Genomic DNA, 42,931 nt, shown 5'->3' with positions numbered 1-42,931 from the left:
ATCCGCAAGAACAGCAAAAGCCGGAGAATTGCGCCTTCGTCATCTTCGGCGCCACCGGCGATCTCACCCACCGCCTCGTCCTTCCGTCGCTGTACAATCTCGCGGCCACCGGCCTGCTGCCGGAAAAATTCTGCGTGGCCGGCGTGGCGCGCAAGGGCATGTCGAGCGACGCACTGCGCGACAGCCTGATGAAGGGCCTGCGCGAATTCGCCACCCGTCCCGTGGACGACATGGTTGCCCGGCAACTCCTGCGATGCGTCAGCACGATCGAGGCCGACACCAGGGACCCGTCGTCCTTCGACGCCATGCGCAAGCAGCTCGACGAGCTCGAATGTTCGCGCGGCACCGGCGGCAACCGCCTGTTCTACCTCGCGACGCCGCCTGCCGCGTTCGCGCCGATCGCGCACGAACTCGGCCGCACCGGCTTGCTGAAGGAGAACGACGGCGCCTGGCGCCGGCTCGTGGTCGAAAAGCCCTTCGGCACCGACCTCGCCTCGGCGCGGGCGCTGAACGCCGAGTTGCTCAAGCTGATGGAAGAGCACCAGATCTACCGGATCGATCACTATCTCGGCAAGGAGACGGTGCAGAACATCATGGTGCTGCGCTTCGCCAACGGCATGTTCGAGCCGATCTGGAACCGCAACCACATCGACCATGTCCAGATCACCGTGGAAGAGAGGCTCGGCGTCGGCCATCGCGGCCGCTTCTACGATGCGACCGGCGCGCTGCGCGACATGGTGCCGAACCACCTGTTCCAGCTGCTGTCGCTGGTCGCAATGGAGCCGCCGTCGCGGTTCGACGCCCGCGCGGTGCGCAACGAGAAGGCCGAGGTGCTGGCCGCGATCCAGCACCAGAGCGAGACCGAGGCGCTGAGGAATTCGGTACGCGCGCAATATCTGGCCGGCCAGATCGGCGACGACGAGTTGACCGACTACCGCAAGGTCGAGGACGTCAGGCCCGACAGCACCACCGAGACCTTCGTCGCGTTGAAGCTCGCGATCGACAACTGGCGTTGGGCCGGCGTGCCGTTCTACCTGCGCACCGGCAAGGCGCTCGGCACCAAGCGGACGGAAGTGGCGATCAAGTTCAAGCAGGCCCCGCTTTCGATGTTCAACGGCACCTCGATCGACCGGTTGTCGCAGAACTTCTTGACCATCGGCATCTCGCCGACCGAAAGCATCGAGTTGCAGTTCAACGCCAAGATCCCGGGCCCGAGCGTCACCATCGACGGCGTCGAGATGAAGTTCCGCTATGGCGACTATTTCAGGACCGACCCGAGCACCGGCTACGAGACGCTGATCTACGACTGCATGATCGGCGACAACATCCTGTTCCAGCGCGCTGACGGCGTCGAGGCCGGATGGCGGGCGGTGCAACCGTTCCTCGACGCCTGGAAGAGAGCGGGCCGCGACGGCATCGAAACTTATGAGGCCGGCAGCGAGGGCCCCGTCTGCGCCGACGAGCTCATGAGGCGCGACGGGCGAAGCTGGCGGAAATTCACCTGATGGCGACCGCGCGCCGACCGCGGCTGATCGTCGCTGCGGATGCGGACGAGCTCGCGCGCATCGCGGCTGAACGGGTGATGGCGAGACTCGACGCCTGCCCGGGAGAGATCGCCATCTGCCTGGCCGGCGGATCGAGCCCGAAGCGGCTCTACCAATTGCTCGCGACGCCGTCCTGGCGCGGCAGGATACCCTGGGCGCGCGTGCACTGGTTCATCGGCGATGAGCGCTTCGTGCCGGCGGGCGACGCGCTCAACAACATGGCGCTCGCGCGCGCGGTCCTTCTCGACGGCAATGCGCCGCCCGCCAATATCCACCCGATCCCGACCTCCGCCGGAAACCCGGACCAGAGCGCCCGTTCCTACGAGCGCGAGCTCCAGGAGTTCTATGGCGCTACCCGGCTCGATCCGTCCAGGCCGCTGTTCGACCTCATGCTGCTCGGCGCCGGACCCGATGGCCACACGGCCTCACTATTTCCTGGTGATCCGGCGCTCGATGAGACCGCGCGCTGGGTGGTCGCCGTCCCAACGGCCAATGTTGCACCCTTCGTGCCGCGCGTGACGCTGACCCTGCCCGCGCTCGCCTCCTGCCGGGAAATGCTGTTCGAGATCGCGGGGCTCGATAAACGGGCGATCTTGACGCGTCTTCTCAACGGCGAGAACCTGCCGGCGACACGCGCGCGCTCGATCGGCGAGACCGTCTGGCTGGTCGATCGCGCCGCGCTTCCGGAGGATTTTGGTGACTGACGCTGAGACACCCTGCGCGCTGATCGTGATGGGCGTATCGGGCTCGGGCAAGAGCACGATCGCGGATGCACTCGGCAAGCGCCTCGGCTGGCGCTTCGAGGACGGCGACCGCTTTCATCCGGCAGCCAACGTCGCCAAGATGAGCGCTGGTCATCCGCTCACCGACGCGGATCGCTGGCCCTGGCTCAACGCCATCGCCGACGAGATCGAGCGCACTTGCACGTATGGCGGCCATGTCATCATCGCCTGCTCGGCGCTCAAGCACGCCTACCGCGACGTGCTCTCGCGCGGGCGCAGGGACGTCCGCTTCGTGTTCCTGCAGGGCGCGCCGGAGCTGATCGCCAGCCGGCTCGCCCATCGCAAGGGGCATTTCATGCCGCCGGAGCTGCTGGCGAGCCAGTTCAGGACGCTGGAGCCGCCCGAGGCCGGCGAGCATGTCGTCACCGTCGCGATCGACGCGCCGGTCGAAGCCATCGTCGACGACGTGTTGCGGCAGTTGAAGCTCGACGCCGCATCGCACGGGCCCAGCTCATGACGCGCATCTCGCTCGTTGTCTCCGACGTCGACGGTACGCTGCTGACGAAGGACAAGACGCTGACCGATCGCGCCCGGTCTGCCGTGCAGCGGCTGCATCGGGCCGGCATCGGCTTCACCATCACCTCGAGCCGCCCGACCATCGGCATGCGCTTCCTGATCGAGCCGCTCGCGATCACGCTCCCGGTCGGCGCCTTCAACGGCTCGGCGATCGTCGATCCGCAGTTGAATCCGATCGAGCAGCACCTGATCCCGGCACCGGCCGCCGAGCGCAGCGTCAATATCCTGAACGAGTTCGGCGTCGACGTCTGGGTCTTCACCGCCGACAAATGGCTGACCTGCAATCCCGATGGCAACCATGTGCCGCTGGAGAGGCGCGCGATCCGCGCCGATCCGACCGTCGTGCCGGATTTCTCGCCCTATCTGTCCGGCGCCTGCAAGATCGTCGGCGCGAGTTCCGACGCAGCCATGCTGGAGCGCTGCGAGGCGGCGATACAGGAGGCGCTCGGCACCCGGGCCGTCGCGGTGCGCTCGCAGACTTACTACCTCGACATCACGCCGCCCGGCTGCGACAAGGGCACCTTCGTGCAGGCGATGGCGCGGCGGCTCGGGATCGCGGCCCACGCAGTCGCCACCATCGGCGACATGCAGAACGATCTCGCGATGTTCCGGGCCAGCGGCCTGTCGTTCGCGATGGGCAACGCGACCGAGAACGTCAAGGGCGCGGCCACCCACGTCACCGCCAGCAACGAGCAGGACGGTTTCGCGGATGCGATGGAGATGGTCCTGAGACTGAACGGGGTCGAATGAAGCGGGCCGCTACTGCGACCGCTGCACCGCCGGCTTCTCGCCCTCTGCCCTCGCCGCCGACAGATTGTGCGCGGTGTTGATCAGCGCGATATGGGTCAGCGCCTGCGGAAAATTTCCGGTCTGGCGCCCGGCGATGGAATCGTATTCCTCGGCCAGCAGTCCGACGTCGTTGGCGACGGCGGCCACGCGGTCGAACAGCGCCTGCGCCTGGTCGAGGTCACCGCCGAGCACATGGGCATCCGCGAGCCACAGCGTGCAGGCCAGGAACGCTCCCTCGATCGGCTGCGTCTCCTCCGAGACCTCCCTCGGATCGTGCCGCAGCACGAAGCCGTCGCGCATCATGTCGCGCTCGATCGCCGCGATCGTGCCGCGTACCCGCGCATCCGCCGCCGGCAGGAAGCCGACCGAGGGCAGCAGCAGCACGCTGGCATCGAGCAGTTTGGAGCCGTAGGACTCCACGAACGCGCCCATCTCGGCGTCAAATCCCTTGCGGCAGACGTCGCGATGGATGGTGTCGCGCAGGGCGCGCCAATGCAGCAGCGGTGCCTTGAAGCCGAAGGTTTCGGCGCTCTTGATGGCGCGATCGAACGCGACCCAGGTCATCACCTTGGAGAAGACGTAGTGCTTCGCCTCGCCGCGGCGCTCCCAGATGCCGTGATCGGGATGGTCCCAGACACCGGCCAGATGCTCGAGCACGGCGCATTCCAGCGCCCAGCTCGCGTCGTCGAGCTGCAATTTCGCCATGCGCGCCTGGTGCAGCGCATCGATCAGCTCGCCATAGACGTCGAGCTGCAGCTGGGCATGCGCGGCATTGCCGAACCGCACCGGCTGCGCGCCTTCGTATCCGGCAAGCCAGCCCGCCTCCCATTCCAGGAGCCGCCGCTGGCCCCAGATGCCGTACATGATCTGCATGTGCGCCGGCGCGCCCGCGGCGGCACGCAGCAGCCAGTTGTGCCAGGCCGAGGCTTCTTCGGTATAGCCGGAATTCATCAGCGCGAGCAGCGTGAAGGTGGCATCGCGCAGCCAGCAGTAGCGGTAGTCCCAGTTCCTGGCGCCGCCGAGTTTTTCCGGCAGCGAGGCGGTCGGCGCCGCCACGATGCCGCCGGTCGGTCCGAAGGTCAGCGCCTTCAGCGTGATCAGCGAACGCATGACGAGATGGTGGTGATCGCCCTTGCGGCGGTAACGGCCGGACCAGTCCTTCCAGAAGGCTTCCGTCTCCCGCAATGCCGCCTCGGGATCAATCGGTTTCGGCGGCGGCAGATGCGAGGGCCCATAGGTCAGCACGAAGGGGATGGTCTCGCCGGCATTCACCTCGAATTCGGCGACAGTGGTCAAATCCTCGCCGCGGGTCTCGACCGGCGTCCGCAGCACCGTCATGTCCTGCCCGCAGATGGCGAGCACTGCGGAGCGGTCCTCGGTCCGCCGCACCCAGGGAATGGCGACGCCGAAGCCGAAGCGGATCACGAGCTCCATCCGGAGCTTCACGCGTCCCTCGACGCCGCGCACCAGACGCACGACGTCGGACGCCTGGCCGCGCGGCGGCATGAAATCGATCAATGCGACGGCGCCGCCCTCGGTCTCGAAGCGAGTTTCCAGGATCAGCGTATCGCCGAGATAGCGGCGCGAGGCGGCCGTAATATCGCCGCGCGGTCCGATCAGCCAGCGTCCATTCCGGTTGGTGCCGAGGATAGCGGCAAAGCAGGCGTCGGAATCAAAGGCCGGCCAGCACAACCAGTCGATCGAGCCGTCGCGGCCGACGAGCGCCGCCGTCTCGCAATCGCCGATCAGCGCGTAGTCCTCGATCCTCACATGACCTCGTCAATCCCCCGAGATTGTCCCCTCTCAACGCGCCGGCAGGGACGACCGTTCCCTGGTTGCGGCCTTCAGCGCGGCGAGATCGATGGTCGCGGCGATATGCTCGAGCGCGACCGGCAGGCGCTGGCGCCAGTTCGGATGCTCGTCGATCGTGCCGGGGATGTTCGGCTGGTCGACCACGCCCAAAAGGTCTTCCAGCGAAACGGCCAGCAACCGCGAGGGGGTCCGTGCCAGGAACGCCAGCACGGAATAGAGGTCGTTCCGCTCGATGGCGTTGTGGCGGAGGATGTCGTCGAGCATGCCGAGCGCGTGCCAGCGCGCCTGCTCGCTCTCGCCGGGGTCGAGCCCCAGCGAAAGCTTCACCTTCAGATCGCTGAAGGAACGCCAGCCGGCATAGGTGCAGAGATCGTGGGTGTTGAGAGTGACCAACGCATTGGGAATGTAGTGATCGACGTTGCGGAAACGCCCCTGATCGTCGCGCTCGAACATCATCACCAGATAGGACCAGATGCCCCAGTCCTGCATGGTCTCGCGAAAACCTTCGGGCACGGTGCCGAGATCCTCGCCGATCACGATGCAGCCATGCGCCGCGCTTTCGCGGGCAACGGTAGCGAGCAACGCCTCGAACGGCATCTGCGCATAGGCGCCGTTGTCCGGCTTGAAGCCGCGCGGCACCAGGTACAGCCGCTTGAGCCCGAGCACGTGATCGAGCCGGATCGCGCCGGCGTGGCGCATCGAGGCCGCCAGCATCTCGGCGAAGGGCACGAAGGATCGCGCCTCGAGCCCGCCGGCATTGAATCCGGCAAGACCCCAATCCTGGCCCACGGTGTTGAGCACGTCGGGCGGCGCGCCGACCGCGAGCTGGCGCGAGATCGCGAGTTGCTCGTTCCAGGCATCGAACCCGTTGGACTGCACGCCGACCGCGACGTCGAGATAGAGCCCGACCTTGAGGCCGAGCCGGCCGGCAAGCGCCTTTGCCGCATGCAGCTGGGTCTCGGCGGTCCACTGCACGAATTCGACGAACGCGACCTCGCGCCCGTCGGGGCCCTCGCGCAGTTCGGCGCATGTCGCCTCATCCGGCCGCAGCCACTCGCTCGGCCATTCCCACCACGGCCGGGCGAAGCGATGCCGCAGCACCTCGAAGCAGGCAAAACGCTGCAGCAGCGGCGCTCGCACAGCGCGGAACGCCGCAAAATCCTGCCGGCGCGTGTCGCTGGCCCGGGCCAGGAACCCATCGAAAGCGGCGCGCAGGCCCCGCCATTTCAGCGGCCCGACCTCGGCATAGTTGACCCGGTCGCCGTCACGCAGGCGCGCCGCGATGCTGCGCGCCTCGGGCAGCAGATCGGCCGAATATTCCGGGATCGCCTCGACGTCGATGTAGAGCGGATTGAGGAACAGGCGACTGTTCGGCGAATAAGGGCTGCAATCGGTCGGCCGGTCGTCGAACAGCGCGTGCAGCGGGTTGAGGCCGACGCCGTCCGCGCCAAGCTCGGCGGCGAGCGCCACGAGACCCGCCAGATCGGTGAAATCGCCGATTCCCCAGTTGCGCGCGGAGCGGATGCCGTAGAGCTGCACGGCGAGCAACCAGCCGCGATCGAAATCGCCGGTGAAGGCGCGTTCCGGTGCCACGAGCAGCGGCGCCTCGTCCTCGATGCCCGCGGCATCCCTGAGCTTCAGCCGGTAATAGCCGGGCGCCAGACCGGCGGGCCAGGCAATGACGCGCTCGCACGCCTCTCCCTCCGCGACCACCTCCGCGCCGCGCGCGATCGACCAGCGCAACGGGAGCACCGCGGCCTCGAACAGTGCGGTACGCACCGGCGGGCCGGCCCGGACCACGACAGGGCCGGCGACGAACCGGTAAGCGCGCTTCTCGGGCAGCGCCGCGAGAATGGACTTGAGAGCGGCGGGCCCGGTGACCCGCAGCGTCCCCAGGGCATCGATGAACTCTGCCTGAATTCCCCTGGTCTTGGCTTGAGCGATCAGATCCATTCGGCACGCGGCTTGCAAGCGATCCCTGGCCGGGACGGAGGCACTTTTATCAGGCGAACGAAGGCGTTAATCAGGCTTAACTCGCGGAGCAGGGCTGCCGTTCCCGGGCGGAACTAATGACACAGAAGCGGCTTCTTATGGAGATACCAAGCGCCGGTTCTCGCTGGAGGGAAACGGGACGCTGCTTTCTTGTCAATGGCATCACCGTGAACAGGACAATTCAAACTGTCGAGAGCGCCGCAACCGGCAGCGCTTTCCTCATCCAAGACGTCTATCCCTCGGTCGACGGCGGCCGCTTTCCGGTGAAGCGGATCGCGGGCGAGCCCGTCGAGGTCTGGGCGGATGTCTTGCGCGACGGCGACGGCGTGGTCGGCGCCGCGCTCGTCTGGCGCCGCGAGCAGGATCGGGAATGGCAGCGTGAACGGATGACGCTGCATTCCGACGACCGCTGGTTCGGCTCCTTCGTGCCGCCCTGTCCCGGCGCCTATGTCTATGCCGTCGAGGCCTGGACCGACGAGTTCGCGACGTGGCGCCGCGGCCTGGAGCTGCGGCAGCAATGCGGCGTCGACGTCACGCTCGATGCGATCGAGGGCGCGGGCCTGCTCACCAGGGCCTATGGCGCGGATCAGGACGCGGCGTCCATCATCGTCAGGCAGTGCGAAGATTACCTGCAGACCGGCGACGTCGCCCCCCTGCTCACGACCGAGCTCAGGAACGTCATGGCCGAAAGCCAGTCGCGGTCCGACCTGACGCGCTCCACCCTCTTTCCGCTCATCGCCGACCGCGACAAGGCGCACTTCAGTGCCTGGTATCAGATGATGCCGCGCAGCCAGGGCGGGCCGGACGGCCGGCACGGCACATTGAGAGACTGCATTGCGCGCGTGCCCGACATCGCCGCGATGGGCTTCGACGTGCTGTTCTTCACGCCGATCCACCCGATCGGCCGCAGCCGCCGCAAGGGCCGCGACAATTCGCCTGATGCCGCCGACGGCGATCCCGGCTGCCCCTACGCGGTCGGCGCCATCGAGGGTGGCCACGACGCGCTGCATCCCGAGCTCGGCACCATCGAGGACTTCCGAGCGCTGGCGGCGACCTGCCTCGAATACGGCGTCGAGATCGCGCTCGACTTCGTCGTGCAGTGCTCGCCGGACCATCCCTGGCTGATGCAGCACCCCGAATGGTTCAAGCGCCGGCCCGACGGCTCGATGCCGCCGACGGACGGTCCCTACTCCGACATCGTCATGCCCGACTTCGCCTGCGAGGATCGGAGCGCGCTGTGGAATGCCCTCCGTGACGTCATGCTGTGCTGGATCGAGCAGGGCGTGACGATGTTCGCCGTCGACAACCACGACACCGCACCGTTCCACTTCTGGGAATGGCTGATCCGCGACATCCGCCGCCGCCATCCCGAGGTCATCCTGTTCGCCAAGAGTTTTGCCCGGCCGAAGCTGATGCGCGGGCTGGCGCAGCTCGGCTTCGCGCAATCCTTCAGCTATTTCCCCTGGTGCACGGAGAAGTGGGAGCTGGAGCGGCATCTCGGCGCACTGACGAGCCATCCGCAACGCGAGTACTATCGCGCGAACCTCTTCACCAATACGCCGGACGTGTTGCCGTATCACCTGCAGAGCGGCGAGCCCTGGATGTTCAAGTCGCGCGTCGCGCTGGCGGCCACACTGTCGGGCAATTACGGCATCTACAGTGGCTTCGAACTCCTCGAGCACGAGGCTGTGCCAGGCCGCGAGGAGTATCACGACTCCGAAAAATACCGGATCAAGCCGCGCGACTGGGACCGGCCCGGCAACATCAAGGCCTACATTGCGACCCTCAACCGCATCCGGCGGGACAACCTGGCGCTGCAGCAGACCGAGAGGTTCCGCTTTCTCGCCATCGAGGACGGCGAGGCGATCGCCTTCGTCAAGACGTCGGCCGACGGCAGCAACGCGGTGGCGGCCGCGATCGCGCTGTCTCGCAACGTGCGGGAATTCTGGCTCCCGCTCGGCGACGTCACGCTCGACATCGGCGGCGAGCGGCGCCATGTTTGCGCAATCGAAAATCTCCTGACCGGCGAGCAGTCCGGGATCGAATGGGGCGGGATTCGCCTGCGCATCGATCCCCATCGCGATCCCGCGCTGCTGTTCCGGTGCCTGGCGTGAGGATACGCGCCATGAACGTTCTGTCCCCGGTCGACACCGACAAGGCCCACGCCGCCGACGCAGTGGATGAGCTCTGGTACAAGGACGCCATCATCTACCAGCTCCACGTCAAGGCGTTCGCCGACAGCAACAATGACGGCATCGGCGATTTCGCAGGGCTGACCGAAAAGCTGTCCTATCTGCAGGACCTCGGGGTCACCGCGCTGTGGCTGCTGCCGTTCTATCCGTCGCCCGGCCGCGACGACGGCTATGACATCGCCGACTACGGCTCGATCAATCCAGACTTCGGCACGATGAAGGATTTCAAGCGCTTCATCCAGGAGGCGCAGCGGCGGGGGCTGCGGGTGATCACCGAGCTCGTCGTCAACCACACCTCGGACCAGCACAAATGGTTCAGGCGCGCCCGCCGCAGCCCGGCCGGCTCCAGCGCCCGCAACTGGTACGTCTGGAGCGACACCGACCAGAAGTACCCGGAAACGCGGATCATCTTCACCGACACCGAGAAGTCGAACTGGACCTGGGACACGGAGGCCGCCGCCTTCTACTGGCACCGCTTCTTCTCGCACCAGCCGGACCTCAATTTCGACAATCCGCGCGTGGTCAGCGCCCTCATCCAGGTGATGAAGCGCTGGCTCGACGCCGGGGTCGACGGCTTCCGGCTCGACGCGATCCCCTATCTGTGCGAGCGCGAGGGCACCTCCAACGAGAACCTGCCGGAAACGCACGACATCATCAGGCGCCTGCGCCGGGAGCTCGACGCCTACTCCCGCGGCAAGCTGCTGCTCGCCGAAGCCAACCAGTGGCCGGAGGACGTGCAGGAATATTTCGGCCGCGGCGACGAGTGCCACATGGCCTATCACTTCCCGCTGATGCCGCGCTTCTACATGGCGATCGCGCAGGAAGACCGCTTCCCGATCACCGACATCCTGCGCCAGACGCCGGACATTCCCGCGAGCTGCCAGTGGGCGCTGTTCCTGCGCAACCATGACGAGCTGACGCTGGAGATGGTCACCGACGTCGAGCGCGACTATCTGTGGTCGACCTACGCCAACGATCCGCGCGCCCGCATCAATCTCGGCATCCGCCGCCGGCTGGCGCCCCTGATGGACAACGACCGGCGCAAGATCGAGCTGATGAACTCGCTGCTGCTGTCGTTCCCGGGCACACCGATCATCTACTACGGCGACGAGATCGGCATGGGCGACAACATCTATCTCGGCGACCGCAACGGCGTGCGCACGCCGATGCAGTGGAGTCCGGATCGCAACGGCGGCTTCTCGCGCTGCGACCCGGCGCGCCTCTACGCGCCGCTGATCATGGATCCCGTCTACGGCTACGAGGCGGTCAACGTGGAGGCGCAGTCGCGCAGCCTGTCGTCGCTGCTCAGCGCCACCAAGCGGCTGATCTCGGTGCGCAAGTCGACGCTCGCCTTCGGCCGCGGCAGCATGACGTTCATTCGGCCGGCCAACCGCTCCGTGCTGGCCTATGTCCGGCAGTACCGCGACGAGATCATCCTGTGCGTCGCCAATCTGTCGCGCGCCGCACAGGCGACCGAGCTCGACCTGTCGCCGTGGAAGGAGCGAATTCCGCTGGAGATGCTCGGCCGCACGCGTTTTCCGGCGATCGGCGAGCTGCCCTACATGATCACGCTGGGGCCGTACGGCTTCTACTGGTTCCAGCTCCAGGAGCGCGACAAGTCCGAGCCGGTGACGCCGCGGGCGGTCCCGGAATTCGAGACGCTGGTGGTGCCGGTCAACTCGACCTGGGTGTCGCTCGCGCGCGAGCGCGGCGTGTTCGAGCGCGACGTGCTGCCGGGTTTCCTGGCGCGATCGCGCTGGTACGGCGAGCGCAACCCGAAGGAGATCGCGCCCAAGCTGACCGCGGCCGTGCCGTTCTGCGACATCGGCGACAACCGGCCATGGATCGCCTTCTTCGAGACGACGCGGCAAGGCGTCAGTTCGCGCTACGTGCTGCCGATGCAGATCGAGTGGGTCCGCTTCGATCGCGAGCGTTTCAACCCGAAAGCGCTCGCGGCCGTGCGTCAGGGTGCCCGCGAAGGCACGCTGCTCGATGTCGCGACCGACCATATCTTCATCGGACTGTTCCTGCGCAATCTCGGCCAATCCCTGACCGTGGAGGAGAACGATCTGCGGCTCGACTTCACGCCGACGAGCAGGTTCGCCGAATATACCGTCAAGGAACCGGAGCGCATCCGCGCGATCGACCAGACCAACAGCACCGCGCTGGTCGACAACATGTACGTGACCAAGATGTATCGCCGTCTCGAAGGCGGCATCCAGCCCGAGATCGAGATCGGCCGCTACCTCACCGAGGCCGCACACTTTTCCAACACGCCGGCGCTGCTCGGCAGCGTCGAGCTGGTCGAGGGCGGCCGCCGCAGCGCCATCGGCGTCGTGCACGCCTTCATCGAGAACCAGGGCGACGGCCGCGCCGTGACCGCGGCCTATCTCGACCGTTACATCGACGAAGTCCGGGTTCTGGCGGCGAGCGAAGTGCCGCGCGAGAAGGAGGAGCAGGCGCCCTACCTGCGCTTCCTGTCGCAGACGGGTCGGCGGCTTGCCGAGCTGCACGGTGTGCTCGCGGCTGCCGAGGCTGCCGATCTCGTTCCCGAGCCGATCAGCCCCGAACATGTCGGACGCTGGACCGCAGAATTGCAGGCGCGCGCCGAGCGGGTCTGCGATCTCCTGGCGCAGTGGCGCGACGCCCTGCGGGAAGCCGACCGTCCGCTCATCGACCGGCTGACGACGCTGCGCGCGGGCCTCGCCGACAGGCTGAATGTGCTATTGCCATCCGATATCGGCGGGTTGAACATCCGCCACCATGGCGATTTCCGCCTCGGACAGGTTCTGATCGTGAAGGACGACGTCTTCATCATCGATTTCGACGGCGATCCGCACCTCCCGCTGGCGGAGCGGCGGCGCAAGGCGCCGGCAGCGTTCGACGTCGCGGGCCTGATCCACTCGATCGACCTGTCGGTGGAAGCAGCACTCGACCGTGCGCTCGAGGTCGCGCCCGACGAAGGGGGCCGGCTCGCGACTGTCCTCGGCGAATGGCGTGAGCGCGCGACCGCGACGTTCCTTGCCGCCTATCGCGAGGCGACGGTCGACCCGCGCCTGTGGCCTGCGAACCGGCCTGCATCCGACGGTCTGTTGAGGTTCTTCCTGCTTGACAAAGCGTTCGGCGAGATGGAGCACGAACTGCCCCGCCGGCCGGACGGGCTCCGTGCGCCGCTGGCCGGGCTGCTTCGCATTCTGTCCGGGACCGAGAGCGAGGCACATGCCTAAATTGTCTGCCGAAGCCTACGCCGTCATCGAAGGCCGCCACTCCGATCCCTTCCACTATCTCGGCCTGCATCCGGAGGGCGACAAGAGCGTGGTGCGCGCCTTCCTGCCCGAGGCTTCCAACGTCGAGGCGATCGGAGAGCACGGCGAGGTGGCGAAGCTCGACCGCATCCACGAGGCCGGGCTGTTCGCCGGCTCCGTGCCCAACGGCGCCAAGCGCTATCGGTTGCGAGCGAAATTCGGCGACAAGGTCGTCGAACTGGAGGACGCCTATCGCTTTCCGCCGATCCTCAGCGACTACGACCTCTATCTGCTCGGCGAAGGCACCCACCAACGCCTCTACGACAAGCTCGGCGCCCATCCGATGACGCTCGACGGCGTCGACGGCATCGGTTTCGTGGTGCTGGCGCCGAACGCGCGGCGGGTCAGCGTGGTCGGCGACTTCAATTTCTGGGACGCGCGCCGCCATCCGATGCGCGTGCGCGGCATCGGCTATTGGGAATTGTTCGTCCCGCATGCCAAGCCCGGCGATCACTACAAGTTCGACATCGTCGGTCCTCACGGCCACACGCTGCCGCTGAAGTCCGATCCGATGGCCTTTGCCAGCGAGGTGCGGCCTAAGACGGCCTCGATCGTATTCGATGAGGAGGCGTTGCCGCGGCCGCGCCCCGCGCCGGACGGCATCAACGCGTTGTCGGCGCCGATGTCGATCTACGAGGTCCATCTCGGTTCTTGGCGGCGCAAGGGCAACAACGAGTGGCTGACCTACCGCGAGCTCGCCGAGCAGCTTCCCGCCTACGCACGCGACATGGGTTTCACCCATGTCGAGTTTCTACCCGTCAGCGAGCACCCGTTCGACGGCTCATGGGGCTACCAGCCGACCGGTCTCTATGCGCCGACCAGCCGGTTCGGCGGCCCCGAGGACTTTGCCGCGCTGGTGGATGCCTGCCATCGCGAGGGCCTCGGCGTGCTGCTCGACTGGGTACCCGGACATTTCCCTGACGATCCGCACGGGCTCGGTCATTTCGACGGCACCGCGCTCTACGAGCATGCCAATCCCCTGCAGGGCCGTCACCTCGACTGGGGGACGCTGATCTACAATTACGGCCGCACGGAAGTCGCCAATTTCCTGGTCTCGAACGCGCTGTTCTGGCTGGAGCGCTACGCCATCGACGGGCTGCGCGTCGACGCCGTCGCCTCCATGCTCTATCTCGACTACAGCCGGCCACCGGGCGGCTGGGTCCCGAACCAGCACGGCGGACGGGAGAATCTCGAGGCGATCGCCTTCCTGCGCCGCTTCAACAGCGAGGTGTTCGGCCGCTTCCCGCAGGCGACGACCGCGGCGGAAGAATCCACGGCCTGGCCGCAGGTGTCGCGTCCCGTCGAATATGGCGGGCTCGGCTTCGGCTACAAATGGAACATGGGCTGGATGCACGACACGCTGAACTACATCAGCAAGGACCCGGTGCATCGTAAATACCATCACGGCGACATTCTGTTCGGCCTGCACTACGCGTTCTCGGAAAACTTCATCCTGCCGCTCTCCCACGACGAGGTCGTGCACGGCAAGCGCTCGATCCTGGGCCGGATGCCCGGCGACGAGTGGCAGCGTTTTGCGAATCTGCGCGCCTATTACAGCTTCATGTTCGGCCACCCCGGCAAGAAGCTCTTGTTCATGGGCGGCGAGTTCGCGCAAGGCCGCGAGTGGAATCACGACCAGTCGCTCGACTGGCACCTGCTACAGTACGGGAACCACGCCGGAATCCAGTCGCTGGTCCGCGACCTCAACCGGCTCCATCGCGAGCAGCCCGCGCTGCACCAGATGGATTGCGAGCAGGCCGGTTTCGAATGGCTCGTGACCGACGACGCCAACCGCAACGTCTTCGCCTGGCTGCGCAAGGGTCTTGACGCCCGCGCCCGCTGTCTCGTCGTCGTCAACTTCTCGCCCAACGTCTATCGTTCCTACCGCGTCCGGGTGCCGTTCGCCGGCAAATGGAAGGAGGTTTTCAATTCGGACTCGGCCCATTACGGCGGCACCAATGTCGGCAACATCGGAGAGGTTCATGCCGTCGCCGGCAAGACGCCCGAGCTGAGCCTCACCATCCCGCCTTTGGCCGCGATCTTCCTCGTGCCGGAAGGCTGACCCATGCGACTGAGCGCCGGATCGCCCGCACGTCTTGGGGCAAGCTGGGACGGCAGGGGCACCAATTTCGCGCTGTTCTCCGCCCATGCGCAGAAGGTCGAGCTGTGCCTGTTCGACGGTCACGGCCGGCGCGAACTCGAGCGCATCGAGCTTCCGGAGCGCACCGAGGACGTCTGGCACGGCTATCTCAACGACGTCTCGCCGGGGCAGCTCTATGGCTATCGCGTCCACGGCCCCTACGAACCCGAGCACGGCCACCGCTTCAATCCGAACAAGCTGCTGCTCGACCCCTACGCCAGGCGCACCGCCGGCCGGCTGGTGTGGAGCGACGCGCATTTCGCCTATCGCACCGGGAGTCCGCGCGAGGACCTGTCGTTCGACCGCCGCGACAATGCGCGCGGCATGATCAAGGCCGTCGTGGTCGACGAGACCTTCAACTGGGGCCGACGCGAGATCCGTCCCAACATCCCCTGGGAAGATACCGTCATCTACGAGGCCCACGTCAAGGGCCTGACCCAGAAGCGCGAGGACGTGCCGCCGAACCTGCGCGGAACCTATGGCGGCCTGTCCTCGCCCGCGATGATCGCGCACCTGAAGCGGCTCGGCGTCACCACCGTCGAACTGCTGCCGATGCACGGCTTCGTCGACGACCGCGTGCTGGTGGAGAAGAAGCTCGTCAACTACTGGGGCTACAACTCGCTGTCCTTTTTCGCGCCCGAGCCCCGCTACGCCCAGGATAATCCGCTGGACTCGTTCCGCACCACGGTGGCGCGGCTGCACGACGCCGGCATCGAAGTGATGCTCGACGTCGTCTACAACCACACCGCGGAAGGCAATCATCTGGGCCCGACGCTGTGCTTCCGGGGCATCGACAACGCCTCGTATTACTGGCTCAACCGCGAGAACCCGCGCTTTTACGACGACTTCACCGGCTGCGGCTCGTCGGTGAACCTCACCCATCCCCGCGTGCTGCAGATGGTGATGGATTCCCTGCGCTACTGGGTCGAGGTCTGTCACGTCGACGGCTTCCGCTTCGACCTCGCGACCACGCTGGCGCGCGGGCCGAACGGCTTTGATCGCGGCCACGCGTTCCTGACCGTCGTGCGGCAGGACCCGGTGCTCGCCACCGTCAAGCTCGTCGCCGAGCCGTGGGATCTCGGCCTGGGCGGCTACCAGGTCGGCGCCTTTCCCTCGCAATGGTCGGAATGGAACGACCGCTATCGCAGCGCCATGCGGCGCTACTGGAGCGGCGAAGGCAGCCTGATCGGCGACATCTCCAGCCGCATGACCGCCTCCTCCGACCTGTTCAACCACGACGGACGGCGGCCGCGCGCCTCGATCAACCACGTCACCGTCCATGACGGCTTCACGCTCGCCGATCTCTTCGCCTACAACCAGAAGCACAACGAGGCCAATGGCGAGGACAATCGCGACGGCTCCAACGACAACCACAGCAACAATTGCGGCGTCGAAGGCCCGACCGACGATGAGACGATCCTGGCGCTGCGCCGCCAACTTCGCAAGAACGCGCTCGCCTGCCTCATGCTGGCGCAGGGCACGCCGCTGATCCTCGCCGGCGACGAGGTCGGCAACTCGCAATCCGGCAACAACAACGCCTATTGCCAGGACAACGAGATCGGCTGGGTCGGCTGGGAGAACCTCGGCCGGGACGGCGAGGACGTGACCGACTTCGTCGGACATCTCGCCGAAATTCGAAGGCGCTTCTCGCAATTGCGCAGCCACCGCTGGCTGGATGGCCGTCCCGCCGATGGCTCCTACGGCGTGCTCTGGCTGACGCCGGCCGCCGAGGAGATGACGGAAGGTGACTGGAATTTTCCGGAGGGGCGATTCCTCGCCTATGTGCTCGGCCCCCTGGAACCGGACGTACCGGCCATCTTTATCGTGCTGAACGCAGCACCGGAAGAGATCGCATTCAAATTGCCCAGGATGGCCGAATACAACAGCTGGCAGCATATCCTGAACACCACCGAGACCAGACTGAACACGGTCGATTTCCCGCCGGGCGGCGACAGCAAGGCGCCGCCGCGCTCGGTGCTCGCATTCGCGGGCGCGCCATGAGCGCAACCTTTGGCCCGCGGCTGACCGGAGACGGCGTCGAGTTCCGGCTCTGGGCGCCCGGCGCAAAACGCGTCGACCTCCTGCTCGACCGGCGTCACGCCATGCGGCGCGAGCACGATGGCTGGTATGTCACAAATATTCCCGGTCTGACGGCCGGCGCACGCTACAGGTTTCGCATCGACGACGAACTCGACGTGCCCGATCCCGCCTCCGCCTTCCAGCCGGAGGACGTCTTCGGGCCGAGCGAGGTCGTCGACCACGACAGCTTCGGCTGGCGCGCGCGGGATTGGCGCGGCCGCCCGTGGCACGAGACCGTCCTGATCGAAATCCATGTGGGCACGTTCACGCCGCATGGCACTTATCGCGCCATGATCGAGAAGCTCGATCATTTGGTCGCAACAGGCATCACCGCGCTCGAACTGATGCCGCTGGCGGATTTCGCCGGCTCCCGCGGCTGGGGCTATGACGGCGTGTTGTGGTACGCGCCGGACAGCGCCTATGGGCGTCCTGAGGACCTGAAGACGCTCATCGATGAAGCGCATCTGCGCGGGCTGATGGTGTTCCTCGACGTGGTGTATAACCACTTCGGCCCAGAGGGAAACCATCTCGGCCGCTATGCGCCGACCTTCTTCATCGACGCGCACACGCCCTGGGGCAGCGCAATCGACTACCGCGTAGGCGAGGTACGCGCGTTCGCGGTCGAGAACGCAATCCACTGGCTGCGCGACTACCGTTTCGACGGATTGCGGCTGGACGCTGCCAACCACATCCTGCAGGAGCCCGGCGAAACCCCGATGCTGCATGAACTCAGCGTCGCGGCGGGGCGGCTTGCCGTCGAGACGGCGCGGCACATCCATCTCGTGCTGGAGAACGGCGACAACTGCGCGAGCCTGCTTGATCCGGTGCAGGATCCGCCGCGCGGCAAATACCGCGCGCAATGGAACGACGACTATCACCACGTCTGGCACGTGATGTTGACGCGGGAATCCGCCGGTTACTACGGCGACTATCAGCGCTCGCCACGCCGCGATCTCGCCCGCGCGCTCGCCTTGGGTTTCGTCTATCAGGGCGAGGTGTCCGCCTTCTGGGGCGACAAGCCGCGCGGCGAGCCGAGCGGACATTTGCCGCCGGTCACCTTCGTCAATTTCCTGCAGAACCACGACCAGATCGGCAACCGCGCGCTCGGCGACCGGTTGGAGAGCCAGGCCGCGTCGCCGGCGATCGAGGCGGCGCTCGCGATCACCCTGCTCGCGCCGGCGGTGCCGATGCTGTTCATGGGCGAGGAATGGGGCGCCACGACGCCGTTCCCGTTCTTCTGCGATTTTCACGGCGGCCTTGCCGAAGCCGTCCGCAACGGCCGGCGACAGGAATATGCGTGGGCCTATGCGAAGTACGGCAACGACGTACCCGACCCGCTCGACCCGGCCACGTTGCAGTCCGCCGTGCTCGACTGGTATTCGCGCACGCCGGAGCAGGAGGCCCGGCAGGCGCTGGTACGGCAGCTACTCCGGCTCCGCCACGAGAAGATCGTGCCACGGCTTGGTGGTGCACGCTTCGGCAACGCCGTGGCGGCCGACGACGGCGTGCTGACGGCGCACTGGCGCATGGGCGATGGCACGACGATGCGCCTTGCGGCCAATCTGTCCGACGAGGATATCGCACGCACCGACCACATCACCGGCACGCCGATCTGGGGCAAGGCGGCCGGCGAACGGCTTCCGCCCTGGTCGGTGGTCTGGCGTCTCGGAGGCTAGCATGCCGCCTGTGATCCCGCTCGCCACCTACCGCCTGCAGTTCACCGCCGATTTCGACTTCGACAAGGCCGTCGAGATCGTGCCCTATCTGAAGGCGCTCGGCATCTCGCATCTCTATGCCTCGCCGCTGATGAAGGCGCGCAAGGGCTCGACCCATGGCTACGACATCGTCGATCACGGCGAATTCAATCCCGAGCTCGGCGGCGCCGATGGCTTTGCGCGGCTCAGCGAAGCACTGCGACGGCACGATCTCGGCCTGATCATCGACTTCGTGCCGAACCATCTCGGCGTGCATTTTGCCGACAATCCCTGGTGGCTCGACGTGCTGGAATGGGGACCGGCCTCGCCGCACGCCGTCTCATTCGACATCGATTGGGATCAACTGCCCTATCGCGCACGCGGAGGCGTACTGCTGCCAATCCTCGGCTCGGCCTATGGCGATGCGCTGGAGCGCGGCGAGATCGAGCTGCGTTACGACGCGCGGGAAGGCAGCTTCTCCGCCTGGTATTTCGAGCATCGCCTGCCGATTGCGCCCGAGCGCTACGGCGAGATGCTGCGGATGATCGTGAAGGAGGCCGATGCGGATGAGAGCGCGGCCGGCCAGCACCTGCTTGCGCTCGCGGCGCGCTACAAGGGCTTGCGTCACCCGAGCCGCCGCGAAGCCCCTGCCTTCAAGTCCGCGCTGAGAGACATTCCCGGCGCGGCCGATCTCATCGCACGCGGCCTTGGCGTCTACCGCGCGGGCCAGGACCGGCCGGCGCAGACGCTGACGCTGCATCACCTGCTCGAGCGGCAGCATTACAAGCTCGGCCATTGGCGGCTCGCCTCGAGCGACATCAACTACCGCCGCTTCTTCGACGTCAACGGGCTCGCGGGTCTCCGCGTCGAGGATCCCGGCACGTTCGCCGCCACGCATCGCCTGGTCCGGCAGTTGATCGCCGACGGCCGCCTGCAGGGCCTGCGTCTCGACCACATCGACGGCCTGCGCGATCCCGCGCAATACTGCCTGCGGCTGCGCCGGCTGGTGCGCGAGGCGCAGGGCGCAAGAGCCTTCTACACCGTGGTCGAGAAGATCCTGTGCGAGCACGAAGACCTGCCGCGCTTTGCGGGCGTATCCGGCACCACCGGCTATGAATGGATGAACGTCATCACGCAGGTGCTGGTGGATGCGCACGGACTGGAGGCCCTCGATGAGACCTGGCGACAAATCAGCAACCGGCCGCCGCGGCTCGCGCCCTATCTGATGGCGGCGAAGCGGCGCGTGCTGGAGACGCTGCTGACCTCCGAATTCACGGTGCTATGGCGCCTGCTCGCCCGCATCGCCAACGGCCACTACTCCACGCGCGACTTCTCCGCCGACAGCCTGCGGCAGGCGCTCGAGCTCTACGTGCTGCATTTCCCGGTCTACCGCACCTATCTCACCACGACCGGCCCGACCGCGCACGACCGCGCGCTGATCGAGGCGACCGTCGAACGCGCCCGCGGCGACTGGTTCGCGGCCGATGAGGGCATCTTCGCCTTCCTGCGCGACGCCCTCACCATGGACCTGCTCGCCCCCGGCCGTCCGCCGCACAGCGCGCCGCGCGTACGCCGCTTTGCGCTGAAGGTGCAGCAATTCACCGGGCCGATGATGGCGAAGTCGCTGGAGGACACTACGTTCTATCGCTACCACCGGCTGATCGCGCTGAACGAGGTCGGCGGCGATCCATCGGCGGCCGGGATGCCGATTCCGGCGTTTCACCAGATCATGCAGGCGCGCGCCCGGCAATGGCCGCACGGCATGACGGCCACCGCCACCCACGACACCAAGCGCGGCGAGGACGCACGGGCGCGGATCGCGGCGCTCGCCGGGATCGCCGGCGAATGGACGGCCGCGGTCGCGCGCTGGAAGGTCCTCAATGCCCCGCACGTCAGGCTCAAGGGCGATATGCGGGCGCCGTCGGCGACGTTCGAATACATGCTGTACCAGGCGCTGCTCGGAGCGTGGCCCGTCGACGGGCCGGATGACGGCTTCGTCGAGCGCATGCAGGCCTATGCGCTCAAGGCGGCGCGCGAGGGCAAGGAAGAGACGAGCTGGCTCAACCCGAACGCGGACTATGAGGCTGGCGCGCGGGACTTCATCGCAAAGATCCTCGATCCTTCGCTGTCGGCTGAATTCTTGCAGTCGCTGCGGGCGCTGGCAGGACGCACCGCCCTGCTCGGCGCGCTGAACTCGCTGAGCCAGCTCGCGCTCAAGGCCACCTTGCCTGGAGTCCCGGATTTCTATCAGGGCACCGAGCTCTGGGACTTGTCTTTGGTCGATCCCGACAACCGCCGTCCGGTGAATTTTTCCGCCCGCCGCGCAGCGATTGCGTCATTGGACGATCCGGATTGGTCCGAACTCGCGCAGAGATGGCCGGACGGCCGCATCAAATTCGCCTGGACGCGCCGGCTGCTCGCGTTGCGCGCCGAACTCGCCGGGGTCTTTACCGACGGCGGCTATGAGCCGCTCGAGGTGAACGGCCCCCACGCCAGCCATGTCATCGCCTTCGCGCGGCGGAACGGCCGCGATGCCGCGATCACGGTGGTCGGACGATGGTTCGCGCCGTTGACGCAGGGCGGTCGGGACTGGCCGAGGGCCGATGCCTTCGACGCCGTCGTTCAGCTCGGGGCATATGCGATGGCGGGCATCGACGGCGCGGCAGTCCCGGTCTCGGAGATCTGCGGAGCATTCCCCGCCGCAGTCCTCAGGGCCCGTGCCAGAGCGACGGCAAGACCGATGCGCAGGCGCGAGCGCGCCTGACCTCACCTACGGCCGGTCTCCCCTGGTCGGCTGCAAGCCCGGAATCTCGCAACACCATTCCGGGTCTGCGCCTTGCGCAGCCGGGAATGACGCTTTGAGGGGTGGCCTACACCTTCCCCGCGAGCTTCCTGATCGCTGCCTTGATCGATGATGCCGCATCGTCATAGCCGTCCCACGCCTTCGAGCGCGCCAGCAGGGCCGGCACGGTGCGGACGGTGTAGCCCCTCGGATCGAGATCGCCCTTCACCTGCGTCCAGGTCAGCGGCATGGAAACGGTGGCGCCGTCGCGAGCTCGCGGCGACAGCGGCGCCACCGCGGTCGACATGCGGTCGTTGCGCAGGTAATCGAGGAATATCTTTCCGTTGCGCAGCTTCTTCGCCATGTTGAGCAGATAGCGGCCCGGCGCGTCATCCGCCATCCAGCGGCAGACGCCCTGCGCAAAGGTCTTGGCCTCCTTCCAGCTCACCTCGTCTCTGGCGCCGTGGCGCAACGGCACGACCACATGCAGGCCCTTGCCGCCGGTGGTCTTGCAGAAACTCTCCATGCCGAGAGCGGCGAGGCGCTGCCGCATCTCCTTTGCGGCTTCGACGACGTCGGCGAACGCGACGTCGGGCGCCGGATCGAGGTCGAACACCAGCCGGCCCGGCGTGTCGTATTCGAAGGGGGCGCAGTTCCAGGGATGGAGCTCGACTCCCCCGATCTGCGCCACCGCCGCCAGTCCCTCGACGCGGTCGATCTGCAGGTAAGGCTTGCGGTCGCCGGAGACCTTTGCGAGCTCCAGCAGGTTGGACGTGCCCTGCATGGCGTGACGCTGAAAGAACTTCTCGCCATGGATGCCGTCGGGCGCGCGGATCAGCGAGCACGGCCGGCCCTTGAGGTGCGCGATCATCCATTCGCCGACCGCTTCCAGATAGCGCGCGAGATCGAGCTTCGTCACCGGTTCGCCGTCGCCGCCGTCCGGCCACAGCTCCTTGTCGGGCTTGGAGATGACGACGCCCATCACCTCGGCCTGGCCGGCGTCCTTCAGACGCTTGCCCGCCTTGCCGCTCGGAGCCGGGCTCGCGAGCCTCGTCCTGACCGGCGTTTCCGCCTCCACCTCCTCGGCCGGCTTGTCCTGTCGCAGCCCCTTGAACGCGGCCTGCCGGATGTTGCCGTCCGCGGTGAAGCCGGCGAATTCGATCTCGGCGACCAGCTCGGGTTTCAGCCAATGCACGTCGCGGGTCTTCTTCGGCGCGTTCTCGCCGCCGAATGGATTCTCGTCGGATGCCACGGCCTTCAACAGCGGCATGATCCGCCTGACCTTGTCGGCGCCGAATCCCGTGCCGACCATACCGACGAAAGCCAGATGGCCGTTGCGATGCACACCCGCCATCAGCGAGCGGAATTTTCCGTTGGTGGTCTTGTAGCCGCCGATCACGACCTCATGGCCGGCGCGGCATTTGGCCTTGGTCCAGCTCTCGGTGCGGCCGGAACGATAGGGCGCATCCAGCCGCTTCGACACCACGCCTTCCAGATCGAGCTTGCAGGCCGACTGCAGCACGGCGTCGCCGCCGCTTTCGAAGTGCTCGACATAGCGGATCCGGCTCGACCTTGCCCCGCGGCCGGCCAAGAGCTTCTTGAGCCGCGCCTTCCGCTCCCCGAGCGGCAGCCGGCGCAAGTCGGCGCCTTCGGCGAACAGCAGATCGAAGGCGAAGAAGATCAGATCGTCGGTCTTGCCGTCCGACAGCGCTGCCTGCAGCACCGAAAAGCTCGGCGCGCCGTTGCGGTCGAGCGCGACGATCTCGCCATCGATCAGCACGTCCGGCAGCGCGCTGCCGTTCCTGGCGATCGCCGGGAATTTTTCGGTCCAGTCGAGACCCTTGCGGGTCTTCAGCGTCGCTTCGCCGTCCTCGACACGAAGCTGCACGCGGTAGCCGTCGAACTTGATCTCGTGGCACCAGCCCTCGCCGGCCGCCGGCCGCTCGACCGGCGTGCAGAGCTGCGGCGCGACGAAATCCGGTATTTCGGAGACCTTCTTCGCCGTCGTCGCGGTCGAGGCCCTTGACCTCTTCAGGGCCTTGCGCGGCGCGGGTTTGACCGTGCGCCCGCGCGTCTCTTCCGCGCGGTCGGACTGCCAGACCGCATCGGCCTTGCCTCCGTTCGTCCGCATGAACGGCTTTGGCGCCCGCCCCTTGCCCGCCTCGATCTGCTCCATCGGACGGCCGGATGCGACCGACCTGTCGTTGTCCAGGATATCGTTGGCCTTGCCCTCGCGCGCATATTCGTCGCGATGCTTGATCAGCAGCCAGTTGGTGCGCCTCTCCCCGTCCCGCTTGCGCATCCGCACCAGCACCCAGCTGCCGTGCAGCTTGTCGCCATGCAGGGTGAACTTCAGATCGCCCTTCTTGAAGCCGCGCTCGGGGTCCTCGGATTCCCAGGTGCCGCGGTCCCATAGCATGACCGTCCCGCCGCCGTACTGACCTTCGGGAATGGTGCCTTCGAAGTCGCCATAGTCGAGCGGATGGTCCTCGACCTCGACTGCCAGCCGCTTGTCATGCGGATCGAGCGAGGGCCCCCTGGTCACCGCCCACGACTTGAATACGCCGTCGAACTCGAGCCGGAAATCGTAGTGCAGCCGGGTCGCGTCGTGCTTCTGGATCACGAAGCGCCGCTGCTTCGACGGCGCGACCGCGACCTCGCCGGAGGGCTCCGGCGTCTTCTCGAAGTCGCGCTTCTTCCGGTAGGTGGCAAGGTTTCTGAGCACGTCCGGTCCCGCATCGTCCTGGAGAGAAGCCTATCAGGCAAACCTCCAGCCCGGAACCAAAACCCGAACCCGGGTTGGAGTTCCGGAAAGGCCTCGAAAATACCGGAGATTGGAAGGGCTCCGCGCGCCTACTGGAAAGGGTCGTTGAAGCTCTCTCTGGTCAAATGTCCCGGCCTTAATCCCCCGCCTTCAACCGATAGCCGATTCCCGTCTCCGTCAGCACATATTGCGGTCGTTCCGGATCGGCTTCGATCTTCTGGCGAAGCTGGCGCACATAGACGCGCAGATATTGCGCGTCGGTCAACTCATCCCACAATTCTCTGAGCAGGAAGCGGTGGGTCAGCACCTTGCCGGCATGCTGCACCAGCACGCGCAGCAGGTCGTATTCCTTCGGCGACAGCTTCACGTCCGTCTCGCCGACCTTGACGATGCGGCGAACGAGATCGACGGACAGATCGCCGGTGCGGAACACCGGCCGCTCGCCCTTGATCTGCAGCTGGTGCCGAAGCGCGGCGCGCATCCGCGCCAGCAGCTCATCCATGCCGAACGGCTTCGTCAGATAATCGTCGGCGCCGAGATCGAGCGCCTGCACCTTGCCGGCCTCGTCGCCCCGGCTCGACAGCACCACGATCGGCACGCTCTCGTTGCGGGCGCGGATGGTGCGCAACAGCTCATGGCCCTGGATATCGGGCAAGCCGAGATCGAGAATGATCAGTGCCGGCTCCTCGGCGAGCTTCTCCAGGGCGACCTTGCCGTTCGAGGCCTCCAGGACGTCATAGCCCTGCGTCGACAGCCCCATCCGCAGCAATTTGCGGATCGGCGGCTCGTCGTCGATGACCAGAACCTTGATCGGGTTGGCGCTCATGCCGCGGTATCCAATGCGTGGGTCTCGGCGGGGATCGGCAGGCTGATGGTCAGCACCGCGCCGCTGCGGTCGCTGCGGTTGGCGGCCGAGATGGTGCCGTACATGGCCTCGACGAAGCCGCGGGAGATCGCGAGCCCGAGTCCGGTGCCGGGGCGGACGTGGTCGCCCTTCTGCACGCGGTAGAACTTGTCGAACACGCTCTCGAGCTCACCTGCGGGAATGCCCTCGCCCTCGTCGGCGATCTCCAGCACGACCCGATTCCCGTCACGCCGGCTGCGGATCGAAATCGTGGTCTCCGGCGGGGAGTATTTTGCGGCGTTGTCGAGCAGGTTGAACAGCGCCTGCTCGAACAGCACGGCGTCCAGCGCCAGCATCGGCAGGTCGGCCGCAAGTTCGAGCTCGACCTTGTGGCGGGTCAGGATCTTGGCCGCCCGCCGCAGCGCGCTGCCGATGATCTCGCCGAGATCGTGCAGCGCGGTCTTCGGCACGATGGCGCCGGATTCGAGCTTCGTCATGTCGAGCAAATTGGCGATGAAGCGGTTGAGCCGCTCGGATTCGTCGATCACGGTTGCGAGCAGGTCGCGCTTTTCGGTATCCGACAGCGCACCCGTAAGGTCCCGGATGGTCGAGGCCGCGCCCAGCACGGATGCGAGCGGCGTCTTGAGGTCGTGCGAGATCGAGGTGAGCAGCGCCGCGCGCAACCGCTCGGATTCGACGGTGCGCCTGACGCGGTCCATGTCCTCGACCAGCAGCACGCGCTCGATCGCGAGCGCGCCCTGGTCCACGAGCGCGTCGAGCAGCCGGCGCTGGTCCGGCGTCAGCAGCGGGCCGGTGCGGTCGTTGTCGATGCCGATCACACCGATCGGGCCGCGGCCGGTGCGCATCGGCAGGAACAGGCGCCTGGCGCCCGGCAGCGTATCGGAGCCGCGGCCGGCGGGCCGGTCGTTGCTCCAGGCCCAGTTGGCGGCGGCAAGGTCGGCCTGGTCGAGCTGGTCCTCGGGCGGATAACCCGACTTGACGGTGAGCACGCCGTGCTCCGGCAAGAGCAGCACCACGCGCACCTTCAGCATCAGCGCGATCTGGTAGGCGGTCGCCCACAGGACGTCGTCGAGCGTGCCGGTGCCGGCGAGCTTGCGGCTGAAAGCGTAGAGCTGCTCGGTCATCCTGATCCTGCCGATCGCGGTATCGGCCTGGATGCGCACGCGGGCCGCGACGTTGGAGACCAGCACTGCCACCACCAGGAACAACACGAAGGCCGTGACGTTGGTCGGATCGGTGATCGTGAAAGTATAGATCGGCGGCAGGAAGAAGAAGTTGTACGACAGCGAGGCCGCCACGGTCGCCAGCAGCGAAGGCCACAGGCCGTAGCGCACGGCCACCGCCACGATCGCGGTCAGCAGGACCAGATCGACGTTCTCGATGCCGAACCGCGGCCGGAGCAGCGCGGCTGCGCCGAGGCCGATCAGCACGACGCCGATCGCCTTCACGTAGGGCAGCGGATCGAACGGTTCGGAGCGCGCCGCCGTCTGCACCGCGATCTTCGGCGCTGGCTCTCCTGGCACCTCGTCGCCGGCGATGACGTGGACGGTGATGTTGCCGGCGCGGCGGACCAGATCGTGCACCATCGAACCGCGCGTCAGTTCGAACCAGCGCGGCCGGGTCGACTTGCCGATCACGATCTGTGTGACGTTGTTGCCCTGCGCGAAATTCACGACGTCGTCGGCGATGCGGCGCCCGACGCCGGGAATGGTCAGCGCCTCGCCGCCGAGCGCTTCGGCGAGCCGCAGCGTGTCGGCCAGCCGGTCGCGCTGCGCGTCGGACAATTGCAGGCTGCGCCGCGTCTCGATCGAGATCGCGGTGAACGGCGCATGCAGCCGGTCGGCGATGCGCTTGGTGTAGCGCACGAGGCCGGCCGCGCGCGGATCCTCGCTGACGCAGACCAGGATACGCTCGCCTGCGGCCCAGGGGCCGGCGATCGCATTGGCCTGCATGTGGGTGAGAAGCTGCTCGTCGACGCGCTCGGCGGTGCGCCGCAGCGCCAGCTCGCGCAACGCGGTCAGGTTGCCCGGCGAGAAATAATGCTCGAGCGCCCGCTCGGCCTGCCGGGGCACATAGACCTTGCCCTCCTTCAGCCGCTGGATCAGGTCGTCGGGCGTGAGATCGATCAGCTCGATCGCGTCGGCGCGGTCGAACACCGAGTCCGGCACGGTCTCGCGCACCCGGACATGGGTGATCTGGGCAACGACGTCGTTGAGGCTTTCGATGTGCTGGATGTTGACGGCGGTGTAGACGTCGATACCGTGCGACAGTAGTTCCTCGACGTCGAGATGGCGCTTGGGGTGGCGGCTGCCGGGCGCGTTGGTGTGGGCGAGCTCGTCGACCAGCGCGAGCTTCGGGCGGCGTGCGATCACCGCGTCGATGTCCATTTCCTCCAGGACCTGGCCGCGATAGTCGAGCCGCTTGCGCGGGATCACCTCGAGCCCGTGCAGCAGCGCCTCGGTCTCGGCGCGGCCATGGGTCTCGATGTAGCCGACGACGACGTCGACGCCGGCCTTGCGCCTGGCATGCGCGCTCGTGAGCATCTCGTAGGTCTTGCCGACGCCGGGGGCGGCGCCGACGAAGATCTTGAGCTTGCCGCTCGCGCTCTCCTCGCGCCGGGCGGCCTCCAGCAGCGCCTCCGGCGAGGGTCGTTGTTCGGGATCGCGGCGCTGCTGAACCATCAGGACAATATAGTCGTCTCCGCCTCTTGGGCCTAGGCCGCTACTTGGCCCGGTCGAGCGCCAGGTTCAGAGCCAGAACGTTGACGCGCGGCTCACCCAGCAGGCCCAGCAGGCGTCCTTCGGTGTTGGCCGTAACGATTTGCTTGACCGCGTCCTCCGGCATGTTCCGCGCCTTCGCAACCCGCGGCACCTGGAAGAGCGCGGCTTCAGGCGAGATATGCGCGTCGAGCCCGCTGCCCGAAGTCGTGACGAGGTCGACCGGCACTGGCTGGCTCGGGTTTTCGGCCCTCAGCTTGTCCACATCTTCCTTGAGCCGGTCGGCCAGCGCCTTGCTGGTGGGGCCGAGATTGGAGCCGGACGAGTTGGCGGCGTTGTAGGGCGCCGACACCGTCTTGGTCGAATCGGCCGGATCCGGCGCCGAGGTCGCCGACGGACGGCCGTGGAAATATTTGTCATCCTTGAACTCTTGCCCGATCAGGGCGGAGCCGATGACCTTGCCGTCCTTCTCGATCAGGCTGCCCTGCGCCTGGCTGGGAAAGAGCACGCCGGCAAGACCGGTCATCGCCAGCGGATAGGCCAGTCCCGTAATGACGGTGAGCGCCAGCAAGAGGACGATGGCGGGACGGATTTCTCTGAGCATGTTACGTCTCCTATTCTTCCGTCATTGCGAGGAGCCAACGGGCCCGCGCGAAGCGCGGCCCGATGACAGGCTCCGCGACGAAGCAATCCAGGCTCTCAGCCACGGAAGCATTTCTGGATTGCTTCGCTTCGCTCGCAATGACGATCTCAAGCCAAATGCAAAGCGGTGACCACGAGGTCGATCGCCTTGATGCCGATGAAGGGAATGACGATGCCGCCGACGCCGTAGACCATCAGGTTGCGGCGCAGAAGCGCTCCGGCGCCGACCGCCCGATAAGCGACGCCCTTCAGCGCCAGCGGAATCAGCGCGATGATGATCAGCGCGTTGAAGATGATCGCCGACAGGATGGCGCTCTGCGGGCTCGACAGGTTCATGACGTTGAGCACGTTGAGCTGCGGGTAGAACGTCAGGAACATCGCCGGGATGATCGCAAAATATTTCGCGACGTCGTTGGCGATGGAGAACGTGGTCAGCGCACCGCGCGTCATCAGGAGCTGCTTGCCGATCTCGACCACCTCGATCAGCTTGGTCGGGTTGGAGTCGAGGTCGACCATGTTGCCGGCCTCGCGCGCAGCTTGCGTGCCGGTGTTCATGGCGACACCGACGTCGGCCTGCGCGAGCGCCGGCGCGTCGTTGGTGCCGTCGCCGCACATCGCCACCAGCTTGCCCTTGGCCTGCTCGTCCCGGATCAGCCTCAACTTGTCCTCGGGCGTCGCCTGCGCCAGGAAATCGTCGACGCCGGCTTCCGCGGCGATCGCCGCCGCCGTCATCGGGTTGTCGCCGGTGATCATGATGGTGCGGATGCCCATGCGGCGGAGTTCCGCAAAACGCTCGCGGATGCCGCCCTTGACGATGTCCTTGAGCTGGATGATTCCGAGCAGTCGGCCGTCTCTTGCCACGGCCAGCGGCGTGCCGCCGGCCGTGGCGATCTCGTCAGCGATCGACTGGATTTCCCGGGCCGCGTCCGAAGCCAGCGTGGGCTGGATGGCGCGGACCGCGTTGCCCGACGAGATCGCCTGTGCGGTGCCGCCGCCGACGTAGTTGAGGATGGCGTCGACCGCGCCCTTGCGCACCGACGAGCCGCCTGCGTCGACGCCGCTCATGCGGGTCTGCGCCGTGAAGGGGACGAAGGTGGCGCCGAACTCGGCCATGTCGCGGCCGCGGATGCCGTACTTCTCCTTCGCCAGCACGACGATGGAGCGGCCCTCGGGCGTCTCGTCCGCGAGCGAGGCGAGCTGGGCCGCGTCCGCGAGTTCCTGCTCGGTAGCGCCGCGCACCGAGCGGAACGCTGTCGCCTGGCGGTTGCCGAGCGTGATGGTGCCGGTCTTGTCGAGCAGGAGGGTGTCGACGTCGCCCGCGGCCTCCACGGCACGCCCCGACATTGCCAGCACGTTGAAGCGCACGAGGCGGTCCATGCCGGCGATGCCGATCGCCGAAAGCAGCGCGCCGATCGTGGTCGGGATCAGCGTCACGAACAGCGCCACCAGCATGATGACCGAGATCGAGCCACCGGCATAGGCCGCGTAGCTCGGAATGGTGACGGTCGCGAACACGAAGATGATGGTGAGGCCGGCGAGCAGGATGTTGAGCGCGATCTCATTCGGCGTCTTCTGCCGTTCGGCACCCTCGACCAGCCTGATCATGCGGTCGATGAAGGTCGAGCCCTGCGCCGCGGTGATGCGGACGCGGATCCAGTCCGACTGCACCTGCGTGCCGCCGGTCACCGCCGAGCGGTCGCCGCCGGACTCGCGGATGACGGGCGCGGACTCACCGGTGATGGCGGCTTCGTTGACGGAAGCGACGCCCTCGATCACCTCGCCATCGGAGGGAATGGTGTCGCCGGCCTCGACCAGCACGATGTCGCCGACCTCGAGGCTCGTGCCCGGGACGAGCCTGAAGGCGCGGCCGGCGCCGGTCAGCAGCTTGGCCTGGCTTTCGGTACGGGTCTTGCGCAGCGTCTCGGCTTGCGCCTTGCCGCGGCCCTCGGCCACCGCCTCGGCGAAATTGGCGAACAGCACCGTGAACCACAGCCAGAGGATGATCTGGAAAGTGAAGCCGAGGTCCTCGCCGCCGCTGGCGATGTCGCGCAGGAAAATCACGGTGGTGAGCGCGGCCACGATCTCGACCACGAACATCACGGGGTTCTTGATCATGGCCCGCGGATCGAGCTTGGCGAAGGCCGAGCCGATCGCAGGCATCACGATCTTCGGATCCAGCATCGCCGTAACAGGCATGCGCTTGTTGGGCTTATGGACGGGTTCCATGGACGTGACTCCGAAAGAGCTCGATCAGAAGACATTTCCGGCGTTCATCGCGAGATGCTCGACGATGGGGCCGAGCGCGAGCGCCGGGAAGAAGGTCAGGCCGCCGATGATCAGGATGACGCCGACCACGAGGCCGACGAACAGCCCGCCGGTGGTCGGGAAGGTGCCGACCGAGGCCGCCACGGACTTCTTGGCCGCAAGCGATCCGGCGATCGCCATCGCCGGGATGATCATGAAGAAGCGGCCGACGAACATCGCCGAGGCGAGCGTCAGGTTGTAGAAGAAGGTGTTGCCGGTCAGGCCGCCGAATGCCGAGCCGTTGTTCCCGGTCGACGACGTATAGGCGTAGAGCACCTCGGTGAAGCCATGGGGCCCGGCATTGGCCATCGACGCCACGGCCGGCGGATAGACCACTGCGACGGCGGTCCAGCCGAGATACATCAGCGGCAGCACCAGGATCGCGAGCATCGCCATCTTGACCTCGCGCGTCTCGATCTTCTTGCCGACATATTCCGGCGTGCGGCCGACCATCAGGCCCGCGACGAAGATGGCGAGGATGACGAACAGCAGCATGCCGTAGAGCCCGGCGCCGACGCCGCCGACGATGATCTCGCCGAGCTGCATGTTGATGAGCGGGATCATGCCGCCGAGTGCGGTGAAACTATCATGCATCGCGTCGACGGCACCGCAGGAGGCCGCAGTGGTGACCACGGCAAAGAGTGAGGAGGCGACGATGCCGAAGCGGACTTCCTTGCCTTCCATGTTGCCGCCGGAGAGCCCGAGCGCCTGCAGGGTGGAGGTGCCGCTGGCTTCCGCCCAGTAGCAGACGGCAACCCCGGCGAAGAACAGCACGCCCATCACCGCGAGGATCGCCCAGCCCTGGCGCTGGTTGCCGACCATGCGCCCGAACACGTTGGTGAGTGCCGCACCGAGCACGAAGATCGAGAGCATCTGCACGAAATTCGACAATGCGGTCGGGTTCTCGAAGGGATGCGCGGCGTTGGTGTTGAAGAAGCCGCCGCCGTTGGTGCCGAGCATCTTGATCGCGACCTGCGAGGCGACCGGGCCGACCGCGATGGTCTGCCTGGCGCCTTCCAGCGTGGTGGCCTCGACATAGTCGCCGAGGGTCTGCGGCATGCCCTGAGAGACGAGAAACAGCGCGTAGACGATACAGATCGGCAGCAGGACGTAGAGGGTGCACCTGACGACGTCGACCCAGAAGTTGCCGATCGTGCCCACCGAGGCCCGGGAGAAGCCGCGGATCAGCGCCACCGCCAGAGCGATGCCGGTTGCCGCCGACAGGAAGTTCTGGTGCGTCAGGCCGACCATCTGGGTCAGGTAGGACAGCGTGCTTTCGCCGCCGTAGTTCTGCCAGTTCGTGTTGGTGATGAAGGAGATCGCGGTGTTGAAGGAGAGATCCTCGGCGACCGCGGACTGGCCGGCCGGATTGAGCGGCAGGAACGCCTGCAGCCGCATCAGCCCATAAATGATCAGGACGCCGCCGACGTGAAAGAGCAGCATGGCGACCGTGTAGGTCAGCCAATGCTGCTCGCGCGTCTCGTCGACGCCCGAGATCCGGTACATCCCGGCCTCCACGGGGCGCAGCACGGGCGACAGGAAAGTGCGCTCGCCGTTGAACACCCGGGTCATGTAGCCGCCAAGCGGCTTGACCAGCGCGACGACGATCGCGAAGAAGACAACGATCTGGAGCCAGCCGATCACGGTCATGATTTGGGTCCTTGACATCAATCCTTGATGAACCCTCACGGGCGCATCGCCGCGAGACGCAGAGCCGGCAGGAGGGCGACGACAGGCGGCGGCCGCCAGCAATCTTGGGAGTGAGCTAGAAGCGCTCGGGCCGCAGCAATGCGTAGGTCAGGTAGAACAGCAGGCCGAGCGAGACGATTCCGGCGAGTGTATAGTCGAACATCATACTCGCCTCCCTCACAGCCTTTCGCAGGCGTAGGTGTAGCCGATCGCGAGCGCGAACAGGCCGAAGGCCAGCGCCAGCATCAGAACGTCCATCATGGGAGTTCTCCTTGTTGCGCTCATTCCCTCACGCAACCTTCCTCTGTTGCCGGGCCGATCGCTTGCGGCGAACCCGATCCGTTTGCGCATGGCCCGGCCGGAAATCTCGCCGGCTGAGGTGCCATTGCCGGCATAGGTTTTCGAGATGGCGACCCCGGCGAAGTTATAGGAATCTCATAAGGGCCGCGGATGCGATCCTGGCGTTGTCAAGTCGGCAAGGCAAAAGAAGCTGTCGTCCCGGGCAAGCGGAGCGCGACCCGGGACCCATCATCCCGGGGAGCAGTCGCTGCGAAGGTCCGGGCCGCGGTCTTCATTCCGACAACAAAATCCTGTGGTTATGGGTCCCTGCCTTCGCAGGGACGACACCGGTGTGCTTGGCGAGCGCTTCGCCCCCCGTCCACACTTATGAAATCCCTATATCTCCAGCCATCGCCTCATCTCGTTTTCAAATGCTCCGCCGGCCATCTTGGTGGCGCCGGTGGCCTCGTGCCGCCGCCCAAAGCGAGATATGACCATGTCCGTTCTCCGCCACCACTACGATCCGGCTCCGCCTGGCGAAGTGCTGCGCAATGCGCATGCAGTCACGCGGCCCCTGATGCTTGACGTCATCGACAACGCCTGCCGGCGCTTTCCCTCGCTGGGCCAGAGCAAAAAGGCGGCACGACTGACACGGCTGGTCGACGCGGAGGCCTGGGCCGATGCGGCGCTCGCGCTGCTCGAACTCGAACTGCCGCTGTGGCAGGTCCGCCGCATCGCCTATGACGAGGGCGAGTGGCACTGCGCCCTGTCGCGCGAGCGCGAGCTGCCGGACTGGCTGGACAGCGCGGTCGAGGCGCGACACGCGGACCTCGCGCTTGCCCTGCTCTGCGCGTTCACGGAAGCGCAGCTCCTCATGGCCGAGGCCAGCCGGCCAAGCGTCCCCTCCGTCCGTCCGGCGCCGCACCCGCTCTATGAGCCCGTCGGATGCGACAGTTTCGGTTAAACAAGTCGAGGTTCGAATCGTGACGCAATCTGCGCACGTTGCGACAGAATATATGCATCGCGATCGCGAGGAGGCCGCAATGGCCGCGATCACCTTCAATACCGCACATCGCCCGGCTGGTCCTCGGGCTGACGAGCGCGCGACGGCCGTGTACCAGCCCAGGACTCCGTTTCAGCCGCTCGATCCCGACGTCGTCAGCGCGTCCATTCCGGCATTCTTCATCGGGCGGAACAGGGCCGGCCTCTGGGTCGCACGCGAAGCCGCAGGCCACATCGGCGGACTCTTTCTCTTCAGGAGTTCGGCGGTGGAGTTCGCCAGGATCGCGAGCGCTCCGTCGCGCTGCGCGCTGGTGTACCCGGCCGAGACCTTCGAGCTCGACGTCAAGAATCAGGGCAATCCGCTGATCGCCCGGCTCGCGCGCTGGATGGGCCAGGCCAGGCGTCGCCTCGGGCAGATCGCGGCGGAATGACGCGCGCGGTCAGGCGTCCCGCATCATCTGCCGGCACCGTGCCACCAGCCCGTCGCGATGCTCGGGCGCCGCGATCGCGATCATGCGGCGCGCGCGCTCGGCAAGGCCGCAGCCGCGCAGCTCCGCTACACCCCATTCGGTGACGATGGCGTCGACGTCGGCGCGCGGCGTCGTCACCGTCTCGACGTCGGGCACGATGCGACTGGTCCCGCCGGAAGTCGTCGCCGGCAACGCGATGATCGCTCTGCCTCCCGGCGAGGTGTTGGCGCCACGCACGAAGTCGAGCTGCCCGCCAATCGCGCCGACCGCCACGCCGTCCAGCGTCTCGGAATTGACGCTGCCGTCGAGGCCGACCTGCAGCGCGGAGTTGATCGCAACCAGCCGTTCGATCCGCGCGAGCACGGACTGGCTGTGCGTATACGACGCGGGCCGGACGCTCACCGCCTCGTTCCGGTCGACGAAACGATAGAGGCGCTGCGTGCCGATCACCTGGTTGGTGACGGCGATCCCGGAATCGATGCCCTTGCAGGCATTCGTCACGGCTCCGCACTCGATCAGGTCGACCACGGCGTCATTGATCAGGCCGGAGTGAATGCCGAGGTCGCGGGCGTGCGAGAGCGAGGACAGGATCGCGTCCGGGATCCGGCCGACGCCGAATTGCAGCGTGCTGCCGTCGGCGATCAGCCCCGCCGCGTGCGCGGCGATCCGGCGCGAAACGTCGTCGAGCGGCGGCGACGGCAACTCGACCGGCGGCCGGCGGGCGGCGACGCGAACATGCAGCGGCACGTCGTCGGGCCACTCGGTGCCATAGGTCCAGGGTGCGTCCGGATTGATCTCGGCGACGACGAGGCGTGCGCGCCGCGTGGCGTCGATCACATAGTCGTTGGAGAGGCTCGCACTCAGCCGTCCGTCAGGAGCCTGCGCGAGTTGCACCAGGACGACATCGGCGCGGTGCCGCCCCGAGGCGAAATCGACGCAGAAGGCGCTGTAGTTGCTCGGGATCACGTCGAGCCGCCCGGCGCGCGCCAGCCGCCGCGCATTGCCGATCACGCCGTAGCTCGCGAACGAGATGTTCGGCGCGCAGCCGGCGGGAAAGGTATCCGAGAATACCGGGCCGACCAGCATGCGAAACGGCGGCAACCGATCCGCCTGCGCGACCAGCGCTTCAGTGAGGGTGCGCGGCTCCGCGGTCGCCTGCCCGCAGACCACGAGATCGCCTTCCCGGATGATGCCGGTGAAGTCGATCGCTGTCGCCTTCCCGGGCACGGCGCGGCACGATCAGTAGGATTTCGCCAGCCCGAGCACCTTTTCCGCGATGAAGCTCAACGCGAGTTGCGGGCTGACCGGGGCGATGCGCGGGATCAGGATCTCGCGCAAGTACCGTTCGACATGGAATTCCTTGGCATAGCCGAAGCCGCCATGGGTCATCACCGCCTGCTCGCAGGCCTGGAAGCCGGCTTCGCCCGCGAGATATTTTGCGGCGTTGGCGGCGGCCCCGCACGGCATGCCCTTGTCGTATTGCCAGGCGGCCGACATCACCATCAGCCAGGCGGCCTCGAGTTCGACCCAGTTCACCGCGAGCGGATGCTGGATGCCCTGGTTCTTGCCGATCGGGCGATTGAAGACGATTCGGGTCTTGGCGTATTCAGTCGCGCGCGACAGCGCGAGCTTGCCCAGGCCCACCGCCTCCGCCGCGATCAGGATGCGCTCCGGGTTCATGCCTTCGAGGATGTACTCGAATCCGCGACCTTCCTCGCCGATCCGGTCCTCCATCGGGATCTCGAAATCCTCGAAGAACAGCTCGTTGGAATCGACGATCTTGCGGCCCATCTTCTCGATCTCGTGGACCTTGATCCGCTTGCGGTCGAAATCGGTGTAGAACAGGCTCAGGCCATGGGTCGGCGAGCGCACCTCCTCCAGCGGCGTGGTGCGCGCGAGCAGCAGGATCTTGTGCGCGACCTGCGCGGTCGAGATCCAGACCTTCTGGCCGTTGACGACGTAGCGGTCGTTCTTCGCGACCGCGCGCGTCTTCAGTTGCGTGGTGTTGAGCCCGGTGTTGGGCTCGGTGACGGCAAAGCAGGCCTTTTCGCGCCCCTCGACCATCGGCGGCAGCATGCGCTTGCGCTGCTCCTCGGTGCCGAACACCACGACAGGATTGAGCCCGAACACGTTGATGTGCACGGCGGAAGCGCCGGACATGCCCGCGCCCGATTCCGCAATCGTACGCATCATGATCGCGGCCTCGGTGATGCCGAGGCCGGAGCCACCATAGGCCTCCGGCACGCAGATCCCCAGCCAGCCGGCATCGGCCAGCGCCTTGTGGAAATCATGGGGGAAGCCGCCGTCGCGGTCCTTGTTCAGCCAATAGGCGTCGTCAAAGCCGTCGCAGATTTTTGCGACGGACTCGCGGATGGCCTCCTGCTGGTCGGTGAGCGCGAAATCCATGCTCGATCTCCTTGAACTCGGGTCGCCTAGCGTCCCATCTGCGAGGGCAGCCAGAGGATGATACCCGGAAACGCGACCAGGATCGCGATCGCGATCAGGTGCGCGATGAAATGCGGAAACGTGCCGTGGAACACCTCGGCCACCGGACGCTTGGCGTAGCGAGCGACGATGAAGCAGTTCAACCCGACCGGCGGGGTGATCATGCCGACCTCGGCGGTGACGATCTTGATGACGCCGAACCAGATCGGGTCGAAGCCGAGCGTCTTGATCAGCGGCAGCACGATCGGAACGGTCAGGACCAGGATCGCGATCTGGTCCATGAAGGAGCCGAGCACGATGTAGCCGCACAGGATCAGGGTGATGATCACCCAGCGCGAGGTCGGCAGCGAGCCGATCCAGGCGACGAGGTCCTGCGTGACGTGGGTCAGCGTGAAGAAGTAGCCGAAGATCGAGGCGCCCACCAGGATCATGATGATCATGCAGGTGCCATGGCAGGCGCGCAGCAGCGTCCTGTAGAGCGATGACGGCGTGATCTTGCCTTTGACGATCGCGAGCAGGAAGGCGCCGAACGCGCCGAAGGCCGAGGCCTCCGTCGGTGTCGCGACGCCGAGATAGATGGTGCCGGTGACGATGGAGAACAGCACGACCATCGGTGAGACCTGCCATAGCAGCGAGAACTTTTCGCGCCACGGCACGGACTTTGCGCCGGGCGCGCGCGACGGGTCCTGCCAGACCAGGAAATAGATCGTGGCCATGATGGTGATCGTCACCAGGATCGCCGGGATGATGCCGGAGATCAGGAGCTTGCCGATGTTCACTTCCGCGAGCAGACCGAAGATCACGAGCGCGACGCTGGTCGGCAACAGCATCGACAGCGTGCCCGAGATCGCGACCACGCCCGCCGCCATCTTCGGCTCATAGCCCTGGCGGATCATCGCCGGCAGGCTGGTCGAGGACAGCGTCGCGGCGGAGGCCGTCGAGGTGCCGCAGATCGCACCGAAGCCGGCGCCGGCCAGCGCCGTCGCCATGCCGAGCCCGCCGGGAATGCGTCCGACCCAGGCCGACGCCGTCTTGAAGAGATCGTCGGCGACGCCCGACAGCAGCACGAGGTCCGCCATCAAGAGAAACATCGGGATGGTGATCAGCTCGTAGGACGAGACGGTCGAGAGGGGCGCGGTCTGCAGAATGCCGAGCAGCGTCCCGGTGCCGCCGACCATCATGAGGCCGACCGAGCCGGCAAACGCCATGGCAAAGCCGACCGGCGTGCCGAGCGCGAGCAGGCAGAACAGGAGGCCGAGCACGATGAGAGGTGTCATGGATGCCGCCCGCTACTCGAAGGTCCGGGCTTCGCCGATCCCGGTCACGGGCGGCAGCGGATAGAGATCGCGGCCGCTGACCAGGCTCAGCACATTGCCGACGAGTTGCAACGCGAGTCGCAACACCAGCACGCTGCAGCCGAACGGCACCAGCGCTGCCGAGATCCAGGTCGGCCAGGGGATCGCGCCGGAGAGCACGTCGTGCTGCTCGTAATTCTCCAGCGCGCGCTCGAAGCCGACCTTGCAGATCAGGACGAAGACGAACAGGCCGACCAGCGCGGTGATAATCTCCGACAGCCGCCGGCCGGCCTCCGAAAAGTGCGAGAGCAGAATGTCGACGCCGACATGGGCGTGCTCGCGCAAGCCGTCCGACAGCGTCAGGAAGAACACGCCAGCCAGGAGATAGAGTCCGATCAGATCATAGGTGAAGGAGAACGGGCGGTTCATGACGTAACGCATGAACACGTCGGCCACCACCAGCACCATGATCACGAAGAGAAAGACGACCGCGATCACCGTGAGCGCGCGCTCCAGCGCGCCGAGCGCATTCCCTGCCCGCTTGATCACGTCCGGCGCCTCCCTGTTTCGCTCGCGTCTATTTCGCGCCGCCGGCTGCGAGCAGGCCTTCGAACTCCTTGAGCGCGGCGGACGCCTGCTTGCCGCGGCTGTCGAGCCCGGCTGCCCATTCCTGGCCGACGCCCTTGAGCTTGTCCTTCATCTCCGCGCGCGTCGCGTCGGAAAGGGAATTGAAGCTGACGCCCTCATCCTTCAGATGCTGTTTGGTTCCGTCCTGCTCCTTGTCGACGTCGGCACAAGACTTCGGCACGATCGCCTCGGACGCCTCGTCCATCGCCTTCTTGACGTCGTCGGGCAGCTTGTCCCAGACCGACTGGTTGATCGAGTACGCCACGATGAAGCTGCCGAAGCTGACGCCTTCGGTGGCGTGCTTGACGAGCTTGTCCAGGCCATAGGCCACGACGCTCTCCATCGGGAACAACAGCCCGTCCATCGTGCCGCGCGACAGCGACTCATAGGCGTCGGGCGCCGCCATGCGCACCGGCACGGAACCGAGCGCGCGCAAGGTCAGGTCCTGCGCGCCGCCGGTGGTGCGCAGCTTCAATCCCTGCATGTCCTTGATCGTTTCGACCTTCTGCTTGGCGGTCCAGACCTGGTAGGGCGGCAGCACGACCTCGAACAGCAGCTTGATCTTGTTGGGCGCATATTCCTGCTTCGCCAGAATGCCGCCGCGCGCGCTCTTCCAGTAGGCGAGCGTGCCCTGGCAGCTCGTCTCGAACGCGCCCGGCAATTGCGCGACTTCCGACAGCGGCATCTTGTCGGAGACATAGGACGGCCCGATGTAGCCGATGTCGACCACGCCGGACTGCGTCAGCCGCAGCATGTCGGCAGCCTTGCCGATCTGCTGGTTCGGATAATAGGTGAAGGTCACCGCGCCGTTGGTCCGCCTGGTGACGTCGTCCATCCACGGCTTCAGCATCAGGCGGACGAGGTAGTGCCCGGCGGGGAAGGAGTCGGCGACCTTCAGCTCCAGCGCCTGCGCGCCGACATTTGCCACCGGCAGCGACAACGCGAGCACCGCAGCGGTCCAGACCCAATTCCTCTTCATTCGCTCCTCCCTGACGCAACGCAATGCCGCGGCGGTCGCGGGCCGGCTGCGGAGCCGGCTCGCCCTGCATGCATTTCTTGCTTGAGAAGAAAGTACATATATGTGAATTTGTCTGTCAAGATCATGAATGATGCAGCGTACTACGCGCGGAAAGAGTCGTTTCGAATGCTCATGTCGCGGAATTTTCAGACATCTTGTTCACATATGTGAACAATGTGCAGCGCGCTCGGGGAGAGACAGGATGGCTGGACTTTATTTCGAGGATTTCAGCGTGGGTCAGGAGTTCAGGCATCCGCTGACGCGAACCGTCACCGAGATGGACAACACGCTGTTCAGCCTGCTGACGCTCAATCCGCAGCCGCTGCACATCGATGCGCATTTTTCGGCGCAGACCGAATTCGGCCAGCGCATCTTCAACAGCCTCTACACGCTCGGCATCATGATCGGCATGACCGTGTACGACACGACGCTCGGCACCACGGTCGCCAATCTCGGCATGACCGACGTGACCTTCCCTAAGCCGGTATTCCACGGCGACACGCTGCGCGCGACGACGAAGGTGCTCTCGGTTCGCGAATCGAAATCGCGGCCGAAGGCGGGGATCGTCGAGTTCGAGCACCACGCCTACAACCAGAACGACGAGGTCGTCGGCCGATGCCGCCGCATGGCGATGATGCACAAGAGGCCCGCCTGATGCGCTCCATGCTGTTCGTGCCGGGCGATTCCCCGCGCAAATTCGAAAAGGCCAGCCAGGCCAAGGCCGACGCGCTGATCCTCGACCTCGAGGATTCCGTCGTCACCGACAAGAAGGACGAGGCACGCAGGCTGACGCGCGACATGCTGCAGGGCGCGCGCGGCCCGCATCAGCTCCATGTGCGGGTCAACGCGCTCGACACCGGCATGACGCTCGCCGACCTCGCCGCCGTGATGCCTGGCCGGCCCGACGGCATCGTGCTGCCGAAGTCGAACGGCGGCGACGACGTCCAGCAGGTGGCGCTGTGGCTCGACGCGTTCGAGGCCGCAGCCGGCTCGAAGCCCGGGTCCACCCGCATCGTCGTGGTCGCAACCGAGACGGCGTCGTCGGTGTTCGGGCTCGGCAGCTACAAGGGCTGTTCGCCGCGGTTGGCCGGCCTGATGTGGGGCGCGGAAGACCTGTCCGCGTCGCTCGGCGCCACCGAGAAGGCATCGGGCGGCGTCTTCCACAGTCCCTATCGGCTCGCGCGCGATCTCTGCCTGATCGCGGCGGCGGCCGCCGAGGTCGCGGCGATCGACACCGTCTATACCGACATCGACAATCTCGCGGGCCTGGAAGCGGAGACGCGCGCCGCACGCCGCGACGGCTTTTCCGCCAAGGCTCTGATCCATCCCAAGCACGTCGACATCGTCAATGCCGCGTTCGAGCCGACCAATGCCGAGCGAAGCTGGGCGGAGAAAGTCGTCGCAGCCTTCGCCGACAATCCCAACTCGGGCACGCTGCGCCTCGATGGCATGATGATCGACAAGCCGCATCTTCGCGCTGCGAAGAAAATTCTCGGCCTGCCCTAGATCGGGACGAGGCGTCGCGAAGCACCGGACCGCAATGATCGTTCGACAAGCCGCAAACATCCTGGAGATCATGGAGTTCTTCGCGCAGACGAAGAAGCCGGCGACGCTCGCCGAGATCGCGGATCATTTCGGCTGGCCGCGCTCCTCGACCTTCAACCTGCTCGCGACGCTGTCGGAGAAAGGCTATCTCTACGAACCGAGGCCGCGCGGCGGTTTCTATCCGACGCCGCGCTGGCTCGCCATGGCGCGGATGGTGTCGGAAGTCGAGCCGTTGCCGCCATGGACGCACGCGCTGATCGCGGAATTGTCGGCGGAGACCGGCGAGACCGCGTCGATCACAGCGCCCTCGGGCCTCTGGGCCGTCTTCATCGACGTCGTGGAGTCGCAGGCGCCGATCCGCTATTTCGCCACCATCGGCCATCGCGTGCCGATCCATGCAGCAGCGAGCGGGCGCGCGCTGCTGCTGCAATATTCCAGGGAGGAGCGCGACGCGCTCTATCGCAAGATCGAGTTCAGGCAATACGGGCCGTCGACGCCGATCAGCATCGAGGCGGTCGAGACCGAGTTGCGCAATTCGACCGCGCGCGGCTATTGCCAGAGCTTTGGCGACTACAGCCGCGATCTCGCGGGCGCGGCGATCCCGCTGCCGATCGGCGACCGCCGCCTCTCGGTCGTCGTCGCCGGCCCCGAATTCCGCATCGGGCCGAAAGTGCCTGAGGTCGCCGCACTGATCACGCGCACCGTCGATCGCCTGCGGCCCAAATCGGCGGCGTAAGGGGCGCTACTCGAATCCCTGGACGGGGGGCGCTGCAGCCGACCGCGCCGGAGATGGCGCCGGCGCCGGTCGCGTGGGCGCAGAAATTTGCGCGACGCGGCCATTGGCGTCCATCGGTGCGCTGGCAGGGGCGGAACGCGCGGCCTCATGCACGCGCTCGCGCCTGGCGGCACGGGAGCCGCGCAATCCCCATGATCGCGCGATCGACGGTCCGGCCGCATAACCGACAAAGGCGCCGGCGACCGCGCCGACCGGCCCCAGCACGATCGCGCCCGACACGGCGCCCAGCGCGGCATCGCCAGCCCGTTCCTGCGCGCCTGCACCGGCCGGCCAAAATGCCAGCATCGCGATGACGGCTATCAGCGCTTTCTTCATCGGATCGTCTCCCCTGACGGAAAGACCACTCGTCCCGAAATATGGCGGCACGAGGTTGATTTGTCGCTCATACGGGGGCGCTTGCCGGATGTAGGATCGACAAATGGAACCCGTCGCACTTGCTCGCGCGATCCGCGTGGTGTCGATGGCGCTGCTTGTCGCCGCGATGACGCGCGCGGCCTGCGCCGGAGAGCCGGCGATCCTGCCGTCGCGCCTGCCGGCGATCGGCACGGTCGATCCCCGCTTCCAGTCCTACAATGTGGAGATGGTGGAGGTCACGGGCGGGCGGTTCTGGAAGCCCTATTCGCCCGGGATGAGCGCGAGCATCGCTGCCGAGCGCTACAGCGACCGGCCGCCGATCGATCTCGCGAACCCGCGCTTGCGGAGACTCGCCGCAGCGCTCGGGCCGGCCTACGTGCGTATCAGCGGCACCTGGGCGAATGCAACGTTCTTTGCCGACACGGCGCACGCGCCGGACAAGCCGCCGCCCGGATTCAACGGCGTGCTGAGCCGTGCGCAATGGCGCGGCGT

At 66.5% G+C, this 42,931-nt stretch carries 30 protein-coding genes and 1 pseudogene; 16 read left to right on the top strand and 15 right to left on the bottom strand.

Annotated features, from left to right (window positions below; genetic code table 11):
• The 4 genes from zwf to KGM94_RS04415 form a co-directional block, all read left to right on the top strand.
• On the top strand, positions 1 to 1,505 hold a 1,505-nt coding region (gene zwf, locus KGM94_RS04430; RefSeq protein WP_300255345.1), incomplete at its 5' end, for a glucose-6-phosphate dehydrogenase.
• On the top strand, positions 1,505 to 2,248 hold the full coding sequence (pgl, locus tag KGM94_RS04425) for a 6-phosphogluconolactonase (RefSeq protein ID WP_300255343.1): 744 nt from the start codon (positions 1,505 to 1,507) through the stop codon (positions 2,246 to 2,248). The genes zwf and pgl, both read left to right, overlap by 1 nt.
• 28 nt (positions 2,249 to 2,276) lie before the next feature.
• Positions 2,277 to 2,783: a gluconokinase gene (locus KGM94_RS04420; RefSeq protein ID WP_300255347.1), complete on the top strand. Its 507-nt coding sequence runs from the start codon at positions 2,277 to 2,279 to the stop codon at positions 2,781 to 2,783.
• Positions 2,780 to 3,592: an HAD family hydrolase gene (locus KGM94_RS04415; RefSeq protein WP_300255341.1), complete on the top strand. Its 813-nt coding sequence runs from the start codon at positions 2,780 to 2,782 to the stop codon at positions 3,590 to 3,592. The genes KGM94_RS04420 and KGM94_RS04415 overlap by 4 nt, the downstream gene beginning before the upstream one ends.
• A 9-nt stretch (positions 3,593 to 3,601) precedes the next feature.
• Here KGM94_RS04415 and KGM94_RS04410 read toward each other — a convergent pair whose 3' ends face one another.
• Together KGM94_RS04410 and malQ are read right to left on the bottom strand one after the other, a co-directional pair.
• Positions 3,602 to 5,401, bottom strand: coding sequence for a glycoside hydrolase family 15 protein (locus KGM94_RS04410; RefSeq protein WP_300255339.1), 1,800 nt, complete (start codon positions 5,399 to 5,401; stop codon positions 3,602 to 3,604).
• 33 nt (positions 5,402 to 5,434) lie between these two features.
• Complete coding sequence (gene malQ, locus KGM94_RS04405) at positions 5,435 to 7,396, bottom strand: 4-alpha-glucanotransferase (RefSeq protein ID WP_300255337.1); 1,962 nt, start codon at positions 7,394 to 7,396, stop codon at positions 5,435 to 5,437.
• Positions 7,397 to 7,602: 206 nt separating this feature from the next.
• Here malQ and KGM94_RS04400 point away from each other — a divergent pair, with 206 nt between their 5' ends.
• The 6 genes from KGM94_RS04400 to treY are packed head-to-tail and all read left to right on the top strand — an operon-like array spanning position 7,603 to position 21,609.
• Positions 7,603 to 9,549 (top strand): maltotransferase domain-containing protein, encoded by a 1,947-nt coding sequence (locus tag KGM94_RS04400; RefSeq protein WP_300255335.1) that lies wholly within the window; start codon positions 7,603 to 7,605, stop codon positions 9,547 to 9,549.
• Positions 9,550 to 9,560: 11 nt separating this feature from the next.
• Complete coding sequence (gene treS, locus KGM94_RS04395; RefSeq protein ID WP_300255333.1) at positions 9,561 to 12,854, top strand: maltose alpha-D-glucosyltransferase; 3,294 nt, start codon at positions 9,561 to 9,563, stop codon at positions 12,852 to 12,854.
• Positions 12,847 to 14,994, top strand: coding sequence for a 1,4-alpha-glucan branching protein GlgB (gene glgB, locus KGM94_RS04390; protein ID WP_300255331.1), 2,148 nt, complete (start codon positions 12,847 to 12,849; stop codon positions 14,992 to 14,994). The genes treS and glgB overlap by 8 nt, the downstream gene beginning before the upstream one ends.
• 3 nt (positions 14,995 to 14,997) lie before the next feature.
• Positions 14,998 to 17,073 carry a glycogen debranching protein GlgX gene (glgX, locus tag KGM94_RS04385; RefSeq protein ID WP_300255329.1) on the top strand — a complete coding sequence of 692 codons (2,076 nt, stop codon included), beginning with the start codon at positions 14,998 to 15,000 and terminating at the stop codon, positions 17,071 to 17,073.
• A complete protein-coding gene (gene treZ, locus KGM94_RS04380) occupies positions 17,070 to 18,827 on the top strand; it encodes a malto-oligosyltrehalose trehalohydrolase (protein WP_300255327.1) in 1,758 nt (585 codons plus the stop codon). Before glgX ends, treZ begins: the two co-directional genes overlap by 4 nt.
• 1 nt (position 18,828) lies before the next feature.
• A complete protein-coding gene (gene treY / locus KGM94_RS04375) occupies positions 18,829 to 21,609 on the top strand; it encodes a malto-oligosyltrehalose synthase (RefSeq protein ID WP_300255325.1) in 2,781 nt (926 codons plus the stop codon).
• A 106-nt stretch (positions 21,610 to 21,715) separates the two neighbouring features.
• On the opposite strand, the gene ligD is transcribed toward treY, so the two are convergent.
• From ligD to KGM94_RS04340, 7 genes are all read right to left on the bottom strand, one after another.
• Positions 21,716 to 24,352, bottom strand: coding sequence for a DNA ligase D (gene ligD, locus KGM94_RS04370; RefSeq protein ID WP_300255323.1), 2,637 nt, complete (start codon positions 24,350 to 24,352; stop codon positions 21,716 to 21,718).
• Between the two features lie 175 nt (positions 24,353 to 24,527).
• Positions 24,528 to 25,217: a response regulator transcription factor gene (locus tag KGM94_RS04365; RefSeq protein ID WP_300255321.1), complete on the bottom strand. Its 690-nt coding sequence runs from the start codon at positions 25,215 to 25,217 to the stop codon at positions 24,528 to 24,530.
• Complete coding sequence (locus KGM94_RS04360; protein ID WP_300255319.1) at positions 25,214 to 27,937, bottom strand: sensor histidine kinase KdpD; 2,724 nt, start codon at positions 27,935 to 27,937, stop codon at positions 25,214 to 25,216. Before KGM94_RS04360 ends, KGM94_RS04365 begins: the two co-directional genes overlap by 4 nt.
• A gap of 40 nt (positions 27,938 to 27,977) precedes the next feature.
• A complete protein-coding gene (locus KGM94_RS04355) occupies positions 27,978 to 28,577 on the bottom strand; it encodes a K(+)-transporting ATPase subunit C (protein WP_300255317.1) in 600 nt (199 codons plus the stop codon).
• 146 nt (positions 28,578 to 28,723) lie between these two features.
• Positions 28,724 to 30,841 (bottom strand): potassium-transporting ATPase subunit KdpB, encoded by a 2,118-nt coding sequence (gene kdpB / locus KGM94_RS04350; RefSeq protein ID WP_300255315.1) that lies wholly within the window; start codon positions 30,839 to 30,841, stop codon positions 28,724 to 28,726.
• 24 nt (positions 30,842 to 30,865) lie between these two features.
• Positions 30,866 to 32,569 (bottom strand): potassium-transporting ATPase subunit KdpA, encoded by a 1,704-nt coding sequence (kdpA, locus tag KGM94_RS04345; RefSeq protein WP_300255313.1) that lies wholly within the window; start codon positions 32,567 to 32,569, stop codon positions 30,866 to 30,868.
• A 115-nt stretch (positions 32,570 to 32,684) separates the two neighbouring features.
• Entirely contained in the window at positions 32,685 to 32,774 is a 90-nt protein-coding gene (locus tag KGM94_RS04340; RefSeq protein ID WP_300255312.1) for a K(+)-transporting ATPase subunit F, read from the bottom strand.
• A 609-nt stretch (positions 32,775 to 33,383) separates the two neighbouring features.
• Between KGM94_RS04340 and KGM94_RS04335 the strand changes: the two genes are divergently transcribed.
• Both KGM94_RS04335 and KGM94_RS04330 read left to right on the top strand, forming a co-directional pair.
• On the top strand, positions 33,384 to 33,851 hold the full coding sequence (locus KGM94_RS04335; protein ID WP_300255311.1) for a hypothetical protein: 468 nt from the start codon (positions 33,384 to 33,386) through the stop codon (positions 33,849 to 33,851).
• A gap of 79 nt (positions 33,852 to 33,930) precedes the next feature.
• Positions 33,931 to 34,320 carry a hypothetical protein gene (locus tag KGM94_RS04330; protein WP_300255310.1) on the top strand — a complete coding sequence of 130 codons (390 nt, stop codon included), beginning with the start codon at positions 33,931 to 33,933 and terminating at the stop codon, positions 34,318 to 34,320.
• Between the two features lie 9 nt (positions 34,321 to 34,329).
• Here KGM94_RS04330 and KGM94_RS04325 read toward each other — a convergent pair whose 3' ends face one another.
• The 5 genes from KGM94_RS04325 to dctP are packed head-to-tail and all read right to left on the bottom strand — an operon-like array spanning position 34,330 to position 39,705.
• On the bottom strand, positions 34,330 to 35,586 hold the full coding sequence (locus KGM94_RS04325) for an acetyl-CoA hydrolase/transferase C-terminal domain-containing protein (protein WP_300255308.1): 1,257 nt from the start codon (positions 35,584 to 35,586) through the stop codon (positions 34,330 to 34,332).
• Positions 35,587 to 35,598: 12 nt separating this feature from the next.
• The gene (locus tag KGM94_RS04320) at positions 35,599 to 36,765 is read right to left on the bottom strand and encodes an acyl-CoA dehydrogenase family protein (RefSeq protein ID WP_300255306.1); all 1,167 of its coding nucleotides are present in this window, start codon (positions 36,763 to 36,765) and stop codon (positions 35,599 to 35,601) included.
• Positions 36,766 to 36,791: 26 nt separating this feature from the next.
• Positions 36,792 to 38,081 (bottom strand): TRAP transporter large permease, encoded by a 1,290-nt coding sequence (locus tag KGM94_RS04315; protein ID WP_300255305.1) that lies wholly within the window; start codon positions 38,079 to 38,081, stop codon positions 36,792 to 36,794.
• Between the two features lie 12 nt (positions 38,082 to 38,093).
• Entirely contained in the window at positions 38,094 to 38,648 is a 555-nt protein-coding gene (locus tag KGM94_RS04310) for a TRAP transporter small permease (protein ID WP_300255303.1), read from the bottom strand.
• Positions 38,649 to 38,676: 28 nt separating this feature from the next.
• Positions 38,677 to 39,705: a TRAP transporter substrate-binding protein DctP gene (dctP, locus tag KGM94_RS04305; RefSeq protein WP_300255302.1), complete on the bottom strand. Its 1,029-nt coding sequence runs from the start codon at positions 39,703 to 39,705 to the stop codon at positions 38,677 to 38,679.
• 241 nt (positions 39,706 to 39,946) lie between these two features.
• Between dctP and KGM94_RS04300 the strand changes: the two genes are divergently transcribed.
• Genes KGM94_RS04300 through KGM94_RS04290 form a run of 3 tightly spaced genes read left to right on the top strand, consistent with a single transcriptional unit; the run spans position 39,947 to position 42,025 of the window.
• Positions 39,947 to 40,399 (top strand): MaoC family dehydratase, encoded by a 453-nt coding sequence (locus tag KGM94_RS04300; RefSeq protein ID WP_300255301.1) that lies wholly within the window; start codon positions 39,947 to 39,949, stop codon positions 40,397 to 40,399.
• The gene (locus tag KGM94_RS04295; RefSeq protein WP_300255300.1) at positions 40,399 to 41,250 is read left to right on the top strand and encodes a CoA ester lyase; all 852 of its coding nucleotides are present in this window, start codon (positions 40,399 to 40,401) and stop codon (positions 41,248 to 41,250) included. The genes KGM94_RS04300 and KGM94_RS04295 overlap by 1 nt, the downstream gene beginning before the upstream one ends.
• Before the next feature lie 34 nt (positions 41,251 to 41,284).
• Positions 41,285 to 42,025, top strand: coding sequence for an IclR family transcriptional regulator (locus tag KGM94_RS04290; RefSeq protein ID WP_300255299.1), 741 nt, complete (start codon positions 41,285 to 41,287; stop codon positions 42,023 to 42,025).
• A 6-nt stretch (positions 42,026 to 42,031) separates the two neighbouring features.
• Here KGM94_RS04290 and KGM94_RS04285 read toward each other — a convergent pair whose 3' ends face one another.
• On the bottom strand, positions 42,032 to 42,400 hold the full coding sequence (locus KGM94_RS04285) for a hypothetical protein (RefSeq protein ID WP_300255298.1): 369 nt from the start codon (positions 42,398 to 42,400) through the stop codon (positions 42,032 to 42,034).
• Positions 42,401 to 42,503: 103 nt separating this feature from the next.
• Here KGM94_RS04285 and KGM94_RS04280 point away from each other — a divergent pair.
• Positions 42,504 to 42,931: pseudogene (locus tag KGM94_RS04280) on the top strand (hypothetical protein); the annotation flags it as partial.

Origin of the sequence: Bradyrhizobium sp. (assembly GCF_028868675.1) — a bacterium.
GTDB lineage: Bacteria > Pseudomonadota > Alphaproteobacteria > Rhizobiales > Xanthobacteraceae > Bradyrhizobium.
The sequence above is the reverse complement of the archived record's forward strand: the minus strand, read 5'-3'. Positions and strand labels throughout refer to the sequence as shown.

What these genes read in the sequence shown, in the direction of transcription:
- pgl (WP_300255343.1), top strand. Translation starts at nt 1,505, where the DNA reads ATGGCGACCGCGCGCCGACCGCGGCTGATCGTCGCTGCGGATGCGGAC.
- KGM94_RS04420 (WP_300255347.1), top strand. Translation starts at nt 2,277, where the DNA reads ATGGGCGTATCGGGCTCGGGCAAGAGCACGATCGCGGATGCACTCGGC.
- KGM94_RS04415 (WP_300255341.1), top strand. Translation starts at nt 2,780, where the DNA reads ATGACGCGCATCTCGCTCGTTGTCTCCGACGTCGACGGTACGCTGCTG.
- malQ (WP_300255337.1), bottom strand. Translation starts at nt 7,396, where the DNA reads ATGGATCTGATCGCTCAAGCCAAGACCAGGGGAATTCAGGCAGAGTTC.
- treS (WP_300255333.1), top strand. Translation starts at nt 9,561, where the DNA reads ATGAACGTTCTGTCCCCGGTCGACACCGACAAGGCCCACGCCGCCGAC.
- glgB (WP_300255331.1), top strand. Translation starts at nt 12,847, where the DNA reads ATGCCTAAATTGTCTGCCGAAGCCTACGCCGTCATCGAAGGCCGCCAC.
- glgX (WP_300255329.1), top strand. Translation starts at nt 14,998, where the DNA reads ATGCGACTGAGCGCCGGATCGCCCGCACGTCTTGGGGCAAGCTGGGAC.
- treZ (WP_300255327.1), top strand. Translation starts at nt 17,070, where the DNA reads ATGAGCGCAACCTTTGGCCCGCGGCTGACCGGAGACGGCGTCGAGTTC.
- treY (WP_300255325.1), top strand. Translation starts at nt 18,829, where the DNA reads ATGCCGCCTGTGATCCCGCTCGCCACCTACCGCCTGCAGTTCACCGCC.
- KGM94_RS04365 (WP_300255321.1), bottom strand. Translation starts at nt 25,217, where the DNA reads ATGAGCGCCAACCCGATCAAGGTTCTGGTCATCGACGACGAGCCGCCG.
- KGM94_RS04360 (WP_300255319.1), bottom strand. Translation starts at nt 27,937, where the DNA reads ATGGTTCAGCAGCGCCGCGATCCCGAACAACGACCCTCGCCGGAGGCG.
- KGM94_RS04355 (WP_300255317.1), bottom strand. Translation starts at nt 28,577, where the DNA reads ATGCTCAGAGAAATCCGTCCCGCCATCGTCCTCTTGCTGGCGCTCACC.
- kdpB (WP_300255315.1), bottom strand. Translation starts at nt 30,841, where the DNA reads ATGGAACCCGTCCATAAGCCCAACAAGCGCATGCCTGTTACGGCGATG.
- kdpA (WP_300255313.1), bottom strand. Translation starts at nt 32,569, where the DNA reads ATGACCGTGATCGGCTGGCTCCAGATCGTTGTCTTCTTCGCGATCGTC.
- KGM94_RS04340 (WP_300255312.1), bottom strand. Translation starts at nt 32,774, where the DNA reads ATGATGTTCGACTATACACTCGCCGGAATCGTCTCGCTCGGCCTGCTG.
- KGM94_RS04335 (WP_300255311.1), top strand. Translation starts at nt 33,384, where the DNA reads ATGTCCGTTCTCCGCCACCACTACGATCCGGCTCCGCCTGGCGAAGTG.
- KGM94_RS04330 (WP_300255310.1), top strand. Translation starts at nt 33,931, where the DNA reads ATGGCCGCGATCACCTTCAATACCGCACATCGCCCGGCTGGTCCTCGG.
- KGM94_RS04320 (WP_300255306.1), bottom strand. Translation starts at nt 36,765, where the DNA reads ATGGATTTCGCGCTCACCGACCAGCAGGAGGCCATCCGCGAGTCCGTC.
- KGM94_RS04315 (WP_300255305.1), bottom strand. Translation starts at nt 38,081, where the DNA reads ATGACACCTCTCATCGTGCTCGGCCTCCTGTTCTGCCTGCTCGCGCTC.
- dctP (WP_300255302.1), bottom strand. Translation starts at nt 39,705, where the DNA reads ATGAAGAGGAATTGGGTCTGGACCGCTGCGGTGCTCGCGTTGTCGCTG.
- KGM94_RS04300 (WP_300255301.1), top strand. Translation starts at nt 39,947, where the DNA reads ATGGCTGGACTTTATTTCGAGGATTTCAGCGTGGGTCAGGAGTTCAGG.
- KGM94_RS04295 (WP_300255300.1), top strand. Translation starts at nt 40,399, where the DNA reads ATGCGCTCCATGCTGTTCGTGCCGGGCGATTCCCCGCGCAAATTCGAA.
- KGM94_RS04290 (WP_300255299.1), top strand. Translation starts at nt 41,285, where the DNA reads ATGATCGTTCGACAAGCCGCAAACATCCTGGAGATCATGGAGTTCTTC.
- KGM94_RS04285 (WP_300255298.1), bottom strand. Translation starts at nt 42,400, where the DNA reads ATGAAGAAAGCGCTGATAGCCGTCATCGCGATGCTGGCATTTTGGCCG.